The sequence below is a fragment of the Klebsiella sp. CN_Kp075 genome (assembly GCF_040065055.2).
GTDB lineage: Bacteria > Pseudomonadota > Gammaproteobacteria > Enterobacterales > Enterobacteriaceae > Klebsiella > Klebsiella aerogenes.
Genome location: NZ_CM198050.1, coordinates 4,310,325 through 4,367,995, shown reverse-complemented (window position 1 = coordinate 4,367,995; position 57,671 = coordinate 4,310,325). Strand labels below are relative to the sequence as shown.

At 56.0% G+C, this 57,671-nt stretch carries 50 protein-coding genes (2 of these 50 cut by a window edge); 24 read left to right on the top strand and 26 right to left on the bottom strand.

Features of this window, described 5'->3' with window-relative positions:
* Positions 1–87, bottom strand: the 5' end (the start) of a protein-coding gene (locus ABLV78_RS20885) for a DUF3300 domain-containing protein (RefSeq protein WP_047042656.1). The gene continues 1,560 nt to the left of window position 1, outside the view; 87 of the gene's 1,647 nt are visible here — the first part of the coding sequence; its start codon is at positions 85–87; its stop codon lies beyond the left edge, outside the window.
* Positions 88–442: 355 nt separating this feature from the next.
* On the opposite strand from ABLV78_RS20885, the gene acnB reads away from it, so the two are divergent.
* Together acnB and yacL are read left to right on the top strand one after the other, a co-directional pair.
* Positions 443–3,040 (top strand): bifunctional aconitate hydratase 2/2-methylisocitrate dehydratase, encoded by a 2,598-nt coding sequence (acnB, locus tag ABLV78_RS20880; RefSeq protein ID WP_072201386.1) that lies wholly within the window; start codon positions 443–445, stop codon positions 3,038–3,040.
* A gap of 186 nt (positions 3,041–3,226) precedes the next feature.
* The gene (gene yacL, locus ABLV78_RS20875) at positions 3,227–3,589 is read left to right on the top strand and encodes a protein YacL (protein ID WP_015368214.1); all 363 of its coding nucleotides are present in this window, start codon (positions 3,227–3,229) and stop codon (positions 3,587–3,589) included.
* A gap of 72 nt (positions 3,590–3,661) precedes the next feature.
* Here the strand turns inward: yacL and speD are convergent, their stop codons facing one another.
* From speD to ABLV78_RS20850, 5 genes are all read right to left on the bottom strand, one after another.
* Positions 3,662–4,456: an adenosylmethionine decarboxylase gene (gene speD / locus ABLV78_RS20870; protein ID WP_015368213.1), complete on the bottom strand. Its 795-nt coding sequence runs from the start codon at positions 4,454–4,456 to the stop codon at positions 3,662–3,664.
* Between the two features lie 24 nt (positions 4,457–4,480).
* Entirely contained in the window at positions 4,481–5,341 is an 861-nt protein-coding gene (gene speE, locus ABLV78_RS20865) for a polyamine aminopropyltransferase (protein ID WP_045390062.1), read from the bottom strand.
* Between the two features lie 122 nt (positions 5,342–5,463).
* Positions 5,464–6,747, bottom strand: coding sequence for an FKBP-type peptidyl-prolyl cis-trans isomerase (locus ABLV78_RS20860; RefSeq protein WP_047042653.1), 1,284 nt, complete (start codon positions 6,745–6,747; stop codon positions 5,464–5,466).
* 8 nt (positions 6,748–6,755) lie between these two features.
* A complete protein-coding gene (locus ABLV78_RS20855; RefSeq protein WP_047042651.1) occupies positions 6,756–7,169 on the bottom strand; it encodes a YuaE family lipoprotein in 414 nt (137 codons plus the stop codon).
* 260 nt (positions 7,170–7,429) lie between these two features.
* A complete protein-coding gene (locus tag ABLV78_RS20850) occupies positions 7,430–7,777 on the bottom strand; it encodes a YacC family pilotin-like protein (RefSeq protein WP_015704423.1) in 348 nt (115 codons plus the stop codon).
* A 145-nt stretch (positions 7,778–7,922) separates the two neighbouring features.
* Between ABLV78_RS20850 and cueO the strand changes: the two genes are divergently transcribed.
* Positions 7,923–9,524: a multicopper oxidase CueO gene (gene cueO / locus ABLV78_RS20845; protein ID WP_047042648.1), complete on the top strand. Its 1,602-nt coding sequence runs from the start codon at positions 7,923–7,925 to the stop codon at positions 9,522–9,524.
* Positions 9,525–9,599: 75 nt separating this feature from the next.
* On the opposite strand, the gene ABLV78_RS20840 is transcribed toward cueO, so the two are convergent.
* Positions 9,600–11,990 (bottom strand): glucose/quinate/shikimate family membrane-bound PQQ-dependent dehydrogenase, encoded by a 2,391-nt coding sequence (locus tag ABLV78_RS20840; protein ID WP_045390074.1) that lies wholly within the window; start codon positions 11,988–11,990, stop codon positions 9,600–9,602.
* A 78-nt stretch (positions 11,991–12,068) separates the two neighbouring features.
* On the opposite strand from ABLV78_RS20840, the gene ABLV78_RS20835 reads away from it, so the two are divergent.
* The gene (locus ABLV78_RS20835) at positions 12,069–12,173 is read left to right on the top strand and encodes a hypothetical protein (protein WP_161801955.1); all 105 of its coding nucleotides are present in this window, start codon (positions 12,069–12,071) and stop codon (positions 12,171–12,173) included.
* A 19-nt stretch (positions 12,174–12,192) separates the two neighbouring features.
* Positions 12,193–12,729 carry a hypoxanthine phosphoribosyltransferase gene (hpt, locus tag ABLV78_RS20830; protein WP_015368206.1) on the top strand — a complete coding sequence of 179 codons (537 nt, stop codon included), beginning with the start codon at positions 12,193–12,195 and terminating at the stop codon, positions 12,727–12,729.
* A 57-nt stretch (positions 12,730–12,786) separates the two neighbouring features.
* On the opposite strand, the gene can is transcribed toward hpt, so the two are convergent.
* Positions 12,787–13,449, bottom strand: a complete 663-nt coding sequence (can, locus tag ABLV78_RS20825) for a carbonate dehydratase (protein WP_045390077.1) — start codon at positions 13,447–13,449, stop codon at positions 12,787–12,789.
* A gap of 230 nt (positions 13,450–13,679) precedes the next feature.
* Here can and ABLV78_RS20820 point away from each other — a divergent pair, with 230 nt between their 5' ends.
* From ABLV78_RS20820 to ABLV78_RS20805, 4 genes are all read left to right on the top strand, one after another.
* The gene (locus ABLV78_RS20820) at positions 13,680–14,606 is read left to right on the top strand and encodes an ABC transporter ATP-binding protein (RefSeq protein ID WP_015368204.1); all 927 of its coding nucleotides are present in this window, start codon (positions 13,680–13,682) and stop codon (positions 14,604–14,606) included.
* The gene (locus tag ABLV78_RS20815) at positions 14,603–15,373 is read left to right on the top strand and encodes an ABC transporter permease (RefSeq protein WP_045390083.1); all 771 of its coding nucleotides are present in this window, start codon (positions 14,603–14,605) and stop codon (positions 15,371–15,373) included. Before ABLV78_RS20820 ends, ABLV78_RS20815 begins: the two co-directional genes overlap by 4 nt.
* A gap of 122 nt (positions 15,374–15,495) precedes the next feature.
* Positions 15,496–15,936, top strand: coding sequence for a PTS sugar transporter subunit IIA (locus ABLV78_RS20810; RefSeq protein WP_015368202.1), 441 nt, complete (start codon positions 15,496–15,498; stop codon positions 15,934–15,936).
* Positions 15,937–15,992: 56 nt separating this feature from the next.
* Positions 15,993–17,246 carry a polysaccharide deacetylase family protein gene (locus tag ABLV78_RS20805; RefSeq protein ID WP_045390088.1) on the top strand — a complete coding sequence of 418 codons (1,254 nt, stop codon included), beginning with the start codon at positions 15,993–15,995 and terminating at the stop codon, positions 17,244–17,246.
* A 34-nt stretch (positions 17,247–17,280) separates the two neighbouring features.
* Here ABLV78_RS20805 and panD read toward each other — a convergent pair whose 3' ends face one another.
* From panD to thpR, 9 genes are all read right to left on the bottom strand, one after another.
* Positions 17,281–17,661, bottom strand: coding sequence for an aspartate 1-decarboxylase (panD, locus tag ABLV78_RS20800; RefSeq protein ID WP_015368200.1), 381 nt, complete (start codon positions 17,659–17,661; stop codon positions 17,281–17,283).
* An 80-nt stretch (positions 17,662–17,741) separates the two neighbouring features.
* Complete coding sequence (panC, locus tag ABLV78_RS20795; protein ID WP_045390090.1) at positions 17,742–18,596, bottom strand: pantoate--beta-alanine ligase; 855 nt, start codon at positions 18,594–18,596, stop codon at positions 17,742–17,744.
* An 11-nt stretch (positions 18,597–18,607) separates the two neighbouring features.
* Positions 18,608–19,399, bottom strand: a complete 792-nt coding sequence (gene panB, locus ABLV78_RS20790) for a 3-methyl-2-oxobutanoate hydroxymethyltransferase (protein WP_047042642.1) — start codon at positions 19,397–19,399, stop codon at positions 18,608–18,610.
* Between the two features lie 120 nt (positions 19,400–19,519).
* The gene (gene folK, locus ABLV78_RS20785; RefSeq protein ID WP_045390092.1) at positions 19,520–19,999 is read right to left on the bottom strand and encodes a 2-amino-4-hydroxy-6-hydroxymethyldihydropteridine diphosphokinase; all 480 of its coding nucleotides are present in this window, start codon (positions 19,997–19,999) and stop codon (positions 19,520–19,522) included.
* Positions 19,996–21,393 carry a polynucleotide adenylyltransferase PcnB gene (gene pcnB / locus ABLV78_RS20780; protein ID WP_072058187.1) on the bottom strand — a complete coding sequence of 466 codons (1,398 nt, stop codon included), beginning with the start codon at positions 21,391–21,393 and terminating at the stop codon, positions 19,996–19,998. Before pcnB ends, folK begins: the two co-directional genes overlap by 4 nt.
* 119 nt (positions 21,394–21,512) lie before the next feature.
* A complete protein-coding gene (gluQRS, locus tag ABLV78_RS20775) occupies positions 21,513–22,394 on the bottom strand; it encodes a tRNA glutamyl-Q(34) synthetase GluQRS (RefSeq protein ID WP_047042635.1) in 882 nt (293 codons plus the stop codon).
* Positions 22,395–22,454: 60 nt separating this feature from the next.
* Positions 22,455–22,910 carry an RNA polymerase-binding protein DksA gene (gene dksA, locus ABLV78_RS20770; protein WP_007373199.1) on the bottom strand — a complete coding sequence of 152 codons (456 nt, stop codon included), beginning with the start codon at positions 22,908–22,910 and terminating at the stop codon, positions 22,455–22,457.
* A 163-nt stretch (positions 22,911–23,073) separates the two neighbouring features.
* A complete protein-coding gene (gene sfsA / locus ABLV78_RS20765; protein ID WP_045390098.1) occupies positions 23,074–23,790 on the bottom strand; it encodes a DNA/RNA nuclease SfsA in 717 nt (238 codons plus the stop codon).
* The gene (gene thpR / locus ABLV78_RS20760; RefSeq protein WP_047042632.1) at positions 23,790–24,326 is read right to left on the bottom strand and encodes an RNA 2',3'-cyclic phosphodiesterase; all 537 of its coding nucleotides are present in this window, start codon (positions 24,324–24,326) and stop codon (positions 23,790–23,792) included. Before thpR ends, sfsA begins: the two co-directional genes overlap by 1 nt.
* Before the next feature lie 72 nt (positions 24,327–24,398).
* Between thpR and hrpB the strand changes: the two genes are divergently transcribed.
* From hrpB to fhuB, 6 genes are all read left to right on the top strand, one after another.
* The gene (hrpB, locus tag ABLV78_RS20755; protein WP_047042630.1) at positions 24,399–26,828 is read left to right on the top strand and encodes an ATP-dependent helicase HrpB; all 2,430 of its coding nucleotides are present in this window, start codon (positions 24,399–24,401) and stop codon (positions 26,826–26,828) included.
* Between the two features lie 370 nt (positions 26,829–27,198).
* Positions 27,199–29,751: a bifunctional glycosyl transferase/transpeptidase gene (gene mrcB / locus ABLV78_RS20750; protein ID WP_045390106.1), complete on the top strand. Its 2,553-nt coding sequence runs from the start codon at positions 27,199–27,201 to the stop codon at positions 29,749–29,751.
* 242 nt (positions 29,752–29,993) lie between these two features.
* A complete protein-coding gene (gene fhuA, locus ABLV78_RS20745; protein ID WP_045390109.1) occupies positions 29,994–32,204 on the top strand; it encodes a ferrichrome porin FhuA in 2,211 nt (736 codons plus the stop codon).
* Positions 32,205–32,249: 45 nt separating this feature from the next.
* Positions 32,250–33,047 (top strand): Fe3+-hydroxamate ABC transporter ATP-binding protein FhuC, encoded by a 798-nt coding sequence (gene fhuC, locus ABLV78_RS20740; RefSeq protein WP_045390112.1) that lies wholly within the window; start codon positions 32,250–32,252, stop codon positions 33,045–33,047.
* Positions 33,047–33,937 (top strand): Fe(3+)-hydroxamate ABC transporter substrate-binding protein FhuD, encoded by an 891-nt coding sequence (fhuD, locus tag ABLV78_RS20735; protein ID WP_047042624.1) that lies wholly within the window; start codon positions 33,047–33,049, stop codon positions 33,935–33,937. The genes fhuC and fhuD overlap by 1 nt, the downstream gene beginning before the upstream one ends.
* Positions 33,934–35,916 carry a Fe(3+)-hydroxamate ABC transporter permease FhuB gene (gene fhuB, locus ABLV78_RS20730; RefSeq protein ID WP_047042621.1) on the top strand — a complete coding sequence of 661 codons (1,983 nt, stop codon included), beginning with the start codon at positions 33,934–33,936 and terminating at the stop codon, positions 35,914–35,916. Before fhuD ends, fhuB begins: the two co-directional genes overlap by 4 nt.
* Positions 35,917–36,226: 310 nt before the next feature.
* On the opposite strand, the gene hemL is transcribed toward fhuB, so the two are convergent.
* Positions 36,227–37,507: a glutamate-1-semialdehyde 2,1-aminomutase gene (hemL, locus tag ABLV78_RS20725; RefSeq protein WP_047046971.1), complete on the bottom strand. Its 1,281-nt coding sequence runs from the start codon at positions 37,505–37,507 to the stop codon at positions 36,227–36,229.
* 179 nt (positions 37,508–37,686) lie between these two features.
* Here hemL and clcA point away from each other — a divergent pair, with 179 nt between their 5' ends.
* Both clcA and erpA read left to right on the top strand, forming a co-directional pair.
* Positions 37,687–39,105 (top strand): H(+)/Cl(-) exchange transporter ClcA, encoded by a 1,419-nt coding sequence (gene clcA / locus ABLV78_RS20720; RefSeq protein ID WP_072251481.1) that lies wholly within the window; start codon positions 37,687–37,689, stop codon positions 39,103–39,105.
* An 81-nt stretch (positions 39,106–39,186) separates the two neighbouring features.
* Complete coding sequence (gene erpA / locus ABLV78_RS20715; protein ID WP_008807363.1) at positions 39,187–39,531, top strand: iron-sulfur cluster insertion protein ErpA; 345 nt, start codon at positions 39,187–39,189, stop codon at positions 39,529–39,531.
* A 78-nt stretch (positions 39,532–39,609) separates the two neighbouring features.
* On the opposite strand, the gene ABLV78_RS20710 is transcribed toward erpA, so the two are convergent.
* Genes ABLV78_RS20710 through mtnN form a run of 3 tightly spaced genes read right to left on the bottom strand, consistent with a single transcriptional unit; the run spans position 39,610 to position 41,762 of the window.
* Positions 39,610–40,236: a TRIC cation channel family protein gene (locus ABLV78_RS20710; RefSeq protein WP_032709911.1), complete on the bottom strand. Its 627-nt coding sequence runs from the start codon at positions 40,234–40,236 to the stop codon at positions 39,610–39,612.
* Positions 40,237–40,270: 34 nt separating this feature from the next.
* A complete protein-coding gene (btuF, locus tag ABLV78_RS20705; protein WP_047046976.1) occupies positions 40,271–41,071 on the bottom strand; it encodes a vitamin B12 ABC transporter substrate-binding protein BtuF in 801 nt (266 codons plus the stop codon).
* Positions 41,064–41,762: a 5'-methylthioadenosine/S-adenosylhomocysteine nucleosidase gene (gene mtnN, locus ABLV78_RS20700; RefSeq protein WP_015704439.1), complete on the bottom strand. Its 699-nt coding sequence runs from the start codon at positions 41,760–41,762 to the stop codon at positions 41,064–41,066. The genes btuF and mtnN overlap by 8 nt, the downstream gene beginning before the upstream one ends.
* A gap of 83 nt (positions 41,763–41,845) precedes the next feature.
* Here mtnN and dgt point away from each other — a divergent pair, with 83 nt between their 5' ends.
* The 3 genes from dgt (at position 41,846) to ABLV78_RS20685 (ending at position 46,268) form a co-directional block, all read left to right on the top strand.
* Positions 41,846–43,360: a dGTPase gene (gene dgt, locus ABLV78_RS20695; RefSeq protein ID WP_047046977.1), complete on the top strand. Its 1,515-nt coding sequence runs from the start codon at positions 41,846–41,848 to the stop codon at positions 43,358–43,360.
* A 141-nt stretch (positions 43,361–43,501) separates the two neighbouring features.
* Complete coding sequence (gene degP, locus ABLV78_RS20690) at positions 43,502–44,935, top strand: serine endoprotease DegP (protein ID WP_045390127.1); 1,434 nt, start codon at positions 43,502–43,504, stop codon at positions 44,933–44,935.
* Positions 44,936–45,110: 175 nt separating this feature from the next.
* Positions 45,111–46,268, top strand: a complete 1,158-nt coding sequence (locus tag ABLV78_RS20685; protein WP_045390129.1) for a CdaR family transcriptional regulator — start codon at positions 45,111–45,113, stop codon at positions 46,266–46,268.
* A gap of 37 nt (positions 46,269–46,305) precedes the next feature.
* On the opposite strand, the gene ABLV78_RS20680 is transcribed toward ABLV78_RS20685, so the two are convergent.
* From ABLV78_RS20680 to map, 5 genes are all read right to left on the bottom strand, one after another.
* A complete protein-coding gene (locus tag ABLV78_RS20680; RefSeq protein ID WP_047046981.1) occupies positions 46,306–49,293 on the bottom strand; it encodes a putative mucin/carbohydrate-binding domain-containing protein in 2,988 nt (995 codons plus the stop codon).
* A gap of 197 nt (positions 49,294–49,490) precedes the next feature.
* Entirely contained in the window at positions 49,491–49,877 is a 387-nt protein-coding gene (locus ABLV78_RS20675) for a DUF3461 family protein (RefSeq protein ID WP_015368173.1), read from the bottom strand.
* Positions 49,878–49,984: 107 nt separating this feature from the next.
* Complete coding sequence (dapD, locus tag ABLV78_RS20670) at positions 49,985–50,809, bottom strand: 2,3,4,5-tetrahydropyridine-2,6-dicarboxylate N-succinyltransferase (protein ID WP_015368172.1); 825 nt, start codon at positions 50,807–50,809, stop codon at positions 49,985–49,987.
* Positions 50,810–50,840: 31 nt separating this feature from the next.
* On the bottom strand, positions 50,841–53,444 hold the full coding sequence (gene glnD, locus ABLV78_RS20665) for a bifunctional uridylyltransferase/uridylyl-removing protein GlnD (protein WP_512171081.1): 2,604 nt from the start codon (positions 53,442–53,444) through the stop codon (positions 50,841–50,843).
* Positions 53,445–53,561: 117 nt separating this feature from the next.
* Complete coding sequence (map, locus tag ABLV78_RS20660) at positions 53,562–54,356, bottom strand: type I methionyl aminopeptidase (RefSeq protein ID WP_045390135.1); 795 nt, start codon at positions 54,354–54,356, stop codon at positions 53,562–53,564.
* A gap of 322 nt (positions 54,357–54,678) precedes the next feature.
* Between map and rpsB the strand changes: the two genes are divergently transcribed.
* The 4 genes from rpsB to frr form a co-directional block, all read left to right on the top strand.
* Complete coding sequence (rpsB, locus tag ABLV78_RS20655) at positions 54,679–55,404, top strand: 30S ribosomal protein S2 (RefSeq protein ID WP_004858107.1); 726 nt, start codon at positions 54,679–54,681, stop codon at positions 55,402–55,404.
* Between the two features lie 119 nt (positions 55,405–55,523).
* Positions 55,524–56,375: a translation elongation factor Ts gene (gene tsf, locus ABLV78_RS20650; protein WP_015368168.1), complete on the top strand. Its 852-nt coding sequence runs from the start codon at positions 55,524–55,526 to the stop codon at positions 56,373–56,375.
* A gap of 150 nt (positions 56,376–56,525) precedes the next feature.
* Positions 56,526–57,251, top strand: coding sequence for a UMP kinase (gene pyrH, locus ABLV78_RS20645; RefSeq protein WP_004098747.1), 726 nt, complete (start codon positions 56,526–56,528; stop codon positions 57,249–57,251).
* A gap of 150 nt (positions 57,252–57,401) precedes the next feature.
* On the top strand, positions 57,402–57,671 hold the 5' portion of the coding sequence (frr, locus tag ABLV78_RS20640) for a ribosome recycling factor (RefSeq protein WP_015368165.1). The gene runs 288 nt beyond the window's last position; only the first 270 of its 558 coding nucleotides appear in the window; the start codon lies at positions 57,402–57,404; its stop codon lies off the right edge, out of view.

Here is a 57,671-nt window from a genome sequence, read left to right as displayed (position 1 = left end):
ACTTTTAACATAGAGCGTTCCTGCCGCTGCGAGTAAGCCTGCGCTGCAGAGCAGGGCGATAATATGGGGTTTGAACGGTAGTGACATGGAAGCTCCTGACACAGAAATGTTACCCATCTCGCTAAAGTATCGGCGAAAACGGTACGTTAGGGGAGTATATGAAGACGATATTGTTTTTTTTGATTTTTGTTGGGATCCTGACATTAAATCTGTAACAGAAATAAATTTATCTACCAGCATTTGAACAGAAAGCCTGCAATATCCTGCCCTTAACGATTCAGCTAAATTTTAATGTTGCTTTTTTGTAAACAGATTAACACCCTTCAAAAATCCTGCTATGCTGCCCTCGCGGTATCGGGCATTTACCCTACAAACTGCTGTCTCACAGGAGCGTGAAGAAAATCGCCTACCGCATTTTACAATGAGAGCGAGGAGAACCGTCGTGCTAGAAGAATACCGTAAGCACGTAGCTGAGCGTGCCGCCATGGGGATTGTTGCCAAACCCTTAGACGCAACCCAAATGGCCGCGCTGGTAGAACTGCTGAAAAACCCGCCAGCGGGTGAAGATGAATTCCTGTTAGATCTGCTTACCAACCGTGTACCGCCGGGCGTCGATGAAGCCGCCTATGTTAAAGCCGGATTCCTTGCCGCTATCGCCAAAGGCGAAGCGACCTCCCCACTGGTTACCCCTGAAAAGGCCGTTGAACTGCTGGGCACCATGCAGGGCGGTTACAATATTCACCCCCTGATTGAAGCGCTGGACGATGCCAAACTGGCGCCGATTGCCGCGAAAGCGCTGTCCCATACCCTGCTGATGTTCGATAACTTCTATGACGTAGAAGAGAAAGCCAAAGCGGGTAATGAGTACGCTAAACAGGTTATGCAATCCTGGGCTGATGCCGAGTGGTTCCTGAACCGTCCGCAACTGGCGGAAAAAATCACCGTTACCGTCTTCAAAGTTACCGGCGAAACCAATACCGATGACTTGTCTCCGGCACCTGATGCCTGGTCCCGTCCGGATATCCCACTGCACGCTCTGGCGATGCTGAAAAACGCTCGCGAAGGAATTGAGCCGGATCAGCCGGGCGCGGTCGGCCCGATTAAACAAATTGAAGCGCTGCAGCAGAAAGGCTTCCCGCTGGCCTACGTTGGCGACGTTGTTGGTACCGGTTCTTCGCGTAAATCCGCCACCAACTCGGTGCTGTGGTTCATGGGCGACGATATCCCGAACGTACCGAACAAGCGCGGCGGCGGCCTGTGCCTGGGCGGCAAAATTGCGCCTATCTTCTTCAATACCATGGAAGATGCGGGCGCGCTGCCTATTGAAGTGGACGTGAGCAACCTCAACATGGGCGACGTCATTGACGTTTACCCGTTCAAAGGTGAAGTGCGTAACCACGAAACCAACGAGCTGTTGGCAAGCTTTGAACTGAAAACCGATGTACTGATCGACGAAGTGCGCGCCGGCGGCCGTATTCCGCTGATCATCGGTCGCGGCCTGACGACCAAAGCGCGCGAAGCGCTGGGGCTGCCGCACAGCGACGTTTTCCGTCATGCGAAAGATGTGGCGGAAAGCAACCGCGGCTTCTCTCTGGCGCAGAAAATGGTTGGCCGCGCCTGCGGCGTTGCCGGTATCCGTCCGGGCGCTTATTGCGAGCCGAAAATGACCTCCGTCGGTTCTCAGGACACCACCGGTCCAATGACCCGCGATGAGCTGAAAGACCTGGCGTGCCTGGGCTTCTCCGCGGACCTGGTGATGCAGTCCTTCTGCCACACTGCGGCTTATCCGAAGCCGGTTGACGTCACCACGCACCACACTCTGCCGGACTTCATCATGAACCGCGGCGGTGTTTCACTGCGTCCGGGCGATGGCGTTATCCACTCCTGGCTGAACCGTATGCTGCTGCCTGATACCGTAGGTACCGGCGGCGACTCCCATACCCGTTTCCCAATCGGTATCTCCTTCCCGGCGGGTTCTGGTCTGGTGGCCTTCGCCGCCGCGACCGGCGTGATGCCGCTGGATATGCCGGAATCAGTACTGGTGCGCTTCAAAGGTAAAATGCAGCCGGGTATTACCCTGCGCGACCTGGTTCACGCCATCCCGCTGTATGCCATTAAGCAGGGCCTGCTGACCGTTGAGAAGAAAGGTAAGAAAAACATCTTCTCTGGCCGCATCCTTGAAATCGAAGGTCTGCCGGATCTGAAAGTCGAGCAGGCATTTGAACTGACCGATGCTTCCGCTGAGCGTTCTGCTGCTGGTTGTACCATCAAGCTGAACAAAGAGCCGATCGTTGAGTATCTGAACTCCAACATCGTCCTGCTGAAGTGGATGATCGCGGAAGGTTACGGCGATCGCCGTACGCTGGAGCGCCGTATCCAGGGCATGGAAAAATGGCTGGCGGATCCGCAGCTGCTGGAAGCCGACGCTGATGCGGAATACGCGGCAGTGATCGACATCGATCTGGCGGATATCAAAGAGCCTATTCTGTGCGCGCCGAACGATCCGGACGATGCGCGTCTGCTGTCGGACGTGCAGGGTGAGAAGATCGACGAAGTGTTTATCGGTTCCTGCATGACCAACATTGGCCACTTCCGTGCTGCCGGTAAACTGCTGGACAGCCACAAAGGCCAACTGCCGACTCGCCTGTGGGTGGCGCCGCCAACCCGTATGGATGCCGCGCAGTTGACTGAAGAAGGCTACTACAGCGTGTTTGGTAAGAGCGGCGCGCGTATCGAAATCCCTGGCTGTTCCCTGTGTATGGGCAACCAGGCGCGCGTGGCTGACGGCGCGACCGTCGTGTCGACCTCTACCCGTAACTTCCCGAACCGTTTAGGTACCGGCGCCAACGTTTATCTGGCCTCTGCCGAACTGGCGGCGGTCGCTTCTCTGCTGGGCAAACTGCCGACGCCGGAAGAGTACCAGACCTTCGTCGCTCAGGTTGATAAGACGGCGGAAGATACCTATCGCTATCTGAACTTTAACCAGCTGGATCAGTACACTGAAAAAGCTGACGGCGTGATTTTCCAGACCGCTGTGTAATCCGTTCGGTCAGCCTGGCTGACCGTTTGGCTACAAACTCTCCAATGCCCGCTGAACATTGCATCAGCGGGCATTTTTATTTTTAAACCTCCCACCCGTTGCGCTTTTTTTCTTCCTGTCTGCTGCGATAATTAGGTTATGGGTACAGTGCAGCGGTGACGCATTGCCCTTGCAGAGGAAAAGATTATGGATTACGAATTTCTGCGCGATATTACCGGTGTGGTAAAGGTGCGAATGTCGATGGACCACGAGGCGATTGGTCACTGGTTCAACGAAGAGGTGAAAGATAACCTGGCTCTTCTGGATGAAGTGGAACAGGCAGCGCGCACCGTGAAAGGCAGTGAACGTTCCTGGCAGCGAGCCGGCCATGAATATACGTTGTGGCTGGATGGCGAAGAAGTGATGATCCGCGCCAACCAACTGGAATTTTCCGGCGATGAAATGGAAGAGGGGATGAACTACTACGACGAAGAGAGCCTCTCTCTTTGCGGCGTGGAGGATTTCCTGCAGGTGGTTGCCGCATACCGTGAATTTATGCAGCAGCGTTAATGATTCGTTTTGTGCCGGGCGGCGCGGAACCGTAGGCCCGGCAGGCAAAAGCGCCGCCGGGCATTTCAGATGTTACACCGCAGGTATATTGCGGGCGTAATAAATTTCCCGCATCTCTTTCCACAACAGGTCGGTAATCACCTTGCGCTCTTGTTCGCTTAACTCTTCCGGTTTGGTATGGAACATGTAGTGCTTCAGATCGAACTCTTTCAGCATCATTTTGGTATGGAACATATTTTCCTGATAGACGTTCACGTCCACCATGTCATAGAGCGACTTCATATCTTCTGACATGAAGTTCTGAATTGAGTTGATTTCATGATCGATAAAATGCTTCATGCCGTTGATATCACGAGTGAACCCACGCACGCGATAATCAATGGTTACGATATCGGATTCCAGTTGGTGAATCAGGTAGTTCAGCGCCTTCAGCGGTGAAATCACCCCACAGGTGGAGACTTCAATATCGGCGCGGAAGGTGCACAGGCCGCCTTCCGGATGGCTTTCCGGATAGGTATGCACGCAGATGTGGCTTTTATCGAGATGTGCGACCACGGTCTCAGGCAGCGGGCCCGGATGCTCGCTCTGATCGATAAGCTGCGGGTCGATAGGCTCTTCGCTAACCAAAATGGTGACGCTTGCGCCCTGCGGTTCATAATCCTGGCGTGCAATGTTGAGTATGTTGGCGCCAATGATTGAACAGGTCTCGGAGAGGATTTCCGTCAGGCGATTGGCATTATAGAGTTCATCGATATAGGCGATATAGCCATCGCGCTCTTCGGCGGTTTTAGCGTAGCAGATATCGTAAATACAAAAACTCAGGCTTTTAGTCAGGTTGTTGAAGCCGTGCAGCTTAAGCTTTTTCAATTTGGTTCACCTCCTCGTTTCAGGTTAGCTGGCGGTCAGCGCATCCAGCAGGTACTGCGGTAGCGCGAAAGCCGCGGTATGAATTGCCGGATTGTAATAACGGCATTTCAGCCCGGCGCTATGGAAGCGGGCCTGAATAATTTCCGTCGACAAATGACGAAGTGCTTCATTATCGGTCGCCCAGGCAAAGGTCATGATGCCGCCATAGTAGGTCGGGATCGCCGCCTGGTAGAAGCTGACATCGGTGAAATAGTGGCTGAGCTTGCGATGGCTGCCGACCGCTTCATCCTGCTGCAGGAAGCTTACGCCGTTCTGGGCAACGAAAATTCCGCCGGGATTCAGGCAACGTTTACAACCGGCATAAAACGCCGAAGTAAAGAGGCTCTCACCGGGGCCGATCGGGTCGGTACAGTCGGAGATAATGACATCAAAGGTTTGTGACGTTTGGTTGACGAAGTTCACGCCGTCATCAATCACCAGCGTAAAGCGCGGGTCGTCATAGGCGCCGGCATTATGGTTTGGTAGATACTGACGGCAGAACGAGACCACCCCGGCGTCGATTTCCACCATGGTAATGGTTTCGATATGTTGGTGGCGGGAGACTTCACGCAGCATCGCGCCATCGCCGCCGCCGATGATCAGCACGTGCTTTGCGTGACCATGCGCCAGCAGCGGAACGTGGGTCATCATTTCATGATAAATAAACTCATCGCGCTCGGTGGTTTGCACCACGCCATCAAGCGCCATCACGCGGCCAAATGCCGCATTTTCGAAGATGATTAAATCCTGATGATCGGTCTTCTCATGGTACAGCACGTTATCAACGGTAAAATATTGACCAAAATGGTCGTGCAGCGTCTCATGCCAGTGATTACTCTCGGCCATGGCTTACTCCTCCTTTGTTAACTTCTGTCGCGCCCGCAACGCGGGCACCACATCATAGCCAACTATAGATAGAGATTGATATGGCGAATAGTAAACCTTCTATTGTTTAGATGAACTCTCGCTTAGCGTGAGGTTTTCGGCGCAGATGCTCTGGATTGTTGGTCGCTGTTGGGTCTGGCGTCAACAATTCGCACGCTATACACCATCGTCGCGCCAGGCGGAATTTTTCCAGGGATTCCTTTGCTGCCGTAGGCCCGCTCCGGCGGAACAACAATAGTGATGGCGCCATGGTTACTAAGACGTTTAAGCGGTTCACGGAAGGTTTCGGGATATTGACTTAGCGCCTGGGTCCAGACCTTATCTTCGGCTTCCATATCGTTTATCACGGTACCGTCGATCAAGCTTTCTTTGATAACGACGGTGACGATATCGTTATCAGCGACCTTACCTTTACCGGGGTAGTCTATACGGCTGTAAATACCTTCTTTAAGCACTGCGCCTTTCTGCGCGGCAAATTGCTGCTGATACTTTTTACCTTCACGGAGAGTTTGCTGCTCAAGCTTATCAATGTTTTTGTATAACCGCTGTGAGACGTCGAAAAGCGCCTTATTGCGTGCTTTGTCATCCAGCGCCGGCTTACCGGCAAAAACATCGTTAATCCCCTTAAGAACGGTTTCCTGTTGCAGGTTTAACCCTTTCGCTGCCTGACTGGACAGCGTTTTAAGCGCATCTTGCCCTATCGACACGCCAACCGAATATGCCTGCTGCTGTGGAGCGCTGCTGAGGTTTAGCGTGGGGGATTTGGCTGTCGTGGCGGCGGTGGTTTTTACGCCGGCGAGTTCGGTGCTCAGTTTCTGCTGCTCCGCCATTGCCGCAGCCAGCTTATCGCTCAGGGCCTGCTTGTCTCTCTCCAGCGCGTTGAGCTTTACCGTTTGCTCCTGCAAAGCGGCGACAGAGCGTTTGAGATTATCCGCGCCGTCGGCTTTTTCCTGCTGAACGGTACCGACTTGCTGCACAAGCCGCTTGTTTTCCGTGTCCAAAGCAGCGATCCGGCTCTGGAGTTGTGCGATGGTTTTATTTAATGCTGCATTATCTACCGGCGCTGGCATCGCGGCGGGAGGTGGCGATTTCAGCTGTTCCTGCAGTTGGCGGATGATCTTATCTTTGTCGGCGATGAGACTTTTTTGCGCGGCCAGCTTTTTGTGCAGCGCTGCAGTGTTGTTCTCGCGGGCTCTGGTTGGTTTACTGACCTCCGGCGCCGGAGGTATCTCTTTCTTCTCTTTTTTCTCCTGCTGCTGGACATAGTTGAGAAATGCAGGCGCATCGTCATCCGCTTGCGCATAAGCAATAAAAAGGGACGCCAGCAAAATGAAGGCCAGCGTCAATATATTAAGGCGATTTATCATGGCGCCTGTCACTTCACCGCATTATCGCCGCGCATGACCAGGCTATCGATCAGCGACTTTTCAATATCGGCGCAAAGCTTAATAGATTTAAATTGATACATAGAATCTATGCCCTGACGGGTGGGATCGGCGACTTTCATACGCACTGAGTTATATTGCGACGCCGCGCCTATCAGAGCGGTGAATTCACTACCCAGTCTTGAGGCTTCTTTCGGATTGACTTCTTTTAACGAATCCAACGCCTGGCGACAGGCATTAAGTCGCTCCTGCTCAGCGGCCAGTCGCAGCTTTTCATTCTGTTGCGCGTCGGTGGCAATGGCGATTGGTGGCGTTATGGGAGCGTTAGCCTGACGATGCGCCTGGCAGCCAGCTAACATGAGAACAGCGAACGGAAGTAAGCGAAAAACAGGTGAGATATTCAAAATGTCATTCCATTGCAATAAGAGAGATTGCAGGCGATTTTAATTAGCCAGCAGGTCTTTGCAATAAACGATGAGTTGAATTATTCTCTCCTGAATGTGATTTTTTTTGATAAATTAAGCCGTCGTCTAATTAATGAATATAAAGCATATTAGCTGCATGTGAAATAAAAGTATCGCGCAATGAATTCATAGTAAATGAATCACAGGGGAAAAGAATAATATAGCATTCTGCAACCGCATCGCGGCGGCTGCAGATACGTTTACTTCACATAGGCCAGCAGGCTAAGGGAGTCACGCGCCAGAGCTTTGCACTTTTTGGCGGTTGGGATTTTGATGCCGCTGAGATCGCGATAGCTGTCCTCACCTAATGCTTTCATATTAAAGCTATCGTAGTTGCTGAGGTCCCATTGGTTTTGCTGGGCAAAAAAGACCAGCGCGCGGCGAATTTGCGTATTTGGCAAATTTTGATAGCCGCAATCATTTTTCAGGAATACAAATACCGCCGTTAAATCAGCCATATCTTCCGCTTCGGACTCGCTTAATGCATAGCTATTGGCGGAGAGGGCGAGCAGGCTGCCAAACAGCATTGTTCTGAAAAACGTCTTCATTTTTTCTACCATTGAAACACGGACAATCAAAGTTAGCATACTTCTTTACACCACGCAGAGCTTTATTCACAAGCTTCTGCTTGACCTTCCCGTTGCGGGAGGGTTTAAGCTTAAATATTCACCAGCAGAATAAAAGGATGTGAAAATGCAACGTCGTGAGTTTATCAAATTAGGCGCCGCGCTTGGCGCGGTCAGCGCCTTACCGCTCTGGAGCCGTTCGGTATTCGCTGCCGGCCGTCCGGCTTTGCCGGTTCCGGATTTATTGACCGCTGACGCGCGCAATCGCATTACGCTGACGATTCAAGCCGGAAAGACGCAGTTTGGCCCGCATCTTGCGACGACCTGGGGCTATAACGGTAACCTCCTCGGGCCCGCGTTGAAGCTGAAGCAAGGTGAAGCGGTGACGGTAGATATTCACAACCGCCTGGCGGAGGAGACCACGGTCCACTGGCACGGGCTGGAAGTGCCTGGCGAAGTCGATGGCGGTCCGCAGGGCGTCATCGCCGCAGGAGCCTCAAGGACGGTGAGTTTTACGCCGACGCAGCGAGCTGCGACCTGCTGGTTCCATCCTCATCAGCATGGTAAAACCGGCCGTCAGGTTGCCATGGGGCTGGCGGGTTTGGTGCTGATTGAAGATGTCGAAAGCGGGCAATTACTGCTTCCGAAGCAGTGGGGAATCGATGATGTTCCGGTGATCGTGCAGGACAAAAGATTCAATGCCAATGGCGAAATAGATTATCAGCTCGATATCATGAGCGCCGCCGTTGGCTGGTTTGGCGATACCCTGTTGACGAACGGCGCGCTGTATCCCGAACACGCTCCGCCGCGCGGTTGGTTACGCCTGCGTCTACTTAATGGCTGTAATGCCCGCTCGTTGAATTTCGCTACCAGCGATCGCCGCCCAATGTACGTAATAGCAAGCGACGGCGGCCTGTTGGCGGAACCGGTCAAAGTGAGCGAACTGCCGGTGCTGATGGGCGAGCGTTTTGAGGTTTTAATTGATACCCGCGACGGGAAGGCATTTGATCTCCTGACGATGCCGGTGAGCCAAATGGGGATGACGATTGCGCCATTTGATAAGCCGCAGCCGGTGCTCCGTATACAGCCGCTATTGATCCCGGCCTCCGGTAAGTTACCCGATACTTTGGCCGCGATACCCGCGCTGCCGTCACTGGAGGGGCTGACGCAGCGCACGCTGCAGCTGTCGATGGATCCTATGCTCGACATGATGGGTATGCAGGCGCTAATGAAGAAATATGGCGACCAGGCGATGTCCGGTATGAATCATGGAATGATGGGGCATGGCGACATGAACAATATGGGAAATATGAATCATGGTGAAATGAAGAATATGAACCATGGCGGTGGCATGGGACATGGCGTTTCATCAGACAAGGGTTTTGATTTCCATAGCGCCAACCGCATCAATGGCAAGGCCTTTGATATGAATGTGCCGATGTTTGCCGCGGCCAGGGGGCAGTACGAGCGCTGGCTGATCTCCGGTAAGGGCGACATGATGCTGCATCCTTTCCATATTCATGGCACGCAATTCCGTATTCTGAGTGAAAATGGCCAGGCGCCGGCGGCGCATCGGCGCGGCTGGAAGGATACGGTAAGAGTGGAGGGCGGGGTGAGCGAAGTGCTGGTGAAGTTCGATCATCAGGCGCCAAAGGAGTTCGCCTATATGGCGCACTGTCATCTGCTGGAGCATGAAGATACCGGGATGATGTTGGGATTCACCGTGTAGGACTGTACAGCCTGCCGCCCACTCCCATGGGGAGAGGGGCAAAAAAAACGGCAACTTTCGTTGCCGTTTTGCGTTTTACTTCGCGTCATCCGGTAACGCGTAGGCAACGATGTAGTCGCCCATTTTCGTACCGAACGAGCCATGACCGCCGGCAGAGATGACAACGTACTGCTTGCCATTCACTTCATAGGTCATCGGCGTCGCCTGGCCACCTGCCGGCAGACGCGCCTGCCACAGTTTTTCACCATTGCTCATGTTGTAAGCGCGCAGATAGTTATCGGCGGTGGCGGCGATAAACAGCACGTTACCGGCGGTTGAGATCGGACCGCCCAGCATCGGCATACCCATATTGAACGGCAGCGGGACAGGCAGCGGGAACGGCAGACTATCCTGCGGCGTACCGATGCGTTTTTTCCACACCACTTCGTTGGTCTTCAGATCCAGCGCCGAGATATAACCCCATGCCGGTTGTTTACACGGCAGGCCAAACGGCGACAGGAACGGGTTCAGCGTAACGCCGAACGGCACGCCATACTGCGGCTGAACGCCAGACTCGGTACCGGAGCCTTTCGCGTCTTTTGGCGGTTCCATCGGGTTGCCCGGGCCGCGTGGGATCAGTTTAGAGACGAACGGTAGCGCCATCGGGTTGGCGATAGCCACCTGACGGTTAGGATCGACGGAGATGCCGCCCCACTCAAACATCCCCAGGTTACCCGGGAATACCAGCGTGCCCTGTTCGGACGGCGGCGTGAAGATACCTTCATAGCGCATCTGATGGAAGATAACGCGGCACACCAGCTGGTCAAACATGGTGGCGCCCCACATATCCGCGCCGGTCAGGTCTTTCTTCGGACGGAAACTCAGCTCGGAGAACGGCTGGGTTTTGGCAACATAGTCGCCCTTCGCCGCACCCTGCGGAACCGGTTTTTCCGGCGCCGGGACCACCAGTTCGCCATTACGACGATCCAGCACGAAGATGTTGCCGGTTTTGGCCGGAGCGTAAATCACCGGTACGGTTTTACCGTTCACATCAATGTCGGCCAATGTCGGCTGCGACGGCATATCCATATCCCACAGATCGTGGTGTACGGTTTGGTAGCTCCACGCCAGTTTACCGGTGGTTGCGTTCAGCGCCACGATAGAGCTGGCGTAACGTTCCTGTTCCGGCGTGCGGTTGCCGCCCCAGATATCCGGCGTGGTAACGCCCATCGGCAGATAGACTAAATCCAGCTTAGCGTCATAGGCGGCAGGCGCCCAGGAGTTAGGTGAATTGAGTGTGAAGTGATGCTCATCGCTCGGGATCGCATTAGGGTCTTTCGCGCCCGGGTCGAAGGCCCACAGCAGTTTACCGGTATTCACATCAAAGCCGCGGATCACGCCTGATGGCTCGCGGGTTGAGAAGTTATCGGTTACCGCGCCGGCAATGACGATAGTCTTGTCGGTGATAATCGGCGGCGACGTCGGTTCATACATGCCCGGCGTGGTCACCGGCATGTTGGTCTGCAGGTTGAGAATGCCTTTATTAGCAAAGGTTTCGCACAGCTTACCGTTGTCGGCGTTCACCGCGAACAGACGGCCATCGTTGACCGGCAGAATAATACGGCGCGGGCAGTCGGCGACGACGTCGGCAGGGGCGTTATCCGCTTTTGCTTCATGATAGGAGACGCCACGGCAGGTCACGTGCTGGAACGACGGATCGGCGTTCAGCTGCGGGTCAAAATGCCACTTCTCTTTACCGGTGGCCGCGTCGAGCGCGAACAGACGCTGGTGCGCGGTACACAGATACAGCGTGTCGCCAACTTTAATCGGCGTCACTTCGTTAGTGATTTCACCCGGATCGTTCGGCTGCTTCAGGTCGCCGGTGCGGAATACCCAGGCTTCCTTCAGGTTCTTCACGTTATCGGCGTTAATTTGCTTCAGCGGCGAATAACGCTGGCCTTCCTGGTTGCGGCCATAGGCCGGCCAGTCGCTATCGGCGACGGTAGAAATCGGCGCGGCCGGCGTCGCGTCAGCGCTCAACGTACCGTTCACCTCCTGCGGGTCGTTGAAACCGGCCCAGGTCAGGATCCCGCCGCTAATCAACAGGGCGATAACCAGACCGCCCACGGCGCCAGCGGAGGGTACCGGCAGGCGACGCCAGACAAATGGCAGAATCAGCCAAATGCCGAAGAAGACCAGGATGTCGCTGCGCGGCGTCAGCGCCCAGAAGTCGAAACCGACTTCCCATACCCCCCAAATCATGGTTGCCAGCAACAGGGCGGCATACAGCCACAGCGCTGCGCGCTTGCCGCGGAACAGCATGACGGTGACGGCCAGCATCACCAGGCCTGCGATAGGGTAGTACCAGGAACCGCCGATAGCGGCCAGCCATACCCCACCGATTAACAGATACAGGCCACAGAAGGCGGCAAACAGCGCCGTCAGCGTGACAAGTAACCGTGATTGTTGAGATTTTGTTTCTGCCATAGAAAGACACTCTTCAGTTGTTAATTTTTTAACTGCAATTAATTATAGGATTTAACAACTGTGATCGGAATCACAAATATGGCTTTATTATTCACTGCACCGAAGATTTCGTTTTGCTGGTATACTGTATCGCTTGCCGGTCAACGTCGGTGTGAAAGCAGCGGCTTTGAAGATTTATCCTAAGAATCAAATGGTTAGTTTAATGAAACATACTGTAGAAGTGATGATCCCGGAAGCCGAGATCAAAGCGCGTATCGCCGAACTGGGTCGTCAAATTAATGAACGCTACAAAGACAGCGGCAGCGAAATGGTGCTGGTGGGTCTGTTGCGCGGTTCATTTATGTTTATGGCTGACCTGTGCCGTGAGGTTCAGGTGCCGCATGAAGTCGACTTTATGACCGCCTCTAGCTATGGCAGCGGCATGTCCACCACCCGTGATGTCAAAATCCTTAAAGATCTTGATGAAGACATTCGCGGTAAGGACGTACTGATCGTCGAAGACATCATCGATTCCGGCAACACCCTGTCTAAAGTGCGCGAAATCCTCAGCCTGCGCGAGCCGAAATCGCTGGCTATCTGTACGCTGCTGGATAAACCAAGCCGTCGTGAAGTGAACGTCCCGGTTGAGTTTGTCGGTTTTGCCATTCCGGATGAGTTCGTGGTGGGCTACGGCATCGACTATGCTCAGCGCTATCGCCACCTGCCGTACGTCGGTAAAGTGATCCTGCTGGACGAGTAATTATTGTTGCGGTCCCGGATAGGGTGAACGCCTTATCCGGGGCGGTGAGCGCGGCGGCTATTTATGGTTGGCGTGCTTGCTCTTGAGATTGGAAATCCCGTGGCGATAGCGCTGCTCGAGGGTTTCCCGGCTGACGGCGGTGACATCAAGATCGCGCAGCAGTCCGTCGTGAATACCATAAGCCCAGCCGTGGATCGTCACCTTTTGGCCACGTTTCCACGCCGACTGCATGATCGTCGAGTGTCCCAGGTTGTATACCTGCTCCATCACGTTCAGTTCGCAAAGCGTATCCAGACGCCGATCTTCCGGCATCTCACCGAGCAGCGAGCTGTGTTTAAACCAGATATCGCGAATGTGCAGCAGCCAGTTATCAATGAGCCCCAGCTCCGGGTTCTCGACCGCCGCCTGTACGCCGCCACAGCCGTAGTGGCCGCAGATAATAATGTGTTCGACTTCCAGCACGTCAACGGCGTATTGCACCACCGACAGGCAGTTCAGGTCGGTATGGATCACCAGATTGGCGACGTTACGGTGTACGAATAATTCACCGGGTTCCAGGCCGGTTAAGCGCTCCGCGGGGACGCGGCTATCGGAGCAGCCAATCCACAGAAAGCGCGGTTTCTGCGCCTGCGACAATTTCGCAAAGAAGCCGGGGTCCTCTTCCACCAGCATTTTTGACCATAGTGCATTATTGCTGATGAGTGTATCTATATCATTCATGGACGTTTACGGCCTGTAACCAAGTAAGTGCGTTGCGCTAATATAGGGTAAGCTCACCTTTTTGAAAACAACCTTTACCCGTCATACTTCATGCTGCAGGTGCGTTGGCTGCACTCGTTCACCCCAGTCACTTACTTATGTAAGCTCCTGGGGATTCGCTCATTTGCCGCCTTCCTGCAACATGAATTATTTGGGTAAATTAGGTTTGAAGACACGAGAAGAGATATTTAATGACCATTGCTCTGGAATTAAAACAGCTCAAGAAAACCTATCCCGGCGGGGTTCAGGCGCTGAAAGGCATCGACCTGCAGGTTGAAGCCGGCGACTTTTATGCGCTGCTGGGCCCTAACGGCGCGGGGAAATCCACGACTATCGGCATCATTAGTTCGCTGGTTAATAAAACCTCCGGCCAGGTTAACGTATTTGGCTACGACCTGGAAAAAGATGTGGTGAACGCCAAGCGCCAGTTAGGGCTGGTGCCGCAGGAGTTCAACTTCAACCCATTCGAAACCGTACAGCAGATCGTGGTTAACCAGGCGGGTTACTATGGCGTTGAGCGTAAAGAAGCAATTTTGCGTAGCGAAAAGTATCTGAAACAGCTCGATCTGTGGGAAAAGCGCAATGAACGCGCGCGTATGCTCTCCGGCGGGATGAAGCGCCGCCTGATGATTGCCCGCGCGCTGATGCATGAGCCGAAGCTGCTCATTCTTGATGAGCCCACCGCTGGCGTTGATATCGAACTACGTCGCTCAATGTGGGGTTTCCTCAAAGATCTTAACGATAAAGGCACCACCATTATCCTCACGACCCACTATCTGGAAGAGGCGGAAATGCTGTGTCGTAATATCGGCATTATCCAGAGCGGCGAGCTGGTGGAAAACACCTCAATGAAGGCGCTGCTGGCTAAGCTGAAATCGGAAACCTTTATCCTCGATCTAGCGCCGAAAAGCCCGCTGCCAACCCTCGACGGGTATCAGTACCGGCTGGTTGATACCTCGACGCTGGAAGTTGAAGTGTTGCGCGAGCAGGGGATTAACAGCGTTTTCGCCCAGCTAAGCGCCCAGGGCGTGCAGGTATTAAGTATGCGTAACAAGGCCAACCGTCTGGAAGAGTTGTTTGTCACGCTGGTGCACGACAAAAAAGGAGAATCAGCATGATGCAGCTTTACTGGGTCGCGCTGAAAAGCATCTGGACCAAAGAGATCCACCGGTTTATGCGTATCTGGGTTCAGACGCTGGTACCGCCGGTGATCACCATGACCCTCTATTTCGTCATCTTTGGCAACCTGATCGGCTCGCGGATCGGCGAGATGCACGGTTTTACCTATATGCAGTTTATCGTGCCGGGGCTGATTATGATGGCGGTGATCACCAACGCCTACGCCAACGTCGCCTCGTCGTTCTTTAGCGCCAAGTTCCAGCGCAATATTGAGGAACTGCTGGTGGCGCCGGTGCCAACCCACGTGGTGATCGCCGGTTACGTCGGCGGCGGGGTGGCGCGCGGTCTGTGTGTCGGCATTCTGGTGACGGCTATCTCGCTGTTCTTCGTCCCGTTCCAGGTTCATTCCTGGCTGTTTGTCGCCCTGACGCTGATTTTGACGGCAATTCTGTTCTCGCTGGCGGGCCTGCTCAATGCGGTGTTTGCGAAAACCTTCGACGATATCAGCCTGATCCCGACTTTCGTGCTGACGCCGTTGACTTACCTTGGCGGGGTGTTCTATTCGTTGACGCTGCTGCCGCCGTTCTGGCAAGCGCTGTCGCATCTCAACCCCATCGTCTACATGATTAGCGGCTTCCGTTTTGGTTTCCTCGGCATTCATGACGTCCCGCTAGCGACCACCTTTGGCGTACTGGTGGTGTTCATCGTGGTCTTCTATATTCTGTGCTGGTACCTGATCCAGCGCGGGCGCGGCCTGCGTAGCTAACCTCTCTACAAGCGCCCCCGCTAATTTCACTTTGCCGGGGCGCTATGCGGTAATTTTTGATACCCATCACCCTACCTCAACGCTTGCCCTGCTAAATTGTTTGCCTGCTAAGGAGGTAGGCGATGTTAGGTTGGGTAATTACCTGCCATGATGAGCTGGCGCAGGAGATGCTGGATCGTCTGGAGAAAAAGTTTGGCCCGCTGGCGCAATGCCGGGCGGTGAATTACTGGCGTAATCTGAGCGTCAATATGCTGAGCCGCATGATGTGCGACGCGCTGCATGCCACAGACTGCGGCGATGGGGTGATTTTTCTCACCGATAAAACCGGTGCCGCGCCGTATCGCGCCGCCGCGCTGATGAGCCACAAGCATACTCACTGTGAAGTCATTTCCGGCATTCGCTATCCATTGCTGGAAGAAATGTATTTACAGCGCTATACCCTCAGCAGCGACGCCTTCCGTAATGCTATTGTTAGCGCTGGAGGCCCCACGGTGAGCAGCCTGTGGCATCAGCAGCAAAAAAATCCGCCTTTTCGTCTCCTGCATGACACGTTCGGAAATTAGGCATTAGCATTGATGCCGCTTTTGTTACAATGGCGGCATTCAGGTTTACCGGTTCGATGCGCATGTTTGCCCGAGTCATAACACTATTTCTTTTGCTGACGTCAGTCAGCGTTTCCGCCAGCCTGCTCAGCCAACAGGGCGTCCCCGCACGCTATATGCAAATCACGGAAGATGCCGATATCTGGGCGCAGGTCGGCAACCATGTAGTGAGCGTCGGCAACGTTCGCGCCGGGCAAATCCTTGCCGTGGTACCGACTACCGCAGACTATTACGAATTCAATTTTGGTTTCGGTACCGGCTTTATTGATAAAGGGCACCTGGGGCCGGTGCAGGGCGCAAAGCGGGTTGAGGATAACCTGGGCGATTTACACCAGCCATTGAGCAACCAGAACCTGCTGACCTGGAAAGATACGCCGGTTTACGATGCGCCGTCAGCGGGCAGCCCGCCGTTTGGCACATTAGCCAATAACCTGCGCTATCCCATTATCAGCAAGCTGAAAGACCGCCTTAATCAGACCTGGTATCAAATTCGTATCGGCAACCGGCTGGCGTGGGTAAGCAGCCTGGACGCGCAGGAAGATAACGGCATTCCGGTACTGACTTATCACCATATTCTGCGTGATGAAGAAAATAGCCGTTTCCGCCATACCTCGACCACCACCTCGGTGCGCGCTTTCAGTAACCAGATGACCTGGCTGCGTGACCAGGGCTATACCACGCTGACGATGTATCAACTGGAAGGGTATTTACGTAACAAGGTTAATCTGCCTGCGCGCTCGGTGGTGATTACCTTTGATGACGGCCTCAAGTCGGTGAATCGCTACGCTTATCCGATCCTCAAGCAGTACGGATTCCACGCTACGGCATTTATTATCTCGTCGCGGATCAAACGTCATCCGCAAAAGTGGGATCCGAAATCGCTGCAGTTTATGAGTATCTCTGAGCTCAGACAGATTCAGGACGTGTTTGATGTGCAGTCGCATACCCATTTTCTGCACCGGGTCGATGCCGCCCGTCACCCGATATTACTTAGCCGTAATTACCACAATATTCTCTTTGATTTCGAGCGTTCACGGCGGGCGCTGAGCCAGTTTAATCCACATGTGCTGTATCTTTCGTATCCATTCGGCGGCTATAACGCCACGGCGGTCAAAGCGGCGAACGATGCCGGTTTTCATCTGGCGGTAACGACGGTGAGAGGGAAGGTGAAACCGGGGGATAATCCGTTCTTGCTGAAGCGGTTGTATATCTTACGCACCGATTCGCTGGAGACGATGTCGCGGCTTATCAGCAACCAGCCGCAGGGATAAACCGGCGCTGCGGCTGAGCGCAGCGCCGTAAGAATCAGGCGACCTGCACCGGGATGGCTTTCGCCTGGCGCTTCATTTCGTTATCGCCTTCGAAATAGGCCACTTTCGGCTGCCAGGTGCGGGCTTCTTCGTCAGACATGGTCACGAAGCTGGCGATAATGAGGATATCGCCGACGCTTGCGCAGTGTGCCGCAGCGCCGTTGACGGAGATAATCTTCGAACCGCGCTCGGCGGCGATCGCATAAGTCGAGAAACGGTTTCCGTTGGTCACGTTCCACAGATGAATGGCTTCATTTTCCAGAATACCGGCCGCTTCGAGGAAATCCTGGTCAATGGCGCAGGAACCTTCGTAATGCAGGTCAGCCTGCGTGACTTTAACGCGGTGGAGCTTGCCCTGCAGCATATTACGCATCATAACTTCTACCTTCCAACCTTTAAGTAGCAAAGCGGACACGGCATCCGCTTTGAGAAAATAACCCGATTTTTCGTTCCGGACTACTGGCCCAGCTCGACGATTTTGTTATCAATCAGACGCGCCTGGCCCAGCCATGCCGCCATCAGGATCACCGCGCGTTTGCTGGCATCCGTGAGCTCCAGCAGGGTGTCGGCATCGCGGATCTGGATATCGTCGGCGCGAAAACCTGATTCGTTGAGCTCCTGCTCGGCGATGGCGATGATTTCCTCAAGATGACGTTCGCCCGCGGCAAGTTTTTCCGCCACCGAGCTCAGCACTTTATACAGACCCGGGGCGATTTTACGCTGCTCGGCGGTCAGATAACCATTACGCGAGCTCAGCGCCAGGCCGTCTTTCGCGCGGATAATCGGCACGCCGACGATCTCGATGTCATAACCCATATCGGCGACCATTTTGCGGATCAGCGCCAACTGCTGGAAATCTTTCTCGCCGAAGCAGGCGACATCCGGCTGCACCAGGTTGAACAGCTTGCTGACAATGGTCGAGACGCCGCGGAAGTGGCCAGGGCGGCTGGCGCCTTCCAGCATGGTCGACAGGCCCGGGACATCAACGAAGGTTTGCCCTTCGGTACCCTGCGGATAAATTTCCGCCGGCGCCGGAGCAAAGACAAAATCGACCTTGCGCTTGTTCAGCTTTTCGCAATCTTCCTGCAGGGTACGCGGATAGCGCGCCAGATCGTCCGGGCGGTCAAATTGCATGGGATTCACGAAGATACTGACCACCACGACATCCGCGCAGGCTTTGGCTTCATCAACCAGCTTCATATGACCATCGTGCAGGTTGCCCATGGTGGGAACCAGCGCAATGCGCTTGCCTTCCTGGCGTAAACGACGGATATGCTGGCGCAGCAGCGGCAGGGTTTCAATTATCAGCACAACAAGACTCCTTAATGGAAACTATGTTCTTCGCCCGGATAGGTCCCGGATTCGACTTCGGCAATATACTGCCGTACCGCGGCGCGGATGTCGCCCGCTTCTGCGAGGAAATTTTTCGCGAATTTAGGAATGTGGCCGCCGGTGATCCCGAAAGCGTCATGCATCACCAGGATTTGCCCATCGGTCACGTTGCCTGCGCCGATGCCGATAACCGGGATCGTCAGCGCTTCGGTAATGCGTTTTGCCAGCTCTACCGGCACGCACTCCAGCACCAGCAGCTGGGCGCCGGCGGCTTCCAGGGCTAATGCGTCATCAAACAGCGCCTGCGCTGCATCGCCGCGACCTTGTACTTTATAGCCGCCGAACACGTTCACCGATTGCGGCGTCAGACCGAGGTGACCGCAAACCGGTACCGCGCGCTCCGCCAGCATCCTGACGGTATCAGCCAGCCAGGCGCCGCCTTCGAGCTTGACCATATTGGCGCCGGCGCGCATCACGACGGCGGCATTTTCAAAGGTTTGTTCCGGCGTGGCGTAGGCCATGAACGGCAGGTCGGCGAGCAGCAGGCTGTTCGGCGCGCCGCGGCGCACCGCGCGGGTGTGGTAAGCGATATCGTCAACGGTCACCGGCAGCGTGGAGTCGTGGCCCTGTACCGTCATCCCTAGCGAATCGCCCACCAGCAGGACGTTAATGCCTTCGTCGGCAAAAAGCTTAGCGAAACTGTAGTCGTAGGCGGTGATAGTGGCGAAGCGCTTTTTCTCCTGTTTGCATTTCTGCAGCAGGGCAATGGTGGTCGGTTTCATAACGTTTCCTGATGATGAAAGTCATATTAACCGGCATTCTAACAGCAGCATTCAGGGGGGCAATGATTTTGGGCAACCGATTACCACTATCGCCGGAAATGCTAAAAAAGGGAGTAGGGGTTACCAGAGAGCGGGTTTTTCGGCGCCCAGATTTTCCAGCGCGGCGCGAAGGGCGAGGCCATCGGGGAAGTGGAGCTGTGGGGCGATTTCAAACAGCGGCCAGAGCATAAAACCGCGATTTTTCATATCGTAGTGCGGCACCGTCAGACGCTCGCTGTTAATGACCGCATCGCCGAATAGCATAATGTCGAGGTCCAGCGTTCGCGGTCCCCAGCGTTCGGCTTTCCGCTCCCGTCCCTGCTGCAGTTCGATGCGCTGAGTGTGATCGAGCAGCGCTTCCGGCGCGAGCGCGGTTTCAAGCGCGACGGCGGCATTGAGATAGTCGGGCTGATCCTGCGGCCCCAGCGGCGGCGTACGGTACAGCGAAGACACGCTCGCCACGCGGCTGTCCGGAATGTCGGCCAGCGCGCGGATAGCCGCATTCACCTGTTCGAGCGGCGAAGCGAGATTACTGCCAATGGCGATATAGACCAGGGTCATGCGTTACCCTGACGCGGCGCGCGTTTCCGCGGGCGGCGATGGCGGCGGCGCGGAGCCGGATCGTCGCCGAGGTCGTTGAGCATATCTTTCTGTTCCGGCGGCGCGGCTACCTGGAACTCGCCCCACCATTTGGTCAGGCGCTGCAGTTCGTGGTTGTTCTCGGCGCCTGCGCGCAGTTCAAGCAGATCATAGGCGGCGCGGAACTTCGGATGCTCCATGAGTTTCCACGCGCGTTTGCCCTGACGGCGGGACATACGAAGCTGCAGCTGCCAGATATCGCGCACCAGGGTGGTGATGCGTTTAGGAATCGCCAGCGTCCGGCAGGCTTCATCCAGCACGTCATTCATTGCCAGCGCGAAGGCGTCGTAATAGACCAGCCCGCTCTCCTGCGCGATTTTCTGCGCCATTTCCAGCAGCGGATACCAGAACATGACCGCGAACAGGAATGCCGGGTTAACGCGCATGTCGTTATGCAGGCGGTTATCGGTATTCTTCAGCACCTGAATGATGATGCGTTCCATCGGGCTATCGCCGCGCTCGGTGAAGTAGCGGGTGATCGTCGGGAACAGCGGCTGGAACAGGCTGTATTCGCGCAGCAGCTGGTAGGTTTCATAACCATAACCCGCCTGCAGTAGTTTCAGCACTTCTTCAAACAGACGCGCCGGGGGGACGTCGTGAAGAAGGGTGGCCAGACGCGGAATTGGCTCGGCGCTTTCGGCGCTGATGCGCATATGGAGTTTGGCGGCGAAACGTACCGCGCGCAGCATGCGCACCGGATCTTCACGGTAACGGGTTTCCGGGTCGCCAATCAGGCGAATCACCCCTTCCTGCAGATCGCGCATTCCACCAACGTAGTCGCGTACGGTGAAGTCCGCCACGCTGTAATAAAGGCTGTTGATGGTGAAGTCGCGGCGCTGGGCATCCTCTTCGATAGAACCGAAGATGTTATCGCGCAGCAGCATGCCGTTCTGGCCGCGCTGGGAGGTGACGCGGTCGTTAGTGTGGCCTTCGTGATGGCCGCGGAAGGTGGCGACCTCAATGATTTCCGGCCCGAACATCACGTGCGCCAGGCGGAAACGACGGCCAACCAGGCGGCAGTTGCGGAACAGTTTACGTACCTGGTCCGGGGTCGCGCTGGTGGTGACGTCAAAATCTTTTGGTTTCTTGCCCAGCAGCAGGTCGCGAACGCCGCCGCCGACCAGGTAAGCTTCGTAGCCCGCCTTGTTCAGTCGATAGAGCACCTTGAGCGCGTTTTCACTGATATCTTTGCGGGAAATTGCATGCTGTTCACGCGGGATCACCGTCATATGCGTTTGTTCGACGGCGGCAGCCTCTGCCTCGCGCTCTTCACGGCTTAGCACCTTGCGGCAAAAATTAGCGACTCGGGTAAAAATGGTGCACCTCGTAGTGTCAGACGAACTTCGGATAAAACATTACTCTATGGGCTTCAGGTTGCATTTAAACGGCAAATTCAGGGGCAACCTGAAGGGCGACGAGCAAAAATAGCGGCTAATCATAGCTCAGCGGGAGCCATTTGAGAATGCTGGATTTTTGCAGGTTGCCAGTTGGCTACCGCTTGTTTGAGTAAATCTTCAATACTCAGCGCTTGCCAATCCTCGATGACATCCTGATTCAAAAATGTTAATGCCCGCACAATTTCCGGGCGCGGATCGCCCTCCGGCAGGGACGGGGCGTGGTTTTGTTTTGAGAGCTTATTACCTTCGGCGTTCAGCGCCAGCGGCAGGTGCACGTAGTCTGGCACAGGCCAGCCAAAGTGCTGATACAATGAAATTTGTCGTACCGTTGGCTCGATGAGATCGGCGCCGCGGACGATTTCGCTGACCCCCTGAAAATGGTCGTCAACCACTACCGCCAGATTATAGGCGAACAGCCCGTCGCGACGATGGATGATGAAATCTTCCCGCGCCAGCGGTTCGTCGGCGACGATGGTTCCGCGCAACTGGTCATAAAATTCCAGTACCGGACGGGTCTGACGCAGGCGCAGCGCGGCGTTTTCGCCGGCAAGGCGCAAATCGCGACAGTGGCCGTCGTAGATCCCGCCGACGCTATGAATGCGCGTGCGGGTGCAGGTGCAGTAGTAGCAGAGATCCCGATCGCGCAGCCAGGCGAGGCGCTCGCGATAGGCTTCGTGCCGCTGGGATTGCCACAGTACCTCGCCGTCCCAGTGCAGACCGTAGCGATCGAGCTGTCGCAAAATAGTGTCGGCGGCGCCGGGAACTTCCCGCGGCGGGTCGATATCTTCAATGCGTACGCGCCAGATACCGCCTTTCGCCCGCGCCTGTAGATAGCTGCCGAGGGCGGCGATTAATGAGCCGAAGTGGAGTTCGCCGGAAGGTGAGGGAGCAAAGCGCCCGATATAGTCTGAGTCGGTCATGTTAAACACAAGGGGAATCAGGCGGGAGAAACTCCCGCCAGAGAGTGAGGTAGCTGGGAATTAACCCGCCATCTGTTTTTCGCGAATTTCCGCCAGCGTCTTGCAGTCGATGCACAGGTCAGCTGTTGGACGCGCTTCCAGACGGCGAATGCCAATCTCCACGCCACAGGATTCGCAGAAGCCGAAGTCTTCGTCTTCGACTTTTTTCAGTGTTTTCTCAATCTTCTTGATGAGTTTACGTTCGCGGTCGCGGTTACGCAGCTCCAGGCTGAACTCTTCTTCCTGCGCGGCACGGTCGACCGGGTCCGGGAAGTTAGCTGCTTCATCCTGCATATGCGTTACGGTGCGATCCACTTCATCCCTGAGTTGATTACGCCATGCTTCAAGAATGCGCTTGAAGTGCGCCAGCTGGGCTTCGTTCATATACTCTTCGCCCGGCTTCTCTTGGTACGGCTCCACCCCAGCGATGGCGAGAATACTCAGGGACGATGTTTTACGGTTTTGCCCTTCTTGCATGTTGCTTCTCCTTAACACGCACTATCGATCCCCATGTGGGGGAAAAATCAGGCCGCTATAAATAGCAGATGCTTTTCCGGATAGCAATTATCTAAACGTTACACTTGACAACGCTGTGAAGAAAAGCGTATTTGCGCTCGCGAACCGGACACAATTTAGCCTTTTAATTACCGGGGGTTAACGCCACGGCAATCGGCTTATTCAGAGTCATCATTTTGGTAGAAAGTTCCGCTTTCCAGGCGAGAATTTCTACCCCCTTTTCCTGCGCCTCTATCAACAGCTGTGCGTATTTGGCATCAATATGATGCGCGGGTGAGAAACGGTCTATCGCCGAATGCAGCACGGCGAATAAAATCACGGCCCGATGGCCCGCGGCCGCGACGCTCATGAGTTCCCGCAGGTGCTTCTGACCGCGTGCGGTAACGGCATCGGGAAAATAACCGTACTCTTTTTCCGCCAACGTAACCGATTTCACTTCAATATAGCAGTTACGGCGGCCTTCTGCCTGTAACATAAGGTCGATTCGGCTATTTTCTTCGCCATATTTTACTTCGCTTTTCAGAATGTTATACCCGGCAAGCTCAGGGATATTTCCGGCGAGTACCGCCTCTTTCGCGAGGGTATTGGCCCGCAGCGTGTTGACGCAGATGACCGCGCCCTGTTGGGTTTCAGTTAATTCCCAGGTATGCGCATATTTACGTTTAGGATTATCGGAAGTGGAATACCAGACGGTATCGCCCGGCGCGGCGCAGCCGGTCATGGCGCCAGTATTCGGGCAGTGCAGCGTCAGCTCCTGGCCCTCCGGCGTGACGACATCGGCCAGAAACCGTTTGTAACGTTTAATTAAAGTGGCGGACTGCAAAGGCGGAGTGAACAGCATCAGAGTTCCCTGGTAAATGGATAACGTTCCAGCACGTTGTAGCGGGTGCGTCCGCGGAGAAAGCTGGACTCATAAAGAACAAATTCGTTGATCGGCACCTGCCAGCAAAAACCCGGCGGCGGGATTGGCACCGCGTGGCGGGCGTCGCGCAGGAGGGTGATATGCGGATGAAACGGCTGCGGGCTTTGATAGCAGCCGCTGCGCGCTGCCTGAGCGCGCAGCATATTTGCCAGCTGCAGCATGCCGCGCGGCGGCTGGCGGGTACCGAGCCACACTACGCGCGAACGCAGCCACTGGCCGGCGTCGTCGAGCGTCAGGGTAAATGGCGGTTGTTGAATGCGTCCGGCCATTGCCGACAGCGCGCGCTGTTTTTCAGCGCTGACGTCGCCGAGAAACGCCAGCGTCAGATGTAGGTTATCGGCGGCGACCGGCCTTCCGGCATCGTCGGCAAAATGGGCGGCGCGCCAGTGAATAATCTGTTTCTGTATCGCTTTCGGCAGTTCAAGAGCGAAAAACAGCCGTTTCGGCTCGGACATGATAGAGACTCGGTAATGAATTACGGGGATGCTACAATGCTTGCCCTCGAATGTTAACCTCCGGAGCCTTTCGTGTCCTCATTGCCGGTTGCCGCAATTCTTCCCGAACTTCTTTCCGCCCTGCAGCAGGCGCCGCAGGTGCTGCTTAACGCGCCTACCGGCGCGGGTAAATCAACCTGGCTGCCGCTACAGATCCTCGCCGATGGCAACATTGATGGCCGGATTATTCTGCTGGAGCCGCGGCGGCTGGCGGCGCGTAACGTCGCTCAGCGTCTGGCGGAGCTGCTGGGAGAAAAACCGGGAGAAACGGTAGGCTACCGGATGCGCGCCGAAAGCTGCGTTGGGCCAAATACCCGTCTGGAAGTGGTTACTGAAGGGATCCTAACCCGCACTCTGCAGCACGATCCGGAACTTTCCGGCGTGGGGCTGGTGATCCTCGATGAATTTCATGAACGAAGCCTGCAGGCCGACCTGGCGCTGGCGTTGTTGTTGGACGTTCAGCAGGGGCTGCGTGACGATCTCAAGTTATTGATCATGTCGGCGACGTTGGATAACGATCGTCTGCAGCGCCTGTTGCCGGAAGCGCCGGTGGTAGTTTCCGAAGGGCGTGCATTCCCGGTTGAACGTCGCTTTACGCCGCTGGCGAGCCATCAGCATTTTGCCGAAGCGGTAGCGATCGCCGCCGCGGATCTGCTGCGTGAGGAGCAGGGCTCGATGCTGTTATTCCTGCCGGGCGTTGGCGAAATTCAGCGCGTACAGGAACAATTGAGCGAGCGCGTAGCCAGCGATGTGCTGTTATGCCCGCTGTACGGCGCGCTGCCGCTGAGCGAACAGCGCAAAGCGATTCTCCCGGCGCCCGCTGGGATGCGCAAAGTGGTGCTGGCGACCAATATCGCTGAAACTAGTTTGACGATCGAAGGCATTCGCCTGGTGGTCGACAGCGCTCAGGAGCGGGTCGCGCGCTTCGATCCGCGCACCGGCTTGACCCGGCTAATCACCCAGCGGATAAGCCAGGCGTCAATGACCCAGCGCGCCGGTCGCGCCGGGCGTCTGGAGCCGGGGATCTGCCTGCATCTGCTGGCGAAAGAGCAGGCGGAGCGCGCGGCGGCGCAGAGCGATCCGGAAATTCTGCAAAGCGATCTATCGGCTCTGCTGCTGGAGTTGCTGCAGTGGGGCTGCCGCGATCCGGCCGAGCTTCGCTGGCTGGACCTACCGCCGGCGATCAATCTGGCGGCGGCGCGGCGTCTGTTGACGGCGCTATCGGCGCTGGAGGGCGAACGCCTTTCGGCTCACGGGCGCCAAATGGCGGCGCTGGGTAACGACCCGCGTCTGGCGGCCATGCTGACGGCGGCCGATTCCGCGGATGACGCGGCGACGGCGGCGAAACTGGCGGCTATTCTTGAGGAGCCGCCGCGCGGCGGCAATAGTGACTTAGGCGCCGCGTTTGCGCGCCAGCAGGGCAACTGGCAGCAGCGGGCGCAGCAGTTATTGAAGCGGCTGGCCAGCCGCGGCGGTCAGCCTGATGCTGAGCGGATGGCGGCGTTGCTGGCCCCAGCGTTTGCCGACCGGATCGCCCGTCGACGCGGCCAGGAAGGGCGCTATCAGTTGGCTAACGGCATGGGGGCGATGCTGGATGCCGATGACGCGCTCGGCCGTCACGAATGGCTAATTGCGCCGCTGCTACTACAGGGCAGTTCGGCGCCCGATGCGCGAATTTTGCTGGCGCTGCCGCTGGATATTGACCAACTGGTGGCGCAGCGTCCTGAGCTGATACAACGCTCCGATACCGTGGAGTGGGATGAAGCGCAGGGGACGCTAAAAGCCTGGCGGCGTAGCTGCATTGGCCAGCTGGTGATAAAAACTCAGCCGTTGGCGAAACCGTCGGAGGCGGAGCTGCACCAGGCGATGCTCAACGGTATCCGCGATAAGGGGCTCGGGGTATTGAACTGGACGCCGGAGGCTGAACAACTGCGCCTGCGGCTGCACTGCGCCGCGCAGTGGCTGCCGGAAGCGGACTGGCCCGCCGTTGATGACGCATCGCTGTTAGCTTCGCTGGAGGCGTGGCTGTTGCCGCAGATGACCGGGGTGCATTCGCTTCGGGCGCTCAAGGCGGTAGACCTGCGACAGGCGCTGCAAAACTGGCTGCCGTGGACGTTACGCCAGAAGCTGGATAGCGAGCTGCCGACCCATTACACGGTGCCGACCGGCAGCCGTATCGCTATTCGCTATCATGAAGATAACCCGCCGGCGCTGGCGGTACGGATGCAGGAGATGTTTGGCGAGGCGACGACGCCGCGCATTGCCGAAGGGCGGGTTCCCCTGGTGCTGGAATTACTTTCGCCGGCGCAGCGACCGTTACAAATTACCCGCGATTTGAGCGCCTTCTGGCAAGGGGCGTACCGCGAGGTGCAAAAAGAGATGAAAGGACGCTATCCGAAACATGTCTGGCCGGATGACCCGGCGAATACCGCGCCGACCCGGCGGACGAAAAAATACTCCTGAGGCGCCGCGCCCTTGCTGTGGGCGCGGTTCTGAAAATCGGCGGCCTGAGTCACACGGCGCAATATTTATGTTATTAAAAAACATCATATTTTACCGTTTATCGCGTTTTGCGGTTGTAAAATGCTGGTTAAGAATGTCGCGGATTAGTGCTATTCTCTGTGGCCTGGACAATTCGTGCTATGTCCGGAGATATTCTTCAGCTTAAACAGATAATTATATGATTTGTTTAATGAATTATTCTTCGAAGATGATATGAAAGACGTCGGCCGCGGCAGCGCGGCGGGTGTTAAATTGAGAGATATCTTCTTCCTCCTTCAAGAGGAAGTATTGAGAATCAGGCCTTTACGCCTGAAAGTTGCGGAGAAAAAGCATGGCGGGAGATGACCGCGAGCCTATCGGACGTAAAGGGAGACCTTCACGCCCGGCAAAACAAAAAGTCACCCGTCGCCGGGTCCGGGAAGAGGACTACGACGATGATTACGATGACGATTATGAGGATGAACGACCGATGCCGAAGAAAGGAAAGGGCAAAGGCAATAAGCCTCGTCGTAAGCGCAGCTGGCTGTGGCTGCTGGTTAAGCTGGGGATTGTCTTTGCGGTAATTATCGCCGCCTATGGCGTCTACCTCGACCAGAAAATTCGCAGCCGCATTGACGGTAAAGTCTGGGAACTGCCGGCGGCAGTGTATGGCCGGATGGTCAACCTTGAGCCGGATATGCAGATCAGCAAAAACGAGATGGTGCGCCTGCTTAATGCGACCCAGTACCGTCAGGTCAGCGCAATGACGCGTCCTGGCGAATACACCGTACAGGCTAATAGCATCGAGATGATCCGTCGTCCGTTCGATTTCCCGGATAGTAAAGAGGGGCAGGTGCGCGCGCGTCTGACCTTCGATGGCGATCATCTGGATACCATCGAGAATATGGATAACAACCGTCAGTTCGGTTTCTTCCGTCTCGATCCGCGCCTGATCACCATGCTGCAGTCGGCGAACGGCGAGCAGCGCCTGTTCGTTAAGCGTAGCGGTTTCCCGGATCTGCTGGTGGATACGCTGCTGGCGACCGAAGACCGCCACTTCTATGAGCATGACGGTATCAGCCTGTACTCAATGGGCCGTGCGGTGCTGGCGAACCTGACGGCGGGGCGTACGGTGCAGGGGGCAAGTACCCTGACCCAGCAGCTGGTGAAGAACCTGTTCCTGTCCAGCGAGCGTTCCTACTGGCGTAAGGCCAACGAAGCCTATATGGCGCTGATCGTTGACGCCCGTTACAGCAAGGATCGTATCCTTGAGCTGTACATGAACGAAGTGTATCTCGGCCAGAGCGGCGACAACGAAATCCGCGGCTTCCCGCTGGCGAGCCTGTACTACTTTGGCCGCCCGGTAGAAGAGCTGAGCCTCGATCAGCAGGCGCTGCTGGTCGGGATGGTCAAAGGGGCGTCAATCTATAACCCGTGGCGTAACCCGAAACTGGCGCTGGAGCGGCGTAACCTGGTGCTGCGTCTGCTGCAGCAGCAGAACATTATCGACCAGGAGCTGTACGATATGCTGAGCGCCCGTCCGCTGGGCGTGCAGCCGCGCGGCGGGGTGATTTCTCCGCAGCCGGCGTTCATGCAGATGGTGCGCCAGGAGCTGCAGGCGAAACTGGGCGATAAAGTAAAAGATCTCTCTGGCGTGAAGATCTTCACCACCTTTGACCCGGTGGCTCAGGATGCGGCGGAAAAAGCGGCCATCGAAGGTATCCCGGCACTGAAGAAACAGCGTAAGCTGCCGGATCTGGAAACCGCCATGGTGGTGGTCGATCGCTTCACCGGCGAAGTCCGGGCGATGGTCGGCGGCGCGGAGCCGCAGTTTGCCGGCTACAACCGCGCGATGCAGGCGCGTCGTTCGATTGGTTCGTTGGCAAAACCGGCCACTTATCTGACCGCGCTGAGCCAGCCGAATCAGTATCGGTTGAATACGTGGATTGCCGATGCGCCGGTGACGATTCGCTTGTCGAACGGCCAGACCTGGTCGCCGCAGAACGACGATCGTCGCTTTAGCGGTCAGGTGATGCTGGTGGATGCCCTGACCCGTTCGATGAACGTGCCGACGGTTAACCTCGGGATGTCGCTGGGTCTGCCGGCGATCACCGATACCTGGCAGAAGCTGGGCGTGCCGAAAGACCAGTTGAATGCGGTTCCTGCGATGATCCTTGGCGCCCTTAACCTGACGCCAATTGAAGTCGCGCAGGCATTCCAGACCATCGCCAGCGGCGGTAACCGCGCAACGCTGTCGGCGCTGCGTTCCGTTATTGCTGAAGATGGTACGGTGCTGTACCAGAGCTACCCGCAGGCGGAACGCGCCGTTCCGGCGCAGGCGGCCTATATGACCCTGTGGACCATGCAGCAGGTGGTGCAGCGCGGTACCGGCCGTCAGCTTGGCGCCAAATATCCTGGCCTGCATCTGGCGGGTAAAACCGGGACCACCAACAACAATGTGGATACCTGGTTTGCCGGTATCGATGGCAGCCAGGTGACGATTACCTGGGTTGGCCGCGATAACAACCAGCCGACCAAGCTGTACGGGGCCAGCGGCGCGATGTCAATTTATCAGCGCTACCTGGCTAACCAAACCCCGACGCCGCTGGCGCTGACGCCGCCGGAAGATGTCGTGGACATGGGCGTGGACAGCAACGGTTACTTCCAGTGCAGCGGCGGTATGCGTACGCTGCCGGTGTGGACTACCTCGCCGGATGCGCTGTGCCGCCAGGGCGAAGCCCTGCAGCAACAGCAGCAACAGCAGCAGGAAGCCAATAACCCGTTCAACCAGTCCGGGCAGCAGCAGCCTGCTAACCAACCGCAGCAGCAACAGCAGCAACCTGCGAAGCAGGAAAAGAGCGATGGCGTGGCCGGTTGGATTAAAGATATGTTTGGCGGCAACTAAAACCGTTTAAGCTGAACGTCTGAACAGCCCCTTAATACGAAGGTATTAGGGGGCTTTTTTATTTAGGGGATCTGCGTAACACGGTGATAACTCCTTAATAACCGTCTGGTTATTTATTAATCCCTTGGCGCTTCCTGTTCGGCATAGCGCTTGCCTTGGATTCCGCGTTTCGCCTATTATGTCACCCGTCATAATAATAATTCTCGTTTACGTTATCATTCACTTTCATCAGAGATATACCAATGGCGCGTCTTAAAACTGCTCAGCCAAATCACTCGCTGCGTAAAATCGCAGTCGTAGTAGCCACGGCGGTTAGCGGCATGTCTGTTTATGCACAGGCTGCGGAACAACCGAAAGAAGAAACCCTCGTCGTTACCGCGGCGCCAGCCAGCCAAGAGAGCGCCTGGGGACCGGCACCGACTATCGCCGCGAAGCGTTCCGCCACGGCCACCAAAACCGATACTCCCATTGAAAAAACGCCGCAGTCTATCTCCGTGGTGACCCGCGAAGAGATGGACATGAAGCAGCCGACAACGGTCAAAGAAGCGCTCTCTTACACGCCGAGCGTTTTCTCCACTCGCGGTAGCTCGACCACTTATGATGTGGTCACCATTCGTGGATTCACCACCTCCAGCACGGTGAACACCAACCAGTATCTGGATGGCATGAAGCTGCAGGGTAACAACTACTCTGAAGTCTCGATGGACCCGTATTTCCTGGAACGCGTGGAAGTGATGCGCGGGCCAACCTCGGTGCTGTACGGCAACAGCAACCCGGGCGGTATCGTCAGCATGGTCAGCAAGCGTCCGACCACCGAGCCGCTGAAAGAAGTACAGTTTAAAATGGGCACCGATAACCTGTGGCAAACCGGTTTCGACTTCAGCGACGCCATTGATGATGACGGCGTGTGGTCATACCGTCTGACCGGTTTAGGCCGCAGCCAGGATGCGCAGCAGCAGATGGCGAAATCGACCCGTTACGCCGTCGCTCCGTCCTTCAGCTGGCGTCCGGATGATAAAACCGATTTCACCTTCCTGAGCAACTTCCAGAATGACCCGGATGCGGGTTACTACGGCTGGCTGCCGCGCGAAGGCACCGTGGTGCCGTATTACGATGCCAACGGCAAGGCCCACAAGCTGCCAACCGACTTCAACGAAGGCGAGTCCGATAACAAGATGTCGCGTCGCCAGCAGATGGTTGGCTATAGCTTCTCCCATCAGTTCGATGACACCTTTACCGTGCGTCAGAACCTGCGCTATGCCGATGTGCATACGCTGTATCGTTCGGTCTACGGCAATGGTTACCAGGAGCCGGGGAAAATCAATCGTGCCTACGTGCGTTCCGATGAGCACCTGAATACCTTTACCGTTGATACGCAACTGCAGTCTGATTTTGCTACCGGCGCGGTGAACCACACGCTGCTGACCGGCGTGGACTACTCGCGGATGCGTAACGACGTTGATGCGGACTACGGTACGGCCGATGCCATTAGCATGACCAATCCGCAGTACGGCAACCCGAACGTGAACGTCAACTTCCCGTACGCGGTCCTTAACCGTATGGAGCAGACGGGGCTGTACGCGCAGGATCAGATGGAGTGGGACAAATGGGTGATGACCTTAGGCGGCCGCTACGATTATGCCACCACGTCTACCTTCACCCGTTCCACCAGCAGCATGGCGGAAAATCACGACCAGCAGTTCAGCTGGCGCGGCGGGATCAACTATCTGTTCGATAACGGTATCTCCCCGTACTTCAGCTACAGCGAATCGTTCGAACCGGTATCGGGTTCCAATAGCACCGGCAAGCCGTTCGATCCGTCGCGCGGTAAGCAGTATGAAGCCGGCGTGAAATACGTGCCGAAAGATATGCCGGTGGTGGTGACCGCGGCGGTCTATCAGCTGACTAAAGATAAGAACCTGACGGCAGACCCGAACGATCCGACCGGACTGTTCAGCGTACAAACCGGCGAAATCCGCTCCCGCGGCTTTGAGCTGGAGGCGAAGGCGGCGGTCAATGCCAATATCAACCTGACCGCGGCATACAGCTATACCGATGCCGAATACACTCACGACACCGTCTTCGAAGGCAAGCGTCCGGCGGAAGTGCCGCGTAATATGGCCTCGCTGTGGGCGGATTACACCTTCCACGAAACCGCGCTTAGCGGGCTGACGATTGGCGCGGGCGCGCGTTATATCGGTTCGACGGTCAGCTACTACAAAAATGACACCAGCACCGGTAAGAAAAATGACTCCTTCAATGTGGCCGGTTATGCGCTGATGGATGCGACGGTGAAATACGATCTGGCGCGCTTTGGCCTGCCGGGGTCCTCGGTCGGCGTCAACGTCAACAACCTGTTTGACCGCGAATATGTCTCCAGCTGCTATAGCGAGTACGCATGCTACTGGGGAGCGGAACGTCAGGTTGTTGCTACCGCAACCTTCCGCTTCTAACTACTCACGGGCGCGGTTCGCCGCGCCCAATATCAGGTTGTTGCTATGCAGGAACAGACTCCGCACTCTGAGACGACGTTTGCGTTAAATCGCGTGACCTTTCGCGTGCCTGGCCGCACGCTGCTTCATCCCCTCTCGTTGACCTTCCCGGCAGGAAAAGTCACTGGCCTGATTGGCCATAACGGTTCCGGCAAATCCACGTTACTCAAAATGCTTGGCCGCCATCAGCCGCCTTCCGAGGGCGATGTGCTGCTTGACGGCCAGCCGCTGGACAGCTGGAGCAGCAAGGCGTTTGCCCGCAAAGTGGCCTATCTGCCGCAACAACTGCCGGCGGCGGAAGGGATGACGGTGCGCGAACTGGTGGCGATTGGCCGCTATCCGTGGCACGGCGCGCTGGGGCGCTTCGGCGTGGCGGATCGCGAAAAAGTAGAAGAGGCCATTGCGCTGGTGGGGCTGAAACCGCTGGCGCATCGGCTGGTGGACAGCCTTTCCGGCGGCGAACGCCAGCGCGCGTGGATCGCCATGCTGGTGGCGCAGGATAGCCGCTGTCTGCTGCTCGATGAACCGACGTCGGCGCTGGATATCGCCCATCAGGTCGATGTGCTGGCGCTGGTGCATCGTCTCAGCCAGCAGCGTGGCCTGACGGTGATCGCGGTCCTGCACGATATTAATATGGCCGCCCGCTATTGCGATTATCTGGTGGCGCTGCGCGGCGGCGAAATGATCGCCCAGGGGACGCCGGCGGAACTGATGCGCAGCGAAACGCTGGAACAAATCTACGGCATCCCGATGGGGATCCTGCCGCACCCGGCGGGCGCAGCGCCGGTAAGTTTTGTCTATTGATGGAAAATTCGAACTTCTTCTCACGCCGACGCCTGTTGATGGCAATGGCGCTGTCGCCGCTGCTGTGGCAGATGCGCGGCGCGCAGGCGGCGAACGTTGACCCGCAGCGCGTCGTCGCGCTGGAGTGGCTACCGGCCGAGCTGCTGCTGGCGCTCGGCGTTACGCCCTACGGCGTAGCCGATATTCCCAACTACAACCTGTGGGTCAATGAGCCGGCGTTACCCGCTTCGGTGATTGATGTCGGCCTGCGCACTGAACCCAATCTTGAATTACTGACGCAGATGAAACCGTCGTTTATCGTCTGGTCGGCAGGCTATGGCCCGTCGCCGGAAAAGCTGGCGCGCATTGCGCCCGGTCGCGGCTTCACCTTCAGCGACGGCAAACGGCCGCTGGCGATGGCCCAGCGTTCGCTGCTGGAAATGGCCGACCTGCTGGGTAAGCAACAGCAGGCGAAGCGTCATCTGGCGGAGTTCGACGCGTTGATGGAAAGCCTGCGTCCGCGATTTGCCGAGCGTGGCGATCGCCCGCTGCTGATGATTTCGCTACTTGATGCTCGCCATGTGCTGGTCTTCGGCGAGAACTGCCTGTTCCAGGAAGTGCTCGATCGTTTTGGCATCAAAAACGCCTGGCGCGGTGAAGCGGCATTCTGGGGCAGTATCACCGTAGGCATCGATCGGCTGGCGGAATTTAAAGAGGCCGATGTTATCTGTTTCGATCACGGCAACGATCGGGAGATGGCCCAGATGATGGCGACCCCGCTGTGGCAGGCGATGCCTTTCGTGCGCGCCGGGCGTTTCCAGCGCCTTCCGGCGGTATGGTTCTATGGCGCGACGCTGTCGGCGATGCATTTCGCCCGCGTACTGGCCGATGCGCAGGGGAGGGCGGTATGAACGCGCGTTTCTCGCCGTTAGCCATTATCCTGTTGGTCGTGTTGCTGGTTGCCGCTTTCGCGCTGAGCATCATCAACCTTCAGGTTGCTTTACCTTACGCGCAGTGGCGTCAGGCGCTGTGGCAGCCGGATAGCGATAATATCGCCCAGATGCTGTTCCATTACAGCTTGCTGCCGAGGCTGGCTGTATCGTTGCTGGTCGGTGCCGGACTGGGGCTCGTTGGCGTACTGTTCCAGCAGGTGCTGCGTAACCCGCTGGCGGAGCCGACCACGCTCGGCGTCGCCACCGGCGCGCAGCTTGGAATGACGGTGACGGCGTTATGGGCGATCCCCGGCGTGCTGGCGTCGCAGTTTGCCGCGCTGGCAGGCGCTTGTCTGGTCGGCGCGCTGGTGTTCGGCGTTTCGTGGGGCAAACGTCTGTCGCCGGTGACGCTGATTCTGGCCGGTCTGGTGGTGAGTCTCTATTGCGGCGCGGTCAATCAGCTGATGGTGATTTTCCATCACGACCAGCTGCAAAGCATGTTCCTGTGGAGTACCGGGACGTTGACGCAGACCGACTGGAGCGTGGCGCAGCGCCTGTGGCCGCAGCTGCTTGGCGGCGTAATATTGACGCTGTTGTTGCTACGCCCGTTAACGTTGATGGGGCTGGATGATGGCGTGGCGCGAAATCTCGGGCTGGCGCTTTCTCTGGCGCGCCTTGGCGTCTTGACTCTGGCGATAGTAATAAGCGCGCTGCTGGTCAACGCGGTCGGTATTATCGGCTTTATCGGTCTGTTCGCGCCGCTGCTGGCGAAAATGCTCGGCGCCCGCCGCCTGCTATCGCGGCTGGTACTGGCGGCGCTACTTGGCGCGCTGATCCTGTGGCTTTCCGACCAAATTATTCTCTGGCTCAGCCGGGTATGGCGGGAAGTGTCGACCGGGTCAGTCACCGCGCTGATTGGCGCGCCTTTATTACTGTGGCTACTGCCGCGGCTGCGTAGTATCAGCGCGCCGGTGATGAACGGCGGCGATAAGGCGTTGATTGAGCGCCGCAACGTGCAGTGGTTCGCGCTGGGCGGACTGGCGCTGATGTTGTTGGCGGTAACCGCCGCGCTGACCTTTGGCCGTGATGCGCAGGGGTGGCAATGGGCCAGCGGCGATCTGCTGGAGCAATTAATGCCATGGCGCTGGCCGCGGGTGCTCTCGGCGCTGTTCGCCGGGGTGATGCTGGCCGTCGCGGGTTGCATTATTCAACGCCTGACCGGTAATCCGATGGCCAGCCCGGAAGTGCTGGGTATCAGCTCTGGCGCGGCGTTCGGCGTGGTGTTGATGCTATTCTTCGTACCAGGCAACGCTTTTGTCTGGCTGCTGCCAGCCGGCAGTCTTGGCGCGGCGGCGACGCTGCTGGTCATCCTGCTCGCCGCCGGGCGCGGGGGGTTCTCGCCGCACCGGATGCTGCTGGCGGGGATGGCGCTGAGCACCGCTTTCACCATGCTATTGATGATGCTACAGGCCAGCGGCGATCCGCGAATGGCGCAGATCCTGACGTGGATGTCCGGTTCGACCTATAGCGCGACGCCGGAGATGGTGCTGCGTAGCGGGGTGGTAATGTTGGCGCTATTGGCGCTGGCGCCGCTCTGCCGCCGCTGGCTGACCATCCTGCCGCTCGGCGGCGAGGCGGCGCGGGCGGTGGGAATGGCATTAACGCCATCGCGTATCGGGTTGCTGCTGCTGGCGGCGAGCCTGACGGCAACGGCGACGCTAACCATTGGGCCGTTAAGTTTCGTTGGTTTAATGGCGCCGCATATTGCGAGGATGATGGGCTTTCGTCGGACGATGCCGCATATGGTCATTTCCGGACTAACTGGCGGGATGCTGCTGGTGTTCGCCGACTGGTGCGGGCGAATGATCATGTTCCCCTACCAAATCCCGGCGGGGCTGTTATCGACGTTTATCGGCGCGCCGTACTTTATCTATTTGCTGAGAAAGCAGAGCCGCTAACGATCCCGAATGGCCTCAACATCCCCGGTGGCGCTAGCGCTTACCGGGGCTACAAGGCTGCGCGATTTGCTAGCCCGGATAAAGCGCAATGCGCCGCCTCCGGGAAAATCCCCGGTGGCGCTAGCGCTTACCGGGGCTACAAGGCTGCGCGATTTGCTAGCCCGGACAAGGCGCAATGCGCCGCCTCCGGGAAAATCCCCGGTGGCGCCAGCGCTTACCGGGGCTACAGCGCCGCGCGATTTGGTAGACCGGACAAGGCGCAATGCGCCGCCTCCGGGAAAATCCCTGCGCCACCAGGCATTCAAGTATCTTACAGTTTGGCAAACACCCGGCGTGCGGCGTCGATAGTGTTGTTGATATCCTCTTCGCTATGGGCGACGGACATAAAGCCGGCTTCAAACGCCGACGGGGCGAGGTAAACCCCTTCTTCCAGCATCAGGTGGAAGAAACGCTTGAATCGCTCAACATCGCACTTCACCACGTCCTGATAGCAGGTGACGGTTTCGGCATCGGTAAAGAAGATACCGAACATGCCGCCGACATTATTCACCACCAGCGGGATCCCGGTTTCGCGCGCCGCGTTCAGCAGGCCATCCGCCAGTTGATTGGTCAGCGCGGTCAGGGTTTCATGCACGCCCGGCTGCGCCACTTCGCTTAAGCAGGCGAAGCCTGCGGCCATGGCGATAGGGTTGCCTGACAGCGTACCGGCCTGGTACACCGGACCGGTCGGCGCCAGCGCGTCCATGACCTCGCGGCGACCACCGAAAGCGCCCACCGGCATACCGCCGCCGATGATTTTACCCAGACAGGTCAGATCCGGCTCCACGCCGTAATAGGACTGAGCGCCCGCCAGCGCGACGCGGAAGCCGGTCATCACTTCGTCAATAATCAGCAGCGCGCCAAACTCGTCGCACAGCGCGCGCAGGCCCGGCAGGAACTCCGGCTGCGGCGGAATGCAGTTCATATTGCCGGCCACCGGTTCGACGATGATACAGGCGATATCCTGCGGATACTGTTCAAACGCCGCGCGTACCGAGGCAAGATCGTTATAGATGCAGGTCAGGGTATGCTTCGCGAAATCGGCCGGTACGCCCGGCGAGTTCGGCTGGCCGAGAGTCAGCGCGCCGGAACCGGCTTTCACCAGCAGGCAGTCGGCGTGACCGTGGTAGCATCCTTCGAACTTGATGATTTTGTCGCGGCCGGTGAAGCCGCGCGCCAGGCGAATGGCGCTCATGGTGGCTTCGGTGCCGGAGTTCACCATGCGCACCATATCCATGGTCGGTACCAGTTCAGTAACCAGTTCCGCCATTTTGACTTCCATTTCGGTTGGCGCGCCGAAGCTTAACCCGCGCTCTGCCGCTTCAATCACCGCGTTACGAATGGCCGGATGGTTGTGACCCAGCACCATTGGCCCCCAGGAACCGACATAATCGATATAAGCTTTACCATCGACATCGTACAGGTAGGCGCCATCCGCACGTTCAATAAACAGCGGGGTGCCGCCGACGCCCGTAAAGGCGCGGACCGGCGAGTTGACGCCGCCGGGGATAAGTTCGCGGGCGGCGTTATACAGATTTTCAGATTTGCTCATGGCCAGGATCCTGGTTCGTGAATAAAGTTATCGGGCTATTCTAAGTTATTCCATGAAGGTTATGAAAGTTTTGCCCAATTGAAACATTAAGCAGACGAAACAATTTTTTGACGACGCGCGGCGCGGAGGCGGCTAGAATGCCTCTCTTCTCATTTGTATTACCAATAAATGATAATGGCATGAAATCAGAAACTCCCTCTTTTGAAGCACATCAGTTCGTTCGCGTGCGCCGTAGCGATGCGGTCCGCCGGTTAATTCAACGCGATAAAACGCCGCTGGCGGTATTGTTGATGGCGGCGGTGGTCGGCACGCTGGCCGGGCTGGTGGGCGTGGCGTTTGAAAAGAGCGTGAACTGGGTGCAGAACCAGCGAATTGGCGCCCTGGTGCAGGTGGCGGACCACTGGTACCTCGTCTGGCCGCTGGCCTTCATCCTGTCGGCGCTGCTGGCGATGGTCGGCTATTTTCTGGTGCGCCGCTTTGCGCCGGAAGCCGGCGGTTCCGGGATCCCGGAAATCGAAGGCGCGCTGGAAGAGCTGCGTCCGGTACGCTGGTGGCGCGTGCTGCCGGTAAAATTCATCGGCGGCATGGGGACGCTGGGCGCCGGGATGGTGCTGGGGCGCGAAGGGCCGATGGTACAGCTTGGCGGTAATATCGGGCGCATGGTGGTGGATGTGTTTCGTCTGCGTAGCCCGGAAGCGCGGCATACGCTGTTGGCCACCGGTGCGGCATCGGGCCTCTCCGCTGCCTTCAACGCGCCGCTGGCGGGCATTCTGTTTATCATCGAAGAGATGCGCCCGCAGTTCCGCTACAACCTGATTTCGATTAAAGCCGTGTTTACCGGCGTGATCATGTCGAGCATCGTGTTCCGTATTTTTAACGGCGAAGGGGCGATTATCGAAGTCGGCAAGCTGAGCAATGCGCCGGTGAATACCCTGTGGTTGTACCTGGTGCTGGGCATGATTTTCGGCTGTTTCGGGCCATTGTTTAATACCCTGGTGCTGCGGACGCAGGATATGTTCCAGCGCCTCCACGGCGGCAATATCAAAAAATGGGTGTTGATTGGCGGGCTTATCGGCGGGCTGTGCGGCCTGCTGGGTCTGATGCAGCCGACCGCGGTGGGCGGCGGTTTTAACCTTATCCCGATCGCCGCTGCCGGCAACTTCTCGGTTGGGCTGCTGCTGTTCATTTTTATTGCCCGCGTCATCACCACGCTGCTGTGCTTCTCTTCCGGCGCGCCGGGGGGGATTTTTGCCCCGATGCTGGCGCTCGGCACGCTGCTGGGGACGGCATTCGGCATGGCTGCCATTCCGCTGTTTCCGTCCTATCATCTGGATGCCGGTACCTTCGCTATCGCCGGGATGGGGGCGCTGCTGGCGGCTTCGGTGCGCGCACCGCTCACCGGGATTGTGCTGGTGCTGGAGATGACCGATAACTATCAGCTCATTTTGCCAATGATTATTACCTGCCTTGGGGCAACACTATTGGCACAGTTCCTCGGCGGTAAACCTTTGTATTCGACCATTCTGCAGCGTACCCTGGCAAAACAGAAGGCCGAAGAGGCGGCGAAAGCGCAGCAGGTACCCCGGGAGAATACTTGAACGATTTACCAGGGTATTAGATAATGGCTCAAAAGGTCCGGTTATTCTTTAATCGGCCGGAAGTATCAATGGGAGCAAAAAATGAGTGATGACGTAGCGTTGCCGCTGGAGTTCACCGAAGCCGCAGCGAACAAAGTAAAACATCTGATTGCGGATGAAGACAATCCGAACCTGAAACTGCGCGTGTACATCACCGGCGGCGGTTGCAGCGGTTTCCAGTATGGCTTCACCTTTGACGATCAGGTTAACGAAGGCGATATGACCATCGAGAAACAGGGCGTCGGCCTGGTGGTTGACCCAATGAGCCTGCAGTATCTGGTTGGCGGCGCCGTCGATTATACCGAAGGCCTGGAAGGGTCACGTTTCATCGTGACTAACCCGAACGCGAAAAGCACCTGCGGCTGCGGCTCCTCGTTCAGCGTTTAACGCAAGCGACTCCAGCCCTCTCCCACAAAGAGAGCGGCAAACACGAAAAACGGTAACCTCAGGGTTACCGTTTTGCTTTTATGACCGTCCGTTATCATCCAATGCAAAGGTCGGCAGCTTCAGGTGCCAGCGAATCGCCGCCAGGCGTATCCCCAGCGTCACCACCATGCCTAACATCGCCGAGTTTTCCAGCGACAACTGAAAGGTGTAGTGCGCCGTTGCGTGCACGATACCGCCGACAATGCAGGCGGTGGCGTAGATTTCGGTGCGCAGAATCATCGGTACTTCTCGCGCCAGCACGTCGCGGATAATCCCGCCGCCGACGCCGGTGACCACGCCCATGCAAATAGCCACCAGCGGGCCGGTATGGGCAATAAAGGCTTTATTCACGCCGATGCCGACAAACACCGCCAGGCCGACGGCATCCAGTACCGGCAGTACCCATTTCGGCATGCGCCGCGGTTGGCGGACCAGCAGAATCGTTAACATACTGGTGACCATCGCCACGACCAGATCGGTAGGGTCCTTAACCCAGAACACCGGGCCGTTGGCCAGCGCCATATCGCGAATCGTCCCGCCGCCCACGGCGGTCACTACGCCTAATACCAGCACGCCGAAAGGGTCCATGCGTAATTTCCCCGCCAGCAATACGCCGGAGATAGCAAATACGGCTGTGCCAATAATATCCAGCCAATAGACAAGCATCGTCAGTTCCCGCTAAAAGCCTGCTGCCAGGCGGTTATTTTACCTGCTCAAGCGCAGTACAGAGTTGTTTTGCGGCAAGGATAATACGTGGGCCCGCGCGTTCAAACCAGTCGCTATGTAAGGCGATGAGCGAAATTGTGAGCTGATTTTGCCAATAGCGGTCCACGGCGGGAATTTTATCCGGATCGCCGGTGATGACGATTGCCTGCGGATGCCGTGACAGCACCTGTTCGCGGCTAACCTGCGGCCAGGGAACGCGGCTGGCGGCAAAAATATTCTCTCCGCCGCACAGGCGTAATACTTGATTCTGGATCGAGGCGCTGTTGCTGGTGAACAGCGGGTTGGCGCCAAACTGCAGAAATACGCGTTTTTTCGGCGCGTTGGCATAGCGGGCTTTTAGCGCCTCGTAATCGTCTTGCATCTTCTGGGTAGCCTGCCGGGCTGTTTCCGGCTGCGGGCTCCACGGCGCAAGCATCTGCAAAGCATGGATGATTTGCTCAATCGAACCGGTTTCAACCCAGATAACCTTGATTCCCAGCGAGCTGAGCTGATTCACCTGGCGTTCGGCATTGCCGCCGCGCCACGCCAGTACCAGATCGGGTTTCAGGGCGACGATACGTTCAAGGTTCATTCCCTGCCAGCTGGCGACTTGTTCGATTTTAGCCGCGGCGGGAGGGTAATCGGAATAACTGCTGACGCCGACCGGCGTAATGCCGGCAGCAAAGGCCAATTCAGTGTTGGCCGGGGAGAGCGTCACCACCCGCGGCGCGGCGAAAAGCCACGCCGGGGCGAGCAACAGCAGGGCGGTTAACGCCTTCTGTAACGACTTAGCCACGCGCCAGGTTCTGCACCAGATTTTCCACCATCAGGGTGGACTGCTTGGCGGCGACGGCGAGGAACTCGTCGAAGCTGAGATGCGACTGCTGGTCAGCGACGTCAGAGATTGCGCGCACCACCACAAAAGGAATGCTGAAGTTATGGCAGACGTGGGCGATGGCGGTGGCTTCCATTTCTACGGCAACGGCCTGCGGGAAGTTGTGGCGGATTTTCGCCAGTCCTACCGAGCCGTTGATGAAAGCGTCGCCGCTGACGATCAGCCCGCGAACGGCGTTAAGATTCAGCGCCTTGATGCAGGTTTCCGCGGCGGCAATCAGTTTGTCGTCAGCTTTGAAACCGGCCGGACAGCCCGGCAGTTGGCCGTATTCGTAGCCAAACGCGGTGACGTCGGCATCATGGTAGCGCGCTTCGTCAGAGACCACGATGTCGCCAACTTTCAGCGTCGGCGCCAGACCGCCGGCGGAACCGGTATTGATAATCACATCCGGCTTGCAGCGCTCCAGCAGCAGAGTAGCGCCCATGGCGGCGGCCACTTTACCAATGCCGGATTTCAGCAGAGCAACCTCGGTACCGTGAAGTTGGCCGGTATAGATTTCGCTACCGCCGATAGAGATAGTCTGGCGGTTCTCGATTTTGTCGCGCAGAAGGGTAACTTCTTCTTCCATGGCGCCAATAATGCCAATTTTCATAGATTTACTCGCGATGTGTCAGGATTAGCTGCATAGTCTATCATGCGCTTAAGGGGAAGCGTATTGCTCGCGCGGGAGAGGCTATGGCAAATATTGATTTTCGCAACAAGATTCACTGGCGTCGGCGCTACCGTTCGCCGCAGGGGGTAGAGACGGAACGCGAGATCCTGCGGGTGTTTGAAAGCGATCGCGGGCGCATTATCAATTCACCGGCCATCCGCCGCCTGCAGCAAAAAACCCAGGTCTTTCCACTTGAGCGCAACGCGGCGGTCCGCACCCGGCTCACCCATTCGCTCGAAGTCCAGCAGGTCGGGCGCTACATCGCCAAAGAGGTGTTAAGCCGCCTGAAGGAGCAAAAGCTGCTGGAACGCTACGGACTGGATGAACTGAGCGGCCCGTTTGAAAGCGTCGTGGAGATGGCCTGCCTGATGCACGATATCGGCAATCCGCCATTTGGCCATTTTGGCGAAGCGGCAATTAACGATTGGTTCAGCAAACGGCTGGCGCCGAAAGATGCCGCCAGCCAGCCGTTAAGTCAGGATCGCTGCCAGGTTGACGCGCTGCGTCTGCACGATGGCGAAGGGTTGCTCAACGAACTGCGGCGTAAAGTGCGTCAGGATTTGTGCTGCTTTGAAGGCAATGCGCAGGGGATCCGTCTGGTGCACACGCTGATGCGTATGAACCTGACCTGGACCCAGGTCGGCTGCATTCTGAAATATACGCGACCGGCGTGGTGGCGGGGAGAGACGCCAGCCAGCCATAGCTATTTAATGAAAAAGCCTGGTTATTATTTAGCCGAAGAAGAGTATATCGCGCGGCTGCGTAAAGAATTGGATCTGGCGTCTTACAATCGCTTTCCATTAACGTGGATTATGGAAGCTGCCGATGATATCTCATATTGCGTTGCTGACCTTGAAGATGCGGTAGAAAAACGGATATTCAGCGCGGAACAATTGTATCAGCATCTGTATGACGCATGGGGTGCTCATGAAAAAGGATCGTTGTTCGCTCAAGTCGTAGAAAATGCCTGGGAGAAATCGCGCGCTAATTCACTCAGCCGCAGCACTGAAGATCAGTTCTTTATGTATTTACGGGTCAATACGCTGAATAAACTGGTGCCTTATGCGGCGCATCGATTTATCGAAAACTTACCGGCCATTTTTAGCGGCGACTTTAATCACGCGCTGTTAGAGGATGATAGCGATTGTAGTCAGCTACTTGAACTTTATAAAAACGTCGCCATAAAACAGGTGTTTAGCCATCCTGATGTTGAACAGCTGGAATTACAGGGTTACCGCGTTATCAGCGGGCTGCTTGATATCTACGAGCCGCTACTGAAATTATCGCTGGAGGAGTTCAGCCAATTGGTGGAACAAGAGCGGGTACGCAGTTTACCTATTGCCTCGAGGTTGTTCCAGAAACTCTCGACCCGACATCGGTTGGCCTATGTGGAGGCGGTAAATAAGCTTTCGCGCGATACCGAAGAATATCCCGTGCTGGAGTATTATTACCGCTGTCGATTGATTCAGGACTATATCAGCGGAATGACGGATTTGTATGCGTGGGATGAATATCGCCGTCTGATGGCGGTGGAATAAGTCTGAGTTTTGTAAAGACGGACAATAAATTTTTACTTTTACCGAAACTTAACTCTGGAACTTCGCGCTATAAAATGACTCTGAGAGTGCGTACACAGCAACTTTTTCGTTATCCGAAATTTGAAATTGAGATTGAAACCTATGAAAAAAACCACGTTAGCAATGAGTGCTCTGGCTCTGAGTTTAGGTCTGGCGTTGTCCCCGCTCTCTGCGAGCGCGGCTGAAACGGCTTCCTCGGCGACCACTGCGCAGCAGATGCCGAGCCTGGCGCCGATGCTGGAAAAAGTGATGCCGTCGGTGGTGAGCATCAACGTTGAAGGCAGCACGACTGTTAACACGCCGCGGATGCCGCGTAACTTCCAGCAGTTCTTCGGTGACAACTCGCCGTTCTGCCAGGACGGTTCGCCATTCCAGAGCTCCCCATTCTGTCAGGGCGGCGGCCAGGGCGCGCCTGGCGATAATGCGCAGCAGCAGAAATTTATGGCGCTCGGTTCCGGGGTCATCATTGATGCGGCCAAAGGCTACGTAGTGACCAACAACCACGTGGTCGATAATGCCACCACGATTAAAGTTCAACTGAGCGATGGTCGTAAGTTTGACGCGAAAGTCGTAGGTAAAGATCCGCGCTCCGATATCGCGCTGATTCAAATTCAGGATCCGAAAAACCTGACGGCGATTAAGCTTGCCGACTCTGACGCGCTGCGCGTCGGCGACTACACCGTGGCGATCGGTAACCCGTTCGGCCTCGGCGAAACCGTGACTTCCGGTATCGTCTCCGCATTGGGCCGCAGCGGCCTGAACGTGGAAAACTATGAAAACTTTATCCAGACCGATGCGGCTATTAACCGCGGTAACTCCGGCGGCGCGCTGGTGAATCTCAACGGTGAGTTGATCGGTATCAACACCGCGATCCTTGCTCCGGACGGCGGCAACATCGGTATCGGTTTTGCTATTCCGAGCAATATGGTGAAAAACCTGACCGAGCAGATGGTCAAGTTTGGCCAGGTGAAACGCGGTGAACTGGGGATCATGGGTACCGAGCTGAACTCCGAGCTGGCGAAGGCGATGAAAGTCGATGCCCAGCGTGGCGCGTTCGTAAGCCAGGTGATGCCGGGCTCGGCGGCGGCGAAAGCGGGTATTAAAGCCGGCGACGTGATTACTACCCTCAACGGTAAGGCGATCAGCAGCTTTGCGGCGCTGCGTGCGCAGGTTGGTACGATGCCTATCGGCAGCAAAGTCGAGCTGGGACTGCTGCGCGACGGCAAGCCGGTTAACGTTACCGTTGAACTACAGCAGAGCAACCAGAACCAGGTTGACTCCAGCAGCATCTTTAACGGTATTGAAGGCGCGGAAATGAGCAATAAAGGCCAGGATAAAGGCGTCGTGGTGAGCAACGTGAAAGCGGGCACCCCGGCGGCGCAAATTGGTCTGAAGAAAGGCGACATTATTGTCGGCGCTAACCAGCAGCCGGTGAAAAACATCGCCGACCTGCGCAAAATCTTCGACGCGAAACCGTCCGTACTGGCGCTGAATATTCAGCGTGGTGATACTTCTATCTATCTGCTGATGCAGTAACTGATACTAGCGTGAATGCCCCTTTCCCGGTAAGGGAAGGGGGCTTTTTTATTCTGCCCGCCGGTTCTGTGATTCCCGCCACAACTCCATACTTCTTTGTCATGCTTTGTGCATATGCACAGTGCGTCCTCTTCGTCACTCTTTTATGCTGATGCCCTGCTCAGGGGAGGGGGTTATGGCTGGCTGGCATCTTGATACCAAAATGGCGCAGGATATCGTGGCGCGTACGATGCGCATCATTGATACCAATATTAACGTAATGGATGCCCGCGGGCGCATTATCGGCAGCGGCGATCGCGAGCGTATTGGTGAATTGCACGAAGGCGCGCTGCTGGTGCTGTCGCAGGGACGGGTGGTTGATATCGATGATGCGGTTGCTCGCCATCTGCACGGCGTGCGCCAGGGGATCAACCTGCCGCTGCGTCTCGAAGGGGAAATCGTCGGCGTAATCGGGTTAACCGGCGAGCCAGAATCGCTGCGCAAGTACGGTGAGCTGGTGTGTATGACCGCTGAGATGATGCTCGAACAGTCGCGGCTGATGCATTTGCTGGCCCAGGATAGCCGCCTGCGTGAAGAACTGGTTATGAACCTGATTCAGGCGGAAGAGAATACCCCGGCGCTGAACGAATGGGCGCAGCGACTGGGTATCGATCTCAATCAACCGCGGGTGGTGGCGATGATTGAGGTCGATAGCGGTCAGCTCGGCGTCGATAGCGCGATGGCGGAGCTGCAGCAGCTGCAGACGGCGCTGACCACGCCGGATCGCAACAACCTGGTGGCGATTGTCTCGTTGACCGAAATGGTGGTGCTGAAACCGGCGTTAAACGCCTTTGGTCGCTGGGATGCCGATGACCACTGCAGACGCGTTGAGCAACTGATTGCCCGTATGAAAGAGAATGGCCAACTGCAGTTCCGCGTTGCGTTAGGCAATTTCTTCACCGGCCCCGGCAGTATTGCGCGTTCTTACCGGACCGCGCGTACGACAATGATGGTTGGTAAGCAGCGGATGCCGGAGAGCCGCTGCTATTTTTATCAGGATCTGATGCTGCCTGTGCTGCTGGATAGTCTACGGGGCGGCTGGCAGGCTAACGAGCTGGCGCGCCCGCTGACGCGGCTAAAGGCGATGGATAACAATGGTCTGCTACGGCGTACTCTGCAGGCGTGGTTTCGCCATAACGTGCAGCCGCTGGCGACCTCAAAGGCGTTGTTTATTCATCGTAATACGCTGGAGTATCGGCTCAATCGGATTTCGGAACTGACCGGGTTAGACCTCGGTAGTTTTGACGACCGCTTGTTGCTGTACATTGCGCTGCAGCTGGATGAGCAACGCTAAAACTCCCGCCGCAGGCGGCGGGAGAGGAAATGGCGGGCTACAGGCGCTGTAGTCCGCGAGCGGTCACTTGCCAGGTAACAGTATTGGGCTGGTGCCAGCTATTGCCATTGAGCGGATTAATAATGACGGAGCGATTCCCCGCTTCGGCATGGAAGACTTCAATGGTATAGCCCTCATCCAGGATAGCGGTATCAATATAGTCGCCAAGCTGCGACGATCCTTTAATCGACTGGCGATACACCACCGAACCACGCGTATTGTAGACATTGACCGTGGCGTAAGTGGTCGTGAAGTGCTTGTTCGGCACCACTGGACTCGCGGTAAAGGTCAACGCGCCGCTGCCAATATCCATCTCCATCGCGGCAAAGCAAACATCACCATCGCCAAGCAGTTGCCAGCTGAAGCTATCGCCATACAGTGCGGTGGCATCCTGAGTGTCCTCTTCTGTATCAGCGGCTTCCTCATCCGGTTCATCAAGCGCGAGCGCAAAGGCTTCGAGGCCCGTTTTCACCACGCGCCAGCGGTTGTGCTGCTTAAGGGGAACGGCGTTTTGGCTCGTGCCATTCGTGGCGCTGGAGCGGAATGGTTCATCATGGAAAATATCGATGATCATTCCCTCTGCGAGGGCGATAGTTTCACTGTTTGCCAGATTACTGGTGGCGCCGGCGTAGCTGCGTTGATAAACAACAGTATCGTCCGCGCCGGTAACCATAATGCTGGCGTAGGTATGGGAGGTGTAATACGAGTGCGGCGTGCCGGCGCGCGTGGCGACCGTCATCGCACGTTGTTGATTATCAATAACGATCTGGCAAAACTCGTTATTGTCCTGACCGCGGAGATTGAGGGTTACGCTCTTGCCCGTCAACTCCCCCGGATCGCTATTATCCTGAGGCAGGACATCGGCATAGGTTTTCCGCAAGCTGCTGCGTTGGGGTTCTTCAATATGGGGGAGCATCAGCCAGAGGTCGTTTTTACAGACGCACTCTTCCTGCGCGAGCAGCGAGGGCTGAGTACGGATCGCCTGAGCGTTATGCTCGAAAATAGCCTGTAAATCAGCCGCCGGATTATTATTGAGGATAAAGTTATACACGCCATTATCATCAATGCGTATCAGCTGGTATTTCTCGCGAGCGACTAACGTTAAATATCCGAGAGAGGCTTTCAGCCGTCCAGGCTCCACGTGAGTGATGTATAGGTGATAGTGGGGGCTGAATGGAATGACCACTTTTCCGGTAGCGCAATTGGTGCCGGTCATTTTGCGTTCAAATACTTTTTCCCCACTGGCGGAAAGTACGTTTACTGCGGCATACAACGCGCCTGGGTAGTAGGTGTGCGGCGTGGCGCTGGTGACATTAAGAATAAGCTGCTGATTTTCGTAGTCGATATCAAGGCGCGCGAAAGGCGCATCATTCAGCCCTAAAAAGGTGATCGTCACGTTACGTTCGCTGGTATCGTTTTGCCGAGCGTAGTTAACGGCAACCGCATTGGCGCCTTCTTTTACGGTGATATAGTTGATATCCGGGCGATATTTTTGCGAACGACCTTTAGGCAGTACGAGCTGGTATACACCCATTGGCATGTTATTCAGGACAAAAGTGTCACCATCAACAATCAGTGAATAATGCGTACCGCAATTATCCTGAATAGTCAGCGTTTGTCCGTAAATTTGTTGCAGCTGATCGATATTCAACGTCAGGGTCAGGTTACCCGTTTTGTTCAATTTCGCCAGTTCGCTGTTATCCACCAGCCAGAAGAAGGAATCCAGCCCTAACTGCTGGCGCGCGCTATCCCATTCGCTTTGTGGCAGAAAGCGATACAGTGGATAGAGCGGTTTTGTCGTCAGCGAGACGATATTTTCCCGGGTGGCATGTTTCAGCGTTAAGCCGCAGAGCTCGATAAACGGCGTGACATCATATCCAGCGGTAGCGGCAATAGCGGTTGCCAGCATATCGGCAAGCTGATGATCGGTCGGCTGGAAGCCCTCGCTATTGGCGAGTTGGCGATAATTCTGGTTAAAGACGCGGAAGGATGCGACACCACCTTTCAATAACATCAGCATCAGGAATTGCAGGCGCGAACGCAGGCTCCAACTGGTGACCGGCGTCTTATCGGTAATATAGTTAACCAACTGTGCTTCCTGCGCGGCCAGCTTGCCATAGTTGTATAACCAGCCATCGGTATACAGATGATTATCCTGGCTTAGCGTGAGCTGCTGATAGAAAGAGGCGTAGATATTGTTCCACACTTCGCTGACCGACAGCGTGGAGTCCTGCATAAATTTACCCTGATAACCGTGGCCAATTTCATGCAGGATAACCCACTGCGTGGCAACGTTATCCAGCCAGCCTTCGCCAACCGTGGCGGCAGTTTGCGCGCACCAGGTGCTATTGTAATAAGCTGATCCGACGCCATGTTTATCCGGCCGTAGAAAATAACGGTTTGCAACATTCTGATTCCATTGCGAATCTGAATTATCGCTTAATCCGGCCCAATCGTTATAGCAGGTGAAAAGGTGGTTATAAAAACGGTGTAATGACGCTAATCCCGCTTTCATCGCATTGTCGCGGTCGGCATAAGGCAGCAGCAGGTTGATAACATCCAGATCCACCAGTGCGAACGACGATTTATTATTCTCCCAGTCGAGGAAAAACGTTTCTTCAGACTGTCCTGATTTCCAGCAGGGGAGCGGTTTCGTCGCCGCAGGTTGTTGGTAAATCACGGAGAACTCGCAGGGGCTGTCGGTAAACAACGTATCGACAAACGGCACAGAATCGACGGTGGTGCTAATCGTTGTCCAGGAGGTGGTCAGAGCGCTGGTTTTCTCCAGAGCGCTATCATCACACATCAGGCGCAGGGTCGAGATGCCGTTACTGAGGTCCGTTTGCCGAATTTTCAGCACCGTGTTGGCGGGCAGAATAAAGCCAAGCGCCTGACGATCGTGTTTTCGTCCTTTTTCAAAGCCTGCGTTATCCAGCCAGGTTGCGGATTGCAGGGTATAACATTTTTGTTCAATTTCCTGTGTCATAGAGCTATCTCCTTTTTCGCGGAAACTGAACATAAACGAAATAAAATAGTAAGTAATTCATATTGATAGGGTTGTGATGTGAAATGATATCAGTGAGGGATAACTGAGGTTTGCTGATGGCGAAGATGATCTATGGCTGAGGAAATAGAGGTTGAGGCAGGGGAAGAGGGCCAGTAGCTGGCCCGTAGCAGTCTGGGTTATTTACGCGTCAGTTTTTCCAGATCGGCTTCAATTTCGCTGATCTTATTGGTGACAACGCTTTCCAGATGGCGTAAATCGTCAAGGATCTTACGCTTGAGGTCGATTTCGGTACGGTCGCGCTGGCAGAGCTGGTCCAGCTCGTCGATCACATAGCGCAGGTTTGGGCTTATCTCCTGCACTTCTTTGTAACCCTGACCGACGCCGTCGGCGACCACGGTTTTACGCTGGCGTGGGTATTTAAACTTCACGCTTTTGGCGAAGAACTCGCCCTTATCTTTCTGGAAATAGATCTTCAGGATGTCGTTGTTAGCTTCCTGGCGCAGGCTATAGCGATCGATTTCATCAGGATTGGTAATGCCAAGACTTTTCAGATTATCGTACATAACGGTACCTTTGATATCATCATAACCATTGAATAATTAACGAAAAAATCCATCTTCGCCAGCGTCAGATATAAAAAAAGCGGGATATCTCCCGCTTTTTGTTCTGCTTAGTCGATGGTACGCAGCAGTTCGTTGATGCCGACCTTACCGCGGGTCTTCGCATCAACCTTTTTCACGATCACCGCACAGTACAGGCTGTATTTGCCATCTTTCGACGGCAGGTTGCCGGAAACGACAACCGAGCCCGCCGGCACGCGGCCGTAATGGACTTCGCCGGTTTCGCGATCGTAGATTTTGGTGCTCTGGCCGATGTACACGCCCATGGAGATCACCGCGCCTTCTTCAACGATAACGCCTTCAACGATTTCAGAACGCGCGCCGATGAAGCAGTTATCTTCGATGATGGTCGGGTTAGCCTGCAGCGGTTCGAGAACGCCGCCGATGCCGACGCCGCCGGACAGGTGAACGTTTTTACCGATCTGCGCGCAAGAGCCGACGGTGGCCCAGGTATCAACCATGGTGCCTTCATCAACGTAAGCGCCGATGTTGACGTAGGACGGCATCAGCACGGTATTGCGCGCGATGAACGCGCCCTGGCGAACGGCCGCCGGCGGCACTACGCGGAAGCCTTCTTTCTGGAAGCGCGCTTCGTCGTAGTCGGCGAATTTCATCGGAACTTTATCGAAGTAGCGGCTTTCCGCACCATCGATAACCTGGTTATCGTTAATACGGAAAGAGAGCAGTACCGCTTTCTTCAGCCATTGATGCGTCACCCATTGACCATCGATCTTCTCAGCGACGCGCAGCGCGCCGGAATCCAGCAGGGCAATAACCTGGTTCACCGCTTCGCGGGTGACGGTATCCACATTTGCCGGCGTGATGTCGGCGCGACGCTCAAAGGCGGACTCAATAACGTTCTGTAACTGCTGCATTGTTTCTTTCCATTCACTTAAAAAAAATACGTTACCCTTTATCGTTTGGATTGAGGGCCTCTGTCAACCGTTGTTGCACTTCTTGTTGCAGCTCATTATTAAGGGCACGCCGGTCGGCGGTGGCGATTATAAATAAATCTTCTACTCGCTCACCAATTGTCGTAATTCGCGCTCCGTGAAGCGATATTCCGAGGTCGGCGAACACCTGACCGACGCGGGCGAGCAGCCCCGGCTGATCGAGCGCAATGAGCTCAAGAAATGATTTCCGGTCGGTGTGGGTCGGCAGGAAATTCACCTCAGTAGCGACAGAAAAATGACGCAGTTTCGCCGCCTGACGACGCGGGGCCGGCGGCTCCCAGCTGCGCTGCGTTATCTTCTGCTCCAGACCGTGGCGAATCGCCTCGTGGCGATCGGCGGAAAGCGGGCTGCCGTCGGGTTCGAGGACGATAAAGGTATCCATCGCCATGCCGTCGCGGGTAGTGAATATCTGCGCATCATGAACGCTGAGGTTGCGGCGGTCCAGCTCGCCGCAAACGGCGGCGAACAGGTAAGGGCGGTCCGGGCTCCAGATGAAGATCTCGGTGCCGCCGCGGGTGGCCCGCGAACTCAGCAGGATCATCGGCTTACTGAGATCGTGCTTCAGCAGGTTGCGGGCGTGCCAGGCGAGCTGATTCGGGGTATGCCGCACAAAGTAGTTAGCCCGACAGCGGTTCCAGATCTGGTGCAGCGCCTCTTCATTGATATTGTCCATGCGCAACAGCGCCAGCGCCTGCAGCTGATGGTGGCGTACGCGTTCGCGCATATCCGGCGTGCTCTGCATACCGCGACGCAGCTGTTTTTCGGTGGCGAAATAGAGCTCGCGTAGCAGGCTTTGCTTCCAGCTATTCCACAGCGTTTCGTTGGTGGCGCAGATATCGGCGACGGTCAGGCATACCAGATAGCGCAGGCGATTTTCCGTCTGTACCTCTTCGGCGAACTGTTTAATTACCTCCGGGTCCTGAATGTCGCGGCGCTGGGCGGTTACCGACATCAATAGATGCTGGCGTACCAGCCAGGCGACCAGCTGCGTCTCACGCGAATTGAGCCCGTGGAGCTCGGCGAATTTCAGCACGTCTTCGGCGCCGAGAATCGAATGGTCGCCGCCGCGGCCTTTAGCGATATCGTGAAACAGGGCGGCGATGAGGATAAGTTCAGGATGGGCCAGCCGCGGCCACAGCTCAACGCACAACGGATGGCGGCTGCGGGTCTCTTCTTTCGCGAAGCTTTCCAGTTTTAACAAGACGCGTATGGTGTGTTCGTCGACGGTATAGGCGTGAAACAGGTCGAACTGCATCTGACCGACAATATGCGACCACTGCGGCATATAGGCCCACAGCACGCTGTGGCGATGCATCGGCAGCAGACCACGACTCACCGCGCCCTGATGACGGAGCATGCTGAGGAAGAGGGTTCGTGCCTCCGGGATATAGCACAGCGGCTGCGTCAGGTGGCGGCGCGCGTGGCGCAGGTGGCGCAGGGTGGTGGAGTAAATACCGGTGATGCTGCTGTTACGCACCATGATAAAGAACATCCGCAGAATCGCCTGCGGCTCGCGAATAAACAGGGTGTCGTCGCGCAGGTCTATCAGAGTACCGCGCAGTTGGAAATCATCATCAATAGGCCGCGGCTTTTCATTCTCGGTGAGAGCGAGGATCGCCTCATCAAACAGCTGCAGCAGCATATTGTTGAGTTCGCTTACCCGACGGGTAACGCGGAAGAAATCCTTCATCATATGTTCGATCGGCTGATTGCCTTCGCCTTCATAGCCGAGGCGATGGGCGACATTCAGCTGACGATCGAAAAGCAGGCGGTTATCGTAGCGATTCACTTCAAGATGCAGGGCAAAACGGATGCGCCAGAGCTGGTGCAGGCACTCGTTAAGCTCGTTGCGCTCGGCTTCGGTGAGGAAGCCGAAACCGACCATTTCATCAAGCGAGGTTGCGCCGAAGTGGCGGCGAGCCACCCACTGCAGGGTATGTATATCGCGCAGGCCGCCGGGGCTGCTTTTGACGTCCGGCTCCAGGTTGTAACTGGTGCCGTGGTAGCGCTGGTGGCGGACATTCTGCTCTTCAACCTTGGCGGCGAAGAACTTCTCCGACGGCCAGAAGCCGTCGCTAAAAATATGTTTTTGCAGTTCAAGGAACAGCGCGACGTCGCCGATCAGCAGGCGGGATTCGATTAAGTTGGTGGCGACGGTGAGATCCGAAAGCCCTTCTAGCAGACACTCTTCGAGGGTGCGCACGCTATGGCCCACCTCCAGCTTGACGTCCCACAATAGCGTCAGCAATTCGCCGACCTTTTGCGCCTGCTCGTCCGGCAGCTTTTTACGGCTCAGAATCAGCAGGTCGACGTCGGAGAGCGGGTGCAGCTCGCCGCGCCCATAGCCGCCGACGGCTACCAGCGCCATATCGCTCTGCGCGCCAAAACCGTAGTCGACCCACAGTCGCTGCAGCAACTGGTCGATAAACTCGGTGCGCGCCGCTATCAGTCGTTCCGCGGCGATACCGCGATCGAAAGCCTCGCCCAGCCAGCGTTGGAAGGTATCGAGATGCGTCTTGATGGCGGCACAGTTCAGATCGCCCTGCGGCCAGCTCACGGGATGTTCCGGCGGGATGGGCAGAAGAGGGGAGGCTGTGTCAGGTAAAGAGTTGCTCATCGCGTCACCATAAGAAAAAACTATCTAATAAAAAAGCCGGCGGGCGCCGGCTTTTCATTATGCTTCGTGCGAGATTATCGCCGGGATGGTGTCATCCTTGCGTAGCGTCAGAATTTCGCAGCCGTTATCAGTTACCACAATAGTATGCTCATACTGCGCAGACAAGCTACGGTCTTTGGTTTTCACCGTCCAGCCGTCCTTCATGCTGCGGATCTCTTTCTTACCGGCGTTGACCATCGGTTCGATAGTGAAGGTCATACCCGGCTTGAGCACCACGTCGGTTTCCGGCGAATCATAGTGCAGTACCTGTGGTTCCTCGTGGAAGCCGCGGCCGATACCGTGGCCACAGTATTCACGTACTACGGAAAAACCTTCCGCTTCGACGAATTTCTGGATCGCCGCGCCGATCGCGCGCAGGTTAATCCCCGGTTTGACCATCTTCAGCGCCAGATAGAGGCTTTCCTGGGTGATGCGGCACAGGCGCTCGCCGAGGATAGTCGGTTTGCCGACGATGAACATTTTTGAGGTATCGCCGTGGAATTCATCTTTAATGACGGTCACGTCGATATTGACGATGTCGCCGTCTTTCAGCAGTTTGCCGTCATCCGGGATGCCGTGGCACACCACTTCATTAATAGAGATACAGACCGATTTCGGGAAGCCGTGATAGCCGAGGCAGGCGGAGACCGCTTTCTGTTCATTAACAATGTAGTCGTTGCAGATGCGATCCAGTTCGCCGGTGCTGACGCCCGGTTTAACGTAGGGTTCGATCATTTCCAGCACTTCGGCGGCCAGGCGGCCGGCAACGCGCATTTTTTCGATGTCTTCAGATGTCTTGATAGAGATAGCCATGGAATATGTCCAGCAGTGTCGATTTTTTCGACAATAATAGATTAAGTCCTGTCAATGGTAACAGTCCGGGTACGCTGGTGCCAAATTGAGAATCATTAACAGCACGCGACGTCAACAAGAGTTGGTGTCTGACCAGGTTTTGTGGTATAAAGCGCGCCGGACTTCCGTTCCATCTCAGATACACAAGGATGGACGTAAGCGACATACTCATATTGTGTAAATAACACACACGTATCGGCACATATTCCGGGGTGCCCTTTGGGGTCGGTAATATGGGATACGTGGAGGCATAACCCCAATTTAATCTATAGAGGTTTTAAACATGGCAACTGTTTCCATGCGCGACATGCTCAAGGCTGGTGTTCACTTCGGTCACCAGACCCGTTACTGGAACCCGAAAATGAAGCCTTTCATCTTCGGCGCGCGTAACAAAGTTCACATCATCAACCTTGAGAAAACTGTACCGATGTTCAACGAAGCTCTGGCTGAGCTGAACAAAATCTCTGCCCGTAAAGGCAAGATCCTGTTCGTTGGTACTAAGCGCGCTGCAAGCGAAGCGGTAAAAGAAGCTGCTAACAGCTGCGACCAGTTCTTCGTGAACCATCGCTGGCTGGGCGGTATGCTGACTAACTGGAAAACCGTTCGTCAGTCGATCAAACGTCTGAAAGACCTGGAAACTCAGTCCCAGGACGGTACTTTCGAGAAGCTGACCAAGAAAGAAGCGCTGATGCGCACTCGTGAGCTGGACAAGCTGGAAAACAGCCTGGGCGGTATCAAAGACATGGGCGGCCTGCCGGACGCACTGTTCGTTATCGACGCTGACCACGAGCACATCGCTATCAAAGAAGCAAACAACCTGGGTATCCCGGTATTTGCTATCGTTGATACCAACTCTGATCCGGACGGCGTAGACTTCGTTATCCCGGGTAACGACGATGCAATCCGCGCAGTTAGCCTGTACCTGGGCGCTGTTGCTGCTACCGTTCGTGAAGGTCGCTCTCAGGACCTGGCTTCTCAGGCGGAAGAAAGCTTCGTAGAAGCTGAATAATAAGGTTTAAGCCCTTATTAGTACCGTGTATGAATAGGGGCCAATTTTAGGCCCCTTTTTTCAATTTATGCTGTTTGGCCGTTGGCCGGGCAGTTTCCACATCTCCCGAGGATTTTAGAATGGCTGAAATTACCGCTTCCCTGGTAAAAGAGCTGCGCGAACGTACTGGCGCAGGCATGATGGATTGCAAAAAAGCACTGACTGAAGCTAATGGCGACATCGAGCTGGCAATCGAAAACATGCGTAAATCCGGCGCGATCAAAGCGGCGAAAAAAGCAGGCAACGTTGCTGCTGACGGCGTGATCAAAACCAAAATCGACGGCAACTACGGTTACATCCTGGAAGTTAACTGCCAGACTGACTTCGTTGCTAAAGATGGTGGTTTCCAGGCATTTGCTGACAAAGTACTGGACGCCGCTGTTGCTGGTAAAATCTCCGACGTTGAAGTTCTGAAAGCGCAGTTCGAAGAAGAACGTGTTGCCCTGGTTGCTAAAATCGGCGAGAACATCAACATCCGTCGTATCGCTATCCTGGAAGGCGACGTTCTGGGCAGCTACCAGCACGGTGCTCGCATCGGCGTTCTGGTTGCCGCTAAAGGCGCTGACGAAGAGCTGGTTAAGCAGCTGGCAATGCACGTTGCTGCAAGCAAGCCGGAATTCGTTAAGCCGGAAGACGTTTCTGCTGAAGTAGTAGAAAAAGAGTACCAGGTTCAGCTGGACATCGCGATGCAGTCCGGTAAGCCGAAAGAAATCGCAGAGAAAATGGTTGAAGGCCGCATGAAGAAATTCACCGGCGAAGTTTCTCTGACTGGTCAGCCTTTCGTTATGGAACCGAGCAAATCTGTTGGTCAGCTGCTGAAAGAGCACAACGCCGACGTTACTGGCTTCATCCGCTTTGAAGTGGGCGAAGGCATCGAGAAAGTTGAGACTGACTTTGCAGCAGAAGTTGCTGCGATGTCCAAGCAGTCTTAATTTTTAAAAAAAGGAGCCGCCTGAGGGCGGCTTCTTTTTGCGCCTCTCTTGTAAAATCAGCCAATCGCTTATAGTGACTGCGCTGAACGATGACATACAATGTCGTCAGAATTAACTCATCTCAATCGTTGACAGTCTCAGGAAAGAAACATGGCTACCAATGCAAAACCCGTCTACAAACGTATTCTGCTGAAGTTAAGTGGCGAAGCTCTGCAGGGTTCAGAAGGCTTCGGTATTGATGCAAGCATACTTGACCGTATGGCTCAGGAAATCAAAGAACTGGTTGAACTGGGTATTCAGGTTGGCGTAGTGATTGGTGGCGGTAACCTGTTCCGTGGTGCTGGTCTGGCGAAAGCGGGTATGAACCGCGTTGTGGGCGACCACATGGGCATGCTGGCAACGGTCATGAACGGCCTGGCAATGCGTGATGCGCTCCATCGCGCCTATGTGAACGCTCGCCTGATGTCCGCAATCCCGCTGAACGGCGTGTGCGACAACTACAGCTGGGCGGAGGCGATTAGCCTGCTGCGTAACAATCGCGTGGTGATCCTCTCCGCGGGTACCGGCAACCCATTCTTTACCACCGACTCCGCAGCCTGCCTGCGCGGTATTGAAATCGAAGCCGACGTGGTACTGAAAGCGACCAAGGTTGACGGTGTGTTTACCGCTGACCCGGCGAAAGATCCTTCCGCTACCATGTACGATCAGCTCACCTACAGCGAAGTGCTGGATAAAGAGCTGAAAGTGATGGATCTTGCCGCCTTTACCCTGGCGCGCGACCACAAACTGCCGATTCGCGTATTTAACATGAACAAGCCAGGCGCGCTGCGTCGCGTGGTCATGGGCGAAAAAGAAGGCACATTGATTACGGAATAATTCCCGTCGGCGCTAATTCCGGGTAATATTCCGCTTTACTTTAGCGGGGAAGTTGCCCGGTTAATAGAATTAATCCGGACTATACTTAGCTCACTTTTGTAGTGGGCGACCGTGTGGTCTGTCTGAGACAAGTTTTCAAGGATTCGTAACGTGATTAGCGATATCAGAAAAGATGCTGAAGTACGCATGGAAAAATGCGTAGAAGCATTCAAAAACCAAATCAGCAAAATTCGCACGGGCCGTGCTTCTCCAAGCCTGCTGGATGGCATCATCGTGGAATACTACGGCACGCCGACCCCGCTGCGCCAGCTGGCAAGCGTTACGGTAGAAGATTCCCGTACGCTGAAAATCAACGTCTTCGACCGCTCCATGAGCCCGGCCGTTGAAAAAGCGATTATGGCGTCTGACCTGGGTCTGAAC

What these genes read in the sequence shown, in the direction of transcription:
- yacL (WP_015368214.1), top strand. Translation starts at nt 3,227, where the DNA reads ATGGATTACGAATTTCTGCGCGATATTACCGGTGTGGTAAAGGTGCGA.
- speE (WP_045390062.1), bottom strand. Translation starts at nt 5,341, where the DNA reads ATGGCCGAGAGTAATCACTGGCATGAGACGCTGCACGACCATTTTGGT.
- ABLV78_RS20860 (WP_047042653.1), bottom strand. Translation starts at nt 6,747, where the DNA reads ATGATAAATCGCCTTAATATATTGACGCTGGCCTTCATTTTGCTGGCG.
- ABLV78_RS20850 (WP_015704423.1), bottom strand. Translation starts at nt 7,777, where the DNA reads ATGAAGACGTTTTTCAGAACAATGCTGTTTGGCAGCCTGCTCGCCCTC.
- cueO (WP_047042648.1), top strand. Translation starts at nt 7,923, where the DNA reads ATGCAACGTCGTGAGTTTATCAAATTAGGCGCCGCGCTTGGCGCGGTC.
- ABLV78_RS20840 (WP_045390074.1), bottom strand. Translation starts at nt 11,990, where the DNA reads ATGGCAGAAACAAAATCTCAACAATCACGGTTACTTGTCACGCTGACG.
- ABLV78_RS20835 (WP_161801955.1), top strand. Translation starts at nt 12,069, where the DNA reads ATGGCTTTATTATTCACTGCACCGAAGATTTCGTTTTGCTGGTATACT.
- hpt (WP_015368206.1), top strand. Translation starts at nt 12,193, where the DNA reads ATGAAACATACTGTAGAAGTGATGATCCCGGAAGCCGAGATCAAAGCG.
- can (WP_045390077.1), bottom strand. Translation starts at nt 13,449, where the DNA reads ATGAATGATATAGATACACTCATCAGCAATAATGCACTATGGTCAAAA.
- ABLV78_RS20820 (WP_015368204.1), top strand. Translation starts at nt 13,680, where the DNA reads ATGACCATTGCTCTGGAATTAAAACAGCTCAAGAAAACCTATCCCGGC.
- ABLV78_RS20815 (WP_045390083.1), top strand. Translation starts at nt 14,603, where the DNA reads ATGATGCAGCTTTACTGGGTCGCGCTGAAAAGCATCTGGACCAAAGAG.
- ABLV78_RS20810 (WP_015368202.1), top strand. Translation starts at nt 15,496, where the DNA reads ATGTTAGGTTGGGTAATTACCTGCCATGATGAGCTGGCGCAGGAGATG.
- ABLV78_RS20805 (WP_045390088.1), top strand. Translation starts at nt 15,993, where the DNA reads ATGCGCATGTTTGCCCGAGTCATAACACTATTTCTTTTGCTGACGTCA.
- panD (WP_015368200.1), bottom strand. Translation starts at nt 17,661, where the DNA reads ATGATGCGTAATATGCTGCAGGGCAAGCTCCACCGCGTTAAAGTCACG.
- panB (WP_047042642.1), bottom strand. Translation starts at nt 19,399, where the DNA reads ATGAAACCGACCACCATTGCCCTGCTGCAGAAATGCAAACAGGAGAAA.
- folK (WP_045390092.1), bottom strand. Translation starts at nt 19,999, where the DNA reads ATGACCCTGGTCTATATCGCCATTGGCAGTAATCTCGCTTCGCCGCTC.
- gluQRS (WP_047042635.1), bottom strand. Translation starts at nt 22,394, where the DNA reads ATGACCGACTCAGACTATATCGGGCGCTTTGCTCCCTCACCTTCCGGC.
- dksA (WP_007373199.1), bottom strand. Translation starts at nt 22,910, where the DNA reads ATGCAAGAAGGGCAAAACCGTAAAACATCGTCCCTGAGTATTCTCGCC.
- sfsA (WP_045390098.1), bottom strand. Translation starts at nt 23,790, where the DNA reads ATGCTGTTCACTCCGCCTTTGCAGTCCGCCACTTTAATTAAACGTTAC.
- thpR (WP_047042632.1), bottom strand. Translation starts at nt 24,326, where the DNA reads ATGTCCGAGCCGAAACGGCTGTTTTTCGCTCTTGAACTGCCGAAAGCG.
- mrcB (WP_045390106.1), top strand. Translation starts at nt 27,199, where the DNA reads ATGGCGGGAGATGACCGCGAGCCTATCGGACGTAAAGGGAGACCTTCA.
- fhuA (WP_045390109.1), top strand. Translation starts at nt 29,994, where the DNA reads ATGGCGCGTCTTAAAACTGCTCAGCCAAATCACTCGCTGCGTAAAATC.
- fhuC (WP_045390112.1), top strand. Translation starts at nt 32,250, where the DNA reads ATGCAGGAACAGACTCCGCACTCTGAGACGACGTTTGCGTTAAATCGC.
- fhuD (WP_047042624.1), top strand. Translation starts at nt 33,047, where the DNA reads ATGGAAAATTCGAACTTCTTCTCACGCCGACGCCTGTTGATGGCAATG.
- fhuB (WP_047042621.1), top strand. Translation starts at nt 33,934, where the DNA reads ATGAACGCGCGTTTCTCGCCGTTAGCCATTATCCTGTTGGTCGTGTTG.
- hemL (WP_047046971.1), bottom strand. Translation starts at nt 37,507, where the DNA reads ATGAGCAAATCTGAAAATCTGTATAACGCCGCCCGCGAACTTATCCCC.
- clcA (WP_072251481.1), top strand. Translation starts at nt 37,687, where the DNA reads ATGAAATCAGAAACTCCCTCTTTTGAAGCACATCAGTTCGTTCGCGTG.
- erpA (WP_008807363.1), top strand. Translation starts at nt 39,187, where the DNA reads ATGAGTGATGACGTAGCGTTGCCGCTGGAGTTCACCGAAGCCGCAGCG.
- ABLV78_RS20710 (WP_032709911.1), bottom strand. Translation starts at nt 40,236, where the DNA reads ATGCTTGTCTATTGGCTGGATATTATTGGCACAGCCGTATTTGCTATC.
- mtnN (WP_015704439.1), bottom strand. Translation starts at nt 41,762, where the DNA reads ATGAAAATTGGCATTATTGGCGCCATGGAAGAAGAAGTTACCCTTCTG.
- dgt (WP_047046977.1), top strand. Translation starts at nt 41,846, where the DNA reads ATGGCAAATATTGATTTTCGCAACAAGATTCACTGGCGTCGGCGCTAC.
- degP (WP_045390127.1), top strand. Translation starts at nt 43,502, where the DNA reads ATGAAAAAAACCACGTTAGCAATGAGTGCTCTGGCTCTGAGTTTAGGT.
- ABLV78_RS20685 (WP_045390129.1), top strand. Translation starts at nt 45,111, where the DNA reads ATGGCTGGCTGGCATCTTGATACCAAAATGGCGCAGGATATCGTGGCG.
- ABLV78_RS20680 (WP_047046981.1), bottom strand. Translation starts at nt 49,293, where the DNA reads ATGACACAGGAAATTGAACAAAAATGTTATACCCTGCAATCCGCAACC.
- ABLV78_RS20675 (WP_015368173.1), bottom strand. Translation starts at nt 49,877, where the DNA reads ATGTACGATAATCTGAAAAGTCTTGGCATTACCAATCCTGATGAAATC.
- dapD (WP_015368172.1), bottom strand. Translation starts at nt 50,809, where the DNA reads ATGCAGCAGTTACAGAACGTTATTGAGTCCGCCTTTGAGCGTCGCGCC.
- map (WP_045390135.1), bottom strand. Translation starts at nt 54,356, where the DNA reads ATGGCTATCTCTATCAAGACATCTGAAGACATCGAAAAAATGCGCGTT.
- rpsB (WP_004858107.1), top strand. Translation starts at nt 54,679, where the DNA reads ATGGCAACTGTTTCCATGCGCGACATGCTCAAGGCTGGTGTTCACTTC.
- tsf (WP_015368168.1), top strand. Translation starts at nt 55,524, where the DNA reads ATGGCTGAAATTACCGCTTCCCTGGTAAAAGAGCTGCGCGAACGTACT.
- pyrH (WP_004098747.1), top strand. Translation starts at nt 56,526, where the DNA reads ATGGCTACCAATGCAAAACCCGTCTACAAACGTATTCTGCTGAAGTTA.